This is a genomic window from Prevotella sp. P4-98 (genome assembly GCF_002251405.1).
Taxonomy (GTDB): Bacteria; Bacteroidota; Bacteroidia; order Bacteroidales; family Bacteroidaceae; genus Prevotella.
On sequence record NZ_NPJC01000058.1, the window covers coordinates 115,344 to 173,014 of the forward strand.

Sequence of the window (57,671 nt, forward strand, 5' to 3'; positions counted from 1 at the left end):
ATCCCCATTTCTCCACATTCTCAGCTAAGATATTGGCGCGATTGCGCATCGGTTCATTGGAAAACATCACACTGCCTGCAGCCAGTGCAGTACGTGCCAACAACGACTTTCCACCAGGAGCAGCACAGAAATCTATCATCACTACGGGTGCGTCAGGCACCCATTGCTGCATGACAGTATCGAGAAACATCGATCCTGCCTCCTGCACATAGTAGCACCCTGCATGCAGCAAAGGATCGTAAGTAAAGTTGGGGCGTTGTGGCAAATAATAGGCATTGCGACACCACGGCACCCGTTCACCATCTGCGGTAAGTTCTTTTGCCTTTTCCGGATTCAGTCTGATACTCACAGGAGCATCCGTTTCAAAAGCCTTAAGATAGCTATCGAAGCGTTCTGCGCCCATCGTACGACGGGCCATATCGGTAAAATCTATGGGTAACTGTGTCATTTGCTTGCAAAATTAAAAAAAATATTGCACCTTTGCAACTTATTGCGTAGCTATCACGTCAAACAATCGAAAATAAAACAAAAACAATAGAAAATAAACAAAAACAAAAGGAATACAGCTATGAGAAAGTTACTATTCACCCTGGCATTTATCGCCACACTCACCACATCAGTGCCAACTATGGCGCAGAAGCATCGCCACACGCCCCGTACGCAAGAGTTGGTAGATACCACATCTTCCGCTGCAACAGCTATTGAAGCCTACTCCGACACTACGGCAACAGCGACAGATACCATCACCAGTTACAACAACAATAGTAGCAATGCCCCCTTTGCCAGTTTCGACTACGATGGAGGCGATGAAGGATTCGGTGCAAAATTTGTCATTACCGTCTGTTTCATACTCTTTGTCTTAGCCCCCATATCAATCATCGGCCTCATCTTCTATTTCATCCGTCAAAGCCGAAAAGACAAAATACGCTTGGCAGAACTGGCTGCGCAAAACGGACAACCCATTCCCACCGACCTGTTGCGTTCTGCCAAAAACAGCAATGCCAACTATGCTCCCGGTGTACGCCAATGCTGTCTGGGCATCGGACTGGCCATATTCCTCGGCATCATCATGGACGAATTAGGATTCGGCATCGGTGCCCTCGTATTCTTCATCGGACTCGGCAAGATTATCAGTGTGTATCTCACCAAAGACAAATCGTTGCCCAATGCGCCCGAAACAAACGCCAGTGCACTTGACCCTGCACAAGATAACAATCATGCGCAGCACTAAGATCTATAGGATTAGGCATACGAAACAATACATCCAAGTAGAGAAACCATATATCCAAGTGGAACAAGAAAGCAGATAAAGCAATGCAGTCACTCACCGATTTTGCACTCGTCACACAGGTCACTATGATGGGCAACCGCCGGGCATTCGACCAGCTCGTGGTGCGCTATCAGTCACCTGTGCGGCGATTCTTCCTCCATCAGACGCTTGGCGACGAACCGTTGAGCGATGATTTGGCACAAGACACCTTTATCAAGGCGTGGCGCAACATCGGTTCGTTTCGCGCCATGTCGTCCTTTCAAACTTGGCTGATGCGCATTGCTTATAATGTATTCTACGATTATGTGCGCAGCAGAAAAACCACTTCCGACATTGACAACGTGGCAGAGCCAATGACCAACGGCAACAGCAATCCATCGCTACAGATGGATCTCTATCATGCCCTATCACTGCTCAAGCCCGACGAACGCACCTGCATTACCCTCCAATTGGTCGATGGCTACAAGATAGACCAAATAGCCAAGATCACCGACATGAAGGAGGGAACTGTAAAATCCATCCTCTTCCGAGGAAAAGAAAAACTAACCAAATATCTGAAACAAAATGGCTATGGATAGAAAAGACGAACAACTCGTGCAACAATTTTTCATAGAAGCTTCACAACAGACTATTGCAGACAATGGCTTTAGCGAACGTGTCATGCGCCGGTTGCCCAATCGTGCCAATTGGTTCAATCGTGTGTGGACATTGGGTTGTATCCTTATAGCTATAGCATTGCTTCTCATGAGCGATGCCATCACTATCGCCAAGACCAACATAGAAGTATTCACGCAGTCACTACTGAACGGAGGTCTCATAGAAATGTTGCCCACCATCAGCATGTTGATATTTGGACTCGCCATCGCTGGCGCCTACGAACTGTATGTTTGCGTGAAAGAGAATCTATAATCCTTGAAGCTCTCCTTAAATATCTCGCGCATACGCATGTGCGCGAGTCATTCATTTTGTTACCACCGACCACCTACTACCGCAACCTACTATCTTTCAGCATTTTGTGTAATGCTAACAACTTTTCCATCGACCACCGACCGACCACCAATTTCCCCATTTCCCCCCACTTCATTCGTATAAATCACTTCCGAATGAGTTGTCCATTGGCATCAAACATGCCATAGGTGGTATTGGTCACACGAAATTCCGTGCGGCGATTCAATTGGTTGCATATCTCCTGTTGTTCAGGAGTAAGTGTCTTAATGAAGTCTTCCGTCAATACAGTATTCTCTTGTAAGAAGGGATAACACACCGCCAAACGGTGCTTAATAGTCTTTGGTTGTTCCTTTCCATAACCCACAGCCGTCAGTCTGTCGGCACTGATTCCGTGTGCTGTCAAATAGTGCGCCACAGCTTCAGCCCGCCTTTGCGACAGTCGTTTGTTATAATCGCCCTTGCCTTTATAGTCGCAATGGGCACTCAGTTCGATAGCCACATGCGGGTTGGTATTCAGCAGCGTTACCAGCGAGTCGAGTGCAGCCATTGACTCTGGTCGCAGTGTGGCACGATCGAAATCATAATGTATATTGTCTATCAGTACAGGAGCAGTGATACTTGCCAACGGAAACTGCAAGACATGTTCTTGCGACTCATCGGTTTCCACCACATGCAGTTCGGTCTGATGATTGAGATATCCTGGACATGATGCCATCAATACATAATCCACTCCAGGACGCACCGTTTGTGTAAACGAGCCGTTGTTCATCACGCTAAGTCGGAGGTTAGTGCCATCGTTTCCCACCATATAGACCACAGCTTGGGGAAGTTCATAACCTTCTCGCTCATAGACCCATCCCCTGACCGTCTGTATGATTTCAGGATTTTCAAAACTGTAGATATGATCCCATCCATGGGCATCACCACGGTTAGAAGAGAAGAATCCACGGTTTTTATTGCCTTCAAAAGTCATTCCAAAATCGTCGCACATGGAGTTTAGCGGGTAGCCCGGATGTACTATAGTCCATCCTGATGCTGTCGAATGAGCTATATAGATATCGAGTCCTCCCATTCCCTCATGTCCATCGCTTGAGAAATAGAGGTCGCCATTGGGTCGAAACGTAGGAAACATCTCGTCGCCAGGGGTATTGACAGGTGTTCCAAGATTCTCTACCCCACCCAGTCCAGCTTCGGTCAGACGCACTCTCCACAAGTCTTTACCGCCCATTCCGCCCGGCATGTCACTCACAAAATAGAGCCATTGCCCATCGGGACTGACTGCCGGATGGGCATAGAGCGACAGTGTATCGCGAGTGATAGGAAGCGGTTGCGGTTTGTTCCATGTGGCATCACTACGGCGTGAGGTGACAATGGTAGCGAAACGCGGATAGCGCTCATCGCTCTGACAACTGGTAAGATACATGGTTCGTCCGTCTGGCGATAGGCAACAAGCCCCTTCGTCAGCATTGGAATTGAGTTCGGTATCTATCACTTGCGGCCTCAACCATCGTCCCTGCTCGTCTTTCTGAGCCATGAAGATGTCGGCATTCTTAGTGCCAGTGATGCCACTGATATCATCGCCAGTAGCTTCGTTGCGAGTAGAAGTAAGATAAAGACGATCGTGTTCTGCTCCAGCCAATACCGGCGAATAGTCAGAACGTCGCGAATTGAACACATCTTCGCGTTTCACTTTATAGCGCGATCCCTCCTTTTTCCATTGCGGAGCCTTACGGGCAGACGCCAGGAGCGTTTGCGCCATACTGTTTTGCGGACACGAATCGAGCATTTCAGTCATCACCTTGGCAGCCTCTTTGTATTGTCCTACTTTGAGCAACTGTTGTCCCAAAGCCATACGTGTGGCAGAATCGCCCTGTTTATAACGCAGTGCATTGCGGTATGCGGTAATGGCTCTTGCGGTATAGTTGATGCGCCGGTAACATTCCGCCTGTCGCAAGGCTATCTGTCCACGTTGCGTGCGCTCTTTGGGCGATGTCTGCGAATAAGCCTTGCGGTACTGTGCTGCAGCATCGAAATAGTCACCTGTGGCATACAACTGGTCTCCTTGTTTGAGCGCCCGATCGGCACCACATGCCATGAGAAGCATGCAGAGCATCAACAGGGGTAGGTAGCGCGCAGTTGTATTCATCGCTTTGTTTTATGCTTTGAAGGGCAGTCGCCACTGGCAATGCTGATAGTCAGAACATCCGTATGCGGTCTTACCTTTGACGATATGACCTTTTCCACAGAGCGGACACGGCTGTCCGATGATGCTGTCATCGGGAGTTAGCGCCTGTTGCTTCGCTTTGGCCTTGGTGGTTTTGGCTTTGGCAGCCTTGGGTTTTGATGCTGTTTCAGCCTTTGGCGACTTCACCTTTTTCAGTTCAGCATCTGTCAATACGGTCACACGGCGGTTGGTAGTGTCGTGCATCACCTCATTGACAATGTCAGTCACCTGCTGTTTAAGTTCGTCTATAAACTGAGTGGCATCATATTTCTGATGTTCTATATCGCGCAGTTTCTTCTCCCAAATGCCCGTAAGTTCCGGACTTTTCAGCAGTTCTTCGTGTATCAGGTCTATCAGTTCGATACCCGTAGGCGTAGCCACGAGGCGCTTTCTGTCGCGTTTGATATAGTGTCGTTTGAAGAGTGTCTCGATGATACTGGCACGACTCGACGGTCTGCCAATGCCATTCTCCTTCATGGCAGCACGGAGTGTTTCGTCTTCCACAAATTTTCCGGCAGTTTCCATGGCACGCAAGAGCGATGCCTCATTATACCAGTTGGGTGGTGTAGTCCATTTCTCTGTGAGTGTTGGCTGATGTTCGCCCGTTTCACCTTTGACAAAAGTAGGCAGTGTGCGCTCTTCGTCGTCGGGCTTTTTCTCTTCATCATCCACCACTTCCTTCTTCGTATCCCTTACCACACGCCATCCCGGATCGAGTATTTCCTTTCCCGTAGCCTTGAAGTCGATGTCATCTACCTGTCCGGTGACTGTTGTAGTAGAGAATTTACAGTCGGGCAGGAACACCCCGATGAAGCGTCTGGCTATAAGGTCAAACACCTTTCGTTCTGCGTCAGAGAGGTTTTGTGGCACCACTCCTGTTGGTATGATGGCATGGTGGTCGGTGACTTTGGCACTGTCGAACACCCTTTTCGACTTTTTCAACGTCTTTCCGCCAATGGGTTTGATAAAATCGGTGTATGGTGCCACACCGGCGAACTGTGTCTGATAGAGTCCGTTGAGCGTAGCAGGACACTTGGGATAGATATCGTCTGACAGATACTGCGTATCTACACGCGGGTAAGTGGTGTATTTCCGCTCGTAGAGAGCCTGTATGAGATTGAGCGTCATCTCGGCAGAGAATCCGAATTTTCTATTGCAATCCACCTGCAACGAAGTGAGGTCGTAGAGTTGGGGTGGCTGTTCGGTACCGTTTTTCTTCTGCACACTGGTCACCGTGAAGGGTTTTCCTTCGATGGTAGAGAATGCCTGTTTGCCCTCTTCCTCATTGGTAAACTTTCCCTTGGTAGCCGTGAAAGTGGTGTCGCGATAGATGGTGGCGAGCACCCAATAGGGTTCTGGTTTGAAGTTTTCTATTTCCTTTTGTCGGTTAACAATGAGTGCCAGCGTCGGAGTCTGTACGCGTCCGATGGAGAGCACCTGTCTGTTTTGACCGTATTTCAAGGTGTAGAGTCTCGTGGCATTCATTCCCAACAGCCAGTCGCCTATAGCTCTCGACAGTCCAGCCATATAGAGAGGCTGATAGTCTGCTTGGTCTTTCAGATTGGCAAATCCCTCTCTGATGGCATCATCGGTCATCGACGATATCCACAATCTGCTGACCGGACAGGTAGCACCGGCCTTCTGCATCACCCATCGCTGTATCAGTTCTCCCTCTTGTCCGGCGTCACCGCAGTTGACGATGCGTTCGGCTTGCTTCATCAGTTTCTCGATAACGGCAAATTGGCGCTTGATACTGTCCTGTTCTATCAGTTTGATACCGAAGCGTGGCGGTATCATGGGCAGTGATGAGAGATTCCATGACTTCCACATGGACGTATAGTCGTTGGGTTCTTTCAACGTACAGAGGTGACCATAGGTCCATGTCACCTGGTATCCGTTGCCTTCTATATATCCGTCATGGGTTGTGTTGGCACCTATGATGCGTGCGATGTCGCGTGCAACACTGGGTTTCTCTGCTATACAGACTATCATGCTGTCGTTGTTGTTTTCTACATTAATAATAATATGGGCGATGGCCTGTTTCGAGCGATACCTGTATCCATGTCGATGGATTGAAGTGGTAGCGAACGGTTGCCCCTATTCTATCGCCGAGTTCATGGTCATAGACGGGCACAGGAATCTTATTGCCCATCAAGGTTTTCTGTCCGTAGAGGAATCCTTCCCAACGTTGTGAGAAACGATAATCGAGCACGGCATTGAATCCTGCCTGACGGAGATTATAGCCTGCCCAATCGGCATTATGGAAGTAGCCACCTACGGCGAGCGACAGTTTCTCGGTCACTGGCAGTGCATACATGCCGCTGACCTGCTGGCTGAAGCCTGCACCTTTCCATCCTTTGCCAAACGAAGTAAAGACGCTTGCACCGAGCATGAGGTTCATGCCCTTATGCAGTTTCCAGTTGTCCATCCCGACATAGCCCACAGGCCAATGACTCACAGCGGGCTGCATCTGTCCGTAAGCGTTGAGTTCAGGCAGATGTAGCGTAGAATCGGGCAATGCTCTTTGGTCCTCTTGCGCCATGATGGGCGGTGTAACAGCCAGCATCAGCAGCATCACCGTCATAGCCATCATGTGCCACATCTGATGTATTGGGCGATTGTATTTTGTTGATTGAATCTTCATCAGGTTTTTGTTTTATCTCTACGAAACACTATTGTTTCAAAGTGCGAAGTTACGATTTCTTATGGAGACTACCAAACATTCCTCTCTTTCTTTATGCTTTTTTCAGAAACGCTCTATCCTGATCTTTCGATATGACATGGGTTCCACTGCAGATAATTGCCTGCCTGTCAGTCTGTCTTTGTCCATGATCGTCTGGCTGTGTTTGCCATTGTCCGCTTGTGGCCATTAAGGTCTGTCTTTGTCCGGCTCTGTCAGCTCTAAAACCGCTATTATCTGTGATTTATTTCGTTTTGCAAACTCTACCCATCAAAACGACTATTTTCTTTATTAAAAAATGCTATTTTTTTCATCTGTGAAATACAAGTTATTCGATTTTTTCATAAATTTACGGCGTAAAAAATATGTTTAACTTAAAACCCTACTATTATGAAAATCGGTATTCCTAAAGAAATCAAGAACAACGAGAGCAGAGTTGGCATGACACCCGCCGGAGTAGCAGAACTTATTCGCCATGGGCACCAAGTGTTTGTACAACACACAGCAGGCATCAACAGCGGGTTCAGTGATGAAAAATACGAAACTGTGGGGGCTAAAATTCTCCCCGACATAGCGTCTGTCTATAACGAGGCAGAGATGATTATCAAGGTGAAAGAACCTATAGAACAGGAATACAAGTTGATTAAACAGGATCAACTCGTTTTCACATACTTCCATTTTGCATGCGACAGACAACTTACCGAGGCTATGATAAAAACCGGAGCGGTCTGTCTGGCTTACGAAACAGTGGAAACTGACGACCATAAACTGCCGTTGCTCATCCCTATGAGCGAAGTGGCTGGTCGTATGGCTACACTCAACGGTGCCTATTATCTGCAAAAAACCAAAGGCGGAAAGGGTAAACTCATCAGTGGTGTGCCCGGTGTTGACCGCGTCAAGGTGCTGATATTAGGTGGTGGAACCGTTGGTGAAGCTGCAGCACGAATGGCTTGCGGACTCGGAGCTGACGTATGGATTACAGATATCTCGCTGCCACGCCTTCGCCAACTCGAAATGGAACTGCCGGTAAATGCGCACACCCTATACTCTACTGCACACAATATCAAGATGATGCTGCCCGACATTGATATCGTTGTTGGCAGCGTATTGATTCCGGGCGACAAAGCGCCCCACCTCATCACCAGAGAAATGCTGAAGATGATGCAGCCGGGTACCGTACTTGTAGATGTTGCTATTGATCAGGGCGGTTGCTTCGAAACGTCGCATCCCACTACCCACTCCGATCCTGTATATATTGTGGATGATATTGTTCACTATGCCGTTGCCAACATTCCAGGTTCTGTGCCCAATACTTCTACAATGGCGCTTACCAATGCCACACTGAGTTATGCCCTTGCCCTGGCAGACAAAGGATGGCGGAAGGCTTGCAAAGACGACCATGCACTCTACAAAGGGCTCAATGTGGTTAATGGCAAAGTGACCTACCATGCTGTGGCAGATGTATTCGATTTGCCATACGAGCCTATTTCACTTTAAATCAACGAATAGTTGATGACTGAGCAAATTCAATGAATTTGCTCAGTAAACTCAATGAAATTGCTGACCAAATTCAATGTATTTGCTGAGGAAATTCAATGAAATTGCTGAGAAGATACGATGAAATTGGTCAGCAAAACAATTTGATTTGCCTACAAATAGATATTTCACACCATGCTTACTGGCGTCTGTTTTCACACCTATCACAGTTGTACTGAATGGCTTCAAACGTCATTTGCTCCTTTTCCTATCTACTTGACAACAGTATAGGAGTCAGCTTATAACAAACAAAAGACATGCCGCACGGCTTCTGAAAACCATAGGGCATGTCATAACTATGTTTGTGTGTTATCCTAAAAGTTCTTGGGGTATTTCCGGCATAGCACCTTGTTGGGTGCAGACATAAGCACTCACTTCAACAGCACGCTTATGGGCTTCGGGCACACTCATGCCCTTGAGAATACATGCACAGAACGTGCCTGTAAACGAGTCGCCAGCACCAACAGTATCAGCGACCTCCACCTTTGGAGTTTCTTGGAAAGACAGATTGCCAGGAGTAAACACATAACTGCCGTTCACGCCACACGTCAATACCAACATATCGAGATCGTATTTGCCGAGTATCAACCAGCATTTGTTTTCGATATCAAGACCGGGATAACCAAACATGCGACCTATTGTGACAAGTTCTTCATCGTTGATCTTCAAAACATTGCAACGCTTCAAACTCTCACAAATCACCTCTTTCGAATAGAAATTCTGACGGAGATTGATATCAAAAATCTTCAGGCAATCCATTGGAGTATAGTCCAGAAAGCGGTAAATGGTATCGCGACTGACCGTATTGCGCTGTGCCAACGATCCCCAACAAACGGCACCACAACCTATTGCCACCTCACGAATGTCGTGGGTAAAGGGAATATTGTCCCATGCCACATTTTGCTTGATGTCATAAGTGGGGACGCCATCCTTGTCAAGTTCCACCTGTACCGTACCTGTGGGATAATCTACCACAGGCAATACATGTTTGAGCTGTTTCTCATCCAACAAGCGGAGAGCCTGAGTGCCTAAAACATCGTTGCCAATAGCACTAACGGCTACCGATGGCAAGCCATGCTGACCAGCATGATAAGCAAAGTTGGCAGGAGCACCGCCCAATTGTGATCCGGTAGGAAGCACATCGAAAAGGATTTCACCCAATCCTACACAGTATTTTTTCTTCAAAGTAGTATTCATAATTTATGTTCTATTGTTTAAAGTTCAACAAAGCTATTACATTTCCACCTTATTGGTATAAGAGAACAGATAGATAACACCCACTGCCATGACAGCAACGGCACCCACCTGACCTACGGCATCGCTGGCAAAACCCATGATGAGTGGGAATACAGTACCGCCGAAAAGGCCCATAATCATCAAACCGCTCACTTCGTTTTTCTTCTCTGGAACTGACAAAAGGGCCTGGGAGAATACGATGGAGAAGACATTGGAGTTGCCATAACCTACCAAAGCGATAGCGATATAAAGGATGATTTTGCTCTCGCCGACGAACAAGCCTATCATGCTCAGCGCCATCATCACGATGCTAATGGCGAAAAACAAACGTGGTTTCAATATGCGAAGGAAGAATGAACCGGTGAAACAACCAATGGTGCGGAAAATGAAATAAAGGCTGGTGGCAATGGCTGCTTCATTCAATGTCCATTGCAGACGCTCTATCAGAATCTTTGGTGCGGTGGTATTGGTGCCCACATCGATGCCCACATGACACATGATGGCGATGAACGACAGCAGAACAATGGGTTTGCCCAACAATCGAAAACATTCACCAAAACCAGAAACTCCACCATTCATCTCTTCTTCCTCAATAGGTGTTCCTGCCAAAAATACCGTGGCAGCAATGCCGATGACGAGATAAATGGGGAAGAGCACACGCCAACCTAAACCGAATGTGGGGATGGTGGCAATGGCACCCCACATGGCAATGTATGGGGCAAGGAATGACGCAATGGCTTTGACAAACTGGCCAAAAGTCAGAGTGGATGCCAGATGTTTGCCGGTGGCAACCACCGAAACCAATGGGTTGAGCGATGTTTGCATCAGTGCATTACCAATGCCCAACAGCGAAAACGATACCAACATCAGTTCGAACGATTCGCCAAGGATAGGCAACAGTAGCGACACAGCAGTCACGATGAGCGACAACAGCACAGTGCGCTTGCGTCCAATCTTATTCATCAACATGCCTGTAGGCACGGAGAATATCAGAAACCAGAAGAATACCAGCGAAGGAAACAGGTTAGCAGTAGCATCATTGAGGTCGAGATCTTCTTTCACATAGTTAGAAGCAATGCCTACCAGATCTACAAATCCCATGGCGAAGAAACAGAGCATCACCGGGATAAGGGTCAACTTAGATGATTTATTCATTGTTTATTTTTCTATAGCAATGGTCTGCCAGTTAGGGAAGACCATTGCTTTTTGATGTTTATAGTGCTACAATCATTATAATGCAATCTTGTGGAGCTTTACATTCTTGTATTCTGCCTTACCGCCTTTGCTATAGAGTTTCACATTCTCATATGGTTCAACAGGGAACAAAAGGTTGGTCATGGCAATGCGACCGCCATCTACAAAAAGTTCGATAGATGACTTATCTACGAAGATATCAACATGATAAGTGGTCTTGCCATCCTCGCATAGCGTCAGTGGTGCCCATGTGGCAAGGGAGAAATCGTTCTTATAGTTGATAGAATTGGTGATGCGGGCTGGTTGTTTGCCTTCTGCAACAAGTTGCTTGTCCCATGCTAATTCGATATCATGGGGACTTGCCTGCTTGCCAAAGTCGGTCAAGCCACTCTCGGTTCGATCCATCACTACCTTGCCCTGCTTCATATCGAAATAGATCAGGGTACGCTCACGTTTGTTATTTGAGATCTCAATACCTGCAATACCGTTGGCATCAGGAGTAACATCAGCCTCAATCTCGAAGGCGCCTTCCATATTGGCAACAGCACTCTTCAATTCTTTGGCATCTGCCACAGTAGCATCAGCGATATCCTTAGTATCCTTTCTCAAGGCATAAACCTCAGGGGCAACATCTTCTGAAACATAGTATTTGCCGTTCTTCTCATAGAGTTTCAACTCTCTTGGCAAACCGTTGGCACCACGATTCTGCTTGAACGGAGTGAGATTGGCATACTGCCAGTTGCTCATCCAGGTCATCGCCAATACTCTATCACCCGTGTTTGAGAAGGTAACAGTTGCATAATGATCCTTACCCCAATCGAGCCATTTTACATCGTTAGCATCGGGACAAATAAAGTTTTTACCATCGAAATCGCCAACAAAATACTCAGTAGCACTACCGCCAAACCAGCAACCGGGGTTGATATTCATAATCATCACCCATTTCTTGTTCTTCTTATCGCCATTGACAGGCAACTGGAAGAAGTCGGGACACTCATACTGACAAGGTTGCTGACCCATACTTTTGCCGAAGGCACTGACATAATCCCACTTCTTGAGATTCTTTGATTTATAGAAACGCGTCTCTTTATCGGCAGAAACGATCATGTACCAACACTTTCCTTTCTCATACCAGAACACTTTCGGATCACGGAAATCCTTCAAGCCATCGAATGGTGTCAACACAGGATTGCCTTCATACTTGGTGAAAGTACGACCGTTGTCGGTGCTGTATGCCATGCACTGAATCTGACCGTTTTTATCACTTGCTGAAGTATAAAGCGCTATGATGGCATCCTTGCCATAGCCTGCGGTATTGCGCTTGTCAACGACAGAACTTCCTGAGAAAATATGGCCCATATTGTCGCGGGCGATAGCTGGGGCGAGATGTTTCCAATGTACGAGATCTTTGCTGACTGCGTGTCCCCAGTGCATATTGCCCCACTTGCTTCCATAGGGGTTATACTGGAAGTAGAGATGATACTCACCGTCTTTATAGACCATGCCGTTGGGGTCGTTCATCCAGCCATAGAGCGGAGTGAAATGGTAAGAAGGACGATAGTAATCGGTGTTGGTGGTATCGAATGTATCATTGAGTTTCATCAGATTGACAGCCAAAGCATCTTTCTTCAAACCAAGAATCTTAACCGTTGCAGTTTTTCCCTTACCCAAGGCGAATGGCACGTAATAGTCAGCACCGTTCTGTGCCAGTCGCACATCCATCCAAGTATCATCCTTGCTACCTGTATCGAGTAACACTTGTGCTTCATCCTTTTCTTCCTGGACGGGGAGCAGCAGATACTTAGTGGGGTTTTCAACCTTGATGACAGTGGTGTCACCTTTATGTTCGATACTCATTTTCTGTGCGAAAGCAGAAGAAGCAGATGCCATCAGTAGCAGGCAAGATGCTTTGATGAAATTGTTTGTTCTCATTGTGTTAGTATTTTAGGATTGTACTATATAAACGTTGGATTTCTGTTTTTCTTGTGTTATCAACAGTTCTGTATATGTAACATCCCGAATCAGTCACCCGTATGAAAGGTGTATTATATATGAATATTCTTTTATTTGTGTTTATGCATTACAACCATATCCTGTTTAACGTAATTGATATCAATATCTGTGTTATCCTGAATCTATGTTATCCTAATTAGGGCCTGACAACTAATGGGGTGATACTATACAGAGGCTGTCGATAATGTTATAAAGATTGAAGCGATTAGAATTTCAGCGATGCTGAGAATTCTACAGTAAATGGACGGAGATAACTACCTGTCATGATTTGATTCTTAATACCCTTGGCTTCATCCTTGGTAATAAGTTCGGCACCGGCAATACTGCCTTTAGCACCAGTCTGATTGAGGAAGTTTACTACTGTACAGCCAAGTGCGAGGCGCTTGGTGGCCTGCCAGTTGATACCGCCAAAGGTTTCCCAGTGACCGTTGAAGTAATATGCCTCATTGATATTGGCATAGGTCTTGCTGAAGTAACGGAAACTGGTCCAAAGCTTGATATTCTTGGTTATCATATAGCTAGGATCCAATTCTATAAGTACCTGAGGAATCTCAGCAACAATATTGCCTGTGGCATTGATTTTACCAATATAGCCATCGTTGAAAGTTACAGAGGTTTCAAACTTCTTGTAGGTAGGTTTCTGATAAGTGAAGAGGAAGTGGAAATCAAATCCTTTGAAAGGATGAGCCACTGCATCAGTTGTCCAGCCCCAAGTCTGGATATCGTATGCCAAAGGTGCTGCCTTGATTTCACTGCCATGTTGCAAATTGAGCGTTGAGTTATTGTTCGTCTTTGAAATGTATGAGAACAACGAGGTCAGACTCAACCATGAATTGTTATAATAGATTCCTGCACGTCCCAGTGGCACTGAGATCTTATCGGTATTAGGCAATGTTGCTGGTGCGAATGCCTCAAACTTAGGATGCTGCACGATATAAGTAAAATCGCCAGTGAATCCAAACTTATTGGTCAACTTATAAGTTGCTGCCAGCGAGAAATCGTAGTTCACCCAGTTGTAGCTCAAATCTACAGGAGCTATCTTGGTTCCATCAGCGACTGTAGCACCGAGATGATAGTCAGCAAAACGACCGACAAACTCACCCTGAGCATTCTTCACTGCTGCATTCTCACCCTTCAGTTTCTGCCATTCCAAGCGAGCACCATAGTAGAGATTCAATTTCTTGGTCACATCCCAATCGTGGGTAAAATAGAGTGCCAATTTATTTTCACTTCCCTTATAGTATTCTGAAGCGTTCTTGTTGAAGTCATAGAAATAACTGTTGCGCTGGTTGGCATCCCATACACGAACGGCATAACTGCCATCTGCTGGCACGCTCTGATCGTACATGGTTGTGTTTGAGCAATAGTCGATATGATAGAACCACTCGTTGATGCCCAATCGAAGGGTTGAATTGCGGAACTTCTTAGAAAGTTCAGAAGTAAAGAGAGCCTCGTCGATGGTTCCGGCATTGAGACATGACATGCGGGTCTGGACATACTGTCCGTCGTAGGCCTGAGTCTTGTCGTCAATATCGCGATACATATATTGATATCTGCCTTGGTTGTCATCGCTCTTCAAGTCGATAATAGCCATAGGAGTCTGAAACACCATGGCACCACGAGAGTGGTCATATTTCAAAGTAGCCTTCCAATTCAAGCCATTGTCAAACCGATAAGTATTCATCAGTGTCACCTCACTGGCTTTATTCACGCAAGCATCGTAGAGTGTGGTCTGTTCCAACTCTCCTGTACGCATATTGCGATAGGTCATATTGTTATCAGTGGGAAGATAAGAAGTAGTACCGAGTTTGAATTTGCCATACTCTTTCACGCTGCCATCACCCACATAGACAAAGGGAGCACTCTGAGTGGCATAGTTATATACATTATGGCTGTTGGCATATTTGTACATAGCGGTAAATTCACCACGGTTGCCGTTATAGCGTTTAGTAAGGAGTGCCTTATAGATTTGAGTGCGGTCTTGATAAGGAGTGGATTTGATTTTGAAGGTTCCCGGATCGAAATCCTGATACATATTCATACTATAGTACCAGTCTTTACCCAAGTCGCCATTCATATTCAAAGAGAATTCTTGCAGTCCGAAATGGTTGCTCTTATAGTTCAGCGTACCATTGAATCCCTTTTGTCCCTTCTGGGTAAATGAATTGACTGCATAACCGATATTACCGGTGGTGATGGCTGTTTCGGCTATTTTGAGCAATCCTTGGTGACTCAAACTGGCATCACCGCGCCAAATAGTGTTAACTGAATGGGGATTGGTGGCATAGGTGACAGGCAAACCGTTCTCCAACACATTGACATCGGCAGAGGGAAGTCCGATTTGAATCTCACGTGGACCATTAGCACTGGCAGCATTGAGCATTACATTGCGGTTGCCTTCCTCTTTGGCATTGGCATTGTCGTCTTGCGCAAAAACTGCCGCTACATTTAATAATGAAATTGTGAGCACTGTGACGGTTGCAAATTTACCATTGAATAAGGTGTTCATAATCGTTACGTTTTTTATTGTTAGCATTGTTGTTTGATTTCTGCTGCAAATTTACGATACGAATAGAACACCGTACATAAAAATCATTTCATCGGATACAAAAAATCGTTCATGGTAACATTTTTATTAGTCCATGAACGATTTTTATCATTAAATACCAACTTTAATGCATGGTTTTCATATAGTTACAACCAACCCTACCCTACTTCACCAGGTAACATACCATATTCATCTTTGAAACATTTGGTGAAATAAGACGGTGCTGAGAAACCTACTTCATAGGCAACTTCTGCTATACTCATGCTACGATTCTCCAAGAGGCGCTTGGCCTTATAGAGCCGTGCCTTGCGCATCAGGTCAACAACCGAAGAACCTGTCATGGCCTTCACCTTGCGATAAAGTTGTACACGGCTCAAACCGATTTCCCTACCAATATCTTCAACACCAAACTCACTGCGCGAGAGATTTGACTGAATAATATGGTGCAACTGTTTCATAAACTGTTTATCGCGATCATCCATGGACGATTGGTCTATCGTCTGTTCATCGGCCTGCGTAATATCCTTGAACAGCGACTTCAACAATTGGCGTTGCTTCAACAGATTGTTGATACGAGCAAGAAGCACCTTACTATGGAATGGCTTGGTGATATAGGAGTCTGCCCCATGCTCATAACCCTCTGCTCGCTGTTCTTCCAGATTCTTTGCTGTCAGCATGATGACGGGAATATGCGACGTAGCAGTATTGGTCTTCAAACGTTCGGTAAATTCGAGACCGTCCATAACGGGCATCATCACATCGCATACTACTAAATCGGGCACTTCCTTTATTGCCACATCAAGACCTTCCTTGCCATCAGCTGCTTCCAATACAAAGTAATCGTCCTGCAACAAAGTACGTTCATACTGACGGATGTCATTATTGTCGTCTATAATTAATAATGTGGGACGGTCGGTATCGGGATTTACCAATTGCTGAACCTTGCCCTGCAGTTTGTCTCCGTCATCAATATACTGCATGCTACTCTCATCAACAGCTATGTTACCTTCTGACTCTTCTGGTTCCACTTCACCTTCTTGGGTAAGAGGCAGAACCACAATAAAGTCGGCACCCTTGCCACTTTCACTCTCCACCCATACTTCACCATGATGCAATTCCACAAAGGATTTGACCAATGCCAATCCTATGCCTGTACCGCTGGCGGCACCCTGGGCTTGGAAGAAACGTTCAAATACCTGCGTTATCTCTTCACGTGCAATGCCCTTTCCTGTATCTTTCACATCGATGCGCAATGCATCAGGAGTTTCTGCATCACAAAGCGAAACAAATATGTTGCCACCAGACGGAGTATATTTCAAGGCATTACTCAGGAGATTGAATACTATACGTGCCACTTTCTCTTTATCGGCAATGATGGTCGGTGAAGCTTTAAAGCCTTCGGTGTTGAAGTGGAGTTGGATAATCTTGCGCTCTGCCGTCAGTCGGAAGTCATCAACCCATAAGGTCATAGCCTCTACAATATTGAAACGATTGAGCGTCAATGTCATTTTTCCATTTTGTATCTTTCGGAAATCGAGAATAGAACCTACGAGTTGCTGTAATGCCAATGCGTTGCGCTTCACCATACCAAGTAGTTCCCTACTACGTCCCTTGATATTGTGATCATCAAGCAACATTTCCACCGGATCAGCTATCAAAGTCAATGGTGTACGGAGTTCATGACTGATATTGGTAAAGAATACCAAGCGCGAATGGGTCAACTCCATCACCTCATCGTTGAGTCGTTTCAGTTCATCGTTCTTATCTTCCAATTCCCCATTCATGCGCTTCAATTCATCATTGGCATTGGCAAGTTTCTCATTGAGTCGAGTCTTGACAATATAACTTCTGAATATCAACGTAGCAGCAATAATACATACCAGTAGGAAAAGTCCCAAGCTCATCAACAGAACCTTTTGGGCATTATAATCCGATAGATATTTATCTACTTGATGGTGGAGCGTTCTTAGTTTGTGCGTTTGCCGTTCGGCATCTCTTGCCTCCATAAGGGTGAGTTCGGCATTTGCTTTAGTAATGATGGAAGAGCTTAGGTAATTATCACGCTGATAAGGTTGATGGTTTAGTATCGTCAAAGCCAATGCAATGACCTCATCGCCTTTGGTGGGATAGAGATAGGATGCTTCAAACACACCATCGCGCACCAATTCCAAGCCTCCGCCTTCGGTAGCCATGCCATCCACACCAGTATATTTATAATTGCGGTTAACGCCCATTTGTCTGGCTGCCACATAGGCCCCCCATGCCAATCGGTCGTTATGAGCAAACACATAATCGAAATCCTGTGTCTGTTGGAGAATACGTTTCATGGCCTTTATACCACTTTCTTCCTTCCAATCACCACCTTCTGAGGCTACAAGATGAATATCAGGATAGTGTTTGACAGCATCCATAAAACCACGATGACGCTCTATGGCAGGTGAAGAGCCCTCCGATCCTCGGATTTCCACGATGCGCCCCTTGCCATGAAGCTGTTGTGCGATGAAAGTACCCATCGACTTGCCAATAACATAATTGTCACACCCGATGAATGCGGTATATTTGTCGGAATTGGTTTTGCGGTCATATAGAATAACAGGAATACCTCTGTCATAGGCACGTTCTACAGCCTTTGATATGGCACTCAACTGATTTGGTGAAACAATCAACAAATCCACGCCTTCATCAACAAACTGGTTGATTTGCTTATTCTGCAATACATTGTCATCGTTGGATGAAGCAAGTTTCACCATAATGGAATCATTGAGATACTCTCCCGTTTTCAATTCTTCGTTGAGTTTGTCGCGCCAATCATCTTCTGAACATTGAGATACAGCTATTACAAACTTTTTATCAGGTTTTCCACAACCCACAACTATAGCGACAAGCAGTAAGAGTGCCAGTCTGAATATACGGGCAACAGGATACATCAGAAATTTATAAGCTGGTATAAGTTTCATATAATGAATATCTATAGAGAGGTCCAACCGCTTGCAAATATACACTATTCTCGTGTTATTGCCAAAAAAAAGCATACATTTTAATCTATAAAAATCAAAACACGTCATATCTTTACGTCACAATACCCTATTCATATACGCATATAAAGAAAGCAACAAAGCAGGAAAACAATACAATAATAGTTTGCAGACAGCTTGGCGTATGATTTATTATATATAATGTACGCGCACGTGCGAACTGTAAATCAACATGTTTATATATTCCCAAACAGTATCAGCCCGATTGGGTTACAACCTAATAATCGATTTTGATTAAATAGCCGGAGCCCCATCATTGATATAATGACAGGGCTTCGACAGGATGGCTATTCAGAGGATTAACTCCATATGGGTGTTGCCGGTTGATTACAGCAAGGCCGATGTACGAACACGACTCAAGGTCTCTGGAGTCATCTGCAAATAACTCGCGATATAGACCAATGGAGCGCGTAGTACCAATTGCGGACTTTCCTTCACCAACTTGGCATAACGGTCCTGTGCAGTCTCGAAGCGCAGCATATCTGCATGCTTCTGAGAGATGATGAGCGACTCTTCCAATATCTTACGATAGAGCATCTGAATATTGACATTCTTAATAGCCTCTTGCTCAAGCGCAGCCTTTGGCAATGCATAGATGATAGTGGGTTCAAGAGCAACAATCTGCTGTTTCGACGGTTCCTCATGAAACAAACTTTCGATAGCCATACAGATTGTGTTTTCTGTTGCCATATATTCGGTCAACTCTTTACCATTTTTATGATAGAACTGTCGCACCAGTCCCTTGACAATCCAGAAGATATTTTTGCATACCTCCCCTTCGCGCAGGATGTATTCACCCTTCTGAAATTTCATTGGAACCAATATACCTTCCAGTATATCGAGTTCGTCATGTGTCATCGTACTGTATCGACGTGCCAGTTCACGAGCCACATCACGTGGCGTCAGTCCAATATTAGTCATCGTTTTTGGCTTTTATTATATGAGTTAAGATTTTTATTTGTTCGTTAGTTAGTCTAACTTCAGCACAGCAAGGAAAGCTTTCTGTGGCACTTCCACATTGCCAATTTGTTTCATGCGTTTCTTTCCTTTCTTCTGTTTTTCAAGCAGTTTGCGTTTTCGGCTCACGTCGCCTCCGTAACATTTAGCTGTCACATCCTTGCGCACACACTTAATGGTTTCGCGGGCAACAATCTTGGCTCCGATGGCTGCCTGAATGGCAATATCAAACTGTTGACGAGGAATAAGTTCCTTAAGTTTCTCACACATACGTCGTCCAAAGGATACGGCATTATCCTGATGGGTCAGCGTTGAGAGTGCATCGACTGGTTCACCATTGAGCAAGATGTCAAGTTTCGCCAGTTTGGAAGGTCGGAAACAATCTACATGATAGTCGAATGAGGCATAACCCTTAGAGATAGACTTGAGTTTGTCGTAGAAATCGATAACGATTTCTCCCAATGGCAACATGAAATGCAGTTCCACACGATTACCACTGACATACTGCTGGTCTATCAGTTCACCACGTTTATCGAGACAAAGCGTCATGATAGGGCCGATATAGTCGGCAGCAGTGATGATTGAAGCACGGATATAGGGTTCTTCGATATGGTCGATGAACGTAGGTTCAGGCAATCCCGATGGGTTGTGCACCTCTTTCACTCCCCCCTGCTTATCGTAGCACATATAGGTTACGTTGGGCACTGTGGTGATAACATCCATATTGAACTCGCGGTCGAGACGCTCCTGTACAATCTCCATGTGCAACAAACCGAGGAATCCGCAACGGAATCCAAAGCCAAGGGCAATGGAGGTCTCAGGCATAAAGGTAAGTGAGGCATCGTTCAACTGCAGTTTCTCAAGAGAGGCACGCAAGTTCTCATAGTCAGTTGGATCAATGGGATAGACACCCGCAAACACCATGGGTTTCACTTCCTGGAATCCGGCAATAGCCTTTTCGCAAGGACGTGCCACATGAGTAATGGTATCGCCGACCTTCACCTCTTTAGAGTCTTTAATGCCACTGATGATATAGCCCACATCACCGGTACGCAATTCGTTGCGTGGTATCATGTCCATTTTGAGCACACCTACCTCATCGGCTTCATATTCCATACCAGTATTAAAGAATTTCACTTTATCACCTTGACGGATAACACCGTTTTCAATCTTGAAATAGGCAATAATGCCACGGAAGGAATTAAACACCGAATCGAAGATCAAAGCCTGTAGTGGTGCATCGGCATCGCCTTGCGGATGGGGAATACGTTCCACTACAGCGTCGAGAATCTGCTGTACTCCTTCACCTGTTTTTCCGCTTGCACGGATAATATCTTCTGGGTCACAACCAATGAGATCAACAATTTCGTCTTCCACCTCATCGGGCATAGCCGAAGGCATATCTATTTTATTGATGACGGGAATAATCTCCAAATTATGGTCAATAGCCATATAGAGGTTTGAAATGGTCTGTGCCTGCACACCCTGTGTGGCATCTACCACAAGTAGAGCGCCCTCGCATGCGGCAATAGATCGCGATACCTCATAAGAGAAATCGACATGTCCTGGAGTATCAATCAAATTGAGCACATATTGCTCTCCGCCATGCGAATATTCCATTTGGATTGCATGGCTCTTGATCGTTATACCACGCTCTCGCTCCAAATCCATATCATCAAGCATCTGACCACCAGTAATCTGAATGGTCTTTGTATATTCAAGCATTCTGTCAGCCAGTGTTGACTTGCCATGATCAATATGGGCAATAATGCAGAAGTTTCTTATATGTTTCATTGTTTCGTTTACGTACAATTTTGTGCAAAGTTACGAAAAAAATATGAATAACACCCGAACATTATACATTTTTATAGAGAATATTCTATGTTTCTTTACTATGTTCTTATTATTTCCGCCACACACAAACTGTTAATATATCATAATTCTTCGCATCATCATAGTACTTTGTATTGCAAGGTACTAATATTTTGCCTAACTTTGCATTCGAAATCATATAAACGCAATATAGTATGAACATAGAGAATGCGAAATCACAGATGCGAAAAGGTATGTTGGAGTACTGCGTACTGCTACTTCTGAAGCGCCGTCCATCGTACGCCAGCGATATTATTCAGCAACTGAAACAGGCAGAATTGCTTGTGGTGGAAGGGACACTCTACCCTTTGCTGACTCGTTTGAAGAATGATGGACTCCTGCAATATCAATGGCAGGAATCAACCCAGGGACCTCCACGCAAATACTATGCTCTCAGTCCTGAGGGTGAAAAATTTCTCGAAGGCCTCGATCTCGCTTGGGCAGAACTCTCAGGCACTATCAATTATCTTAAAAACAATCACCCCAATCTTTTAGAAGCAAAATGAAAAAGAACATTACCATCAATCTTTGTGGGCGTCTCTTTCAGATAGATGAAGATGCCTACGAGCTGTTACAACACTACATAGAGTCGTTACGCCATTCTTTCGGTAAGTCGGAAGGTGGCGACGAGATTGTCGATGACATCGAAGCACGTATTGCAGAATTGTTTACTGAACTTCGCGAACAGGGCAACGAGGCTATCACTATCGACCACGTGAAAGCCATCATCAGCCGTATTGGCGAACCAGAACAGCTGACAGAGAACGAAGAAAGCGACAAAAGCGATAAAGCACACAAGTTTGATTCTTTCAACTCAGCTGCACAAGGTGTGTATGACAATGTACGCAAAAGAACTTGCGGAAAGAAGCTATTCCGCAACCCCAACGATAAAATGGTTGCTGGCGTCCTCTCTGGATTGGCTAAATATACCGACACCGACCCTGTCATCTGGCGGCTGCTGACGGTCTTATTCTCGGCTTTTTATGGCGTTGGTATTATTATTTACATCGTTTTGGCCATCATATTGCCTGAAGCAAGAACGCCTGAACAATTATTGCAGATGGAAGGAAAGGCTGTCACACCACAACATTTGGCAGACATTGTGGTAGATAAAGATCAGAGTACTACCCAGCAGCCGAATCTGTTTCGCAGTCTTTTCGCCATTATTTTAAAGATTCTGTTCGGATTCTTTGTGGGCATCGCCTCCATCGTAGCCATCATTCTGTTCTGCGGTTTTCTGTTTGCTTTAGTTGTCTTGGTATCGGCCCTGACATTCCCCGTCAACAGTTATATGCCATTCAATTTGCAAGCCATGGGACTGGCAGAACTGTATGAGACTAATCCGATGATACTCATCATTTTCGTATTCTCTCTGTTTATGATGTTGCTCATACCCATATATGCTATCGTCCACATGCTTCTCTCGCTATCGAAAAAGGTTCAGCCAATGGGCATCGCACAGCGCATCGCATGGATTTTTCTATGGATTGTTGCCCTCTGCAGTATAATACCCTGTAGCATTTCGATGGCGAAATTCCGCCATGAACAACGAACCAAAGAGTATTTCCATACCCATATCTATCAAGACGTACTGATGGATGATAACGATATGGACTATATGCGCCATGGCGAATGGAATCTGATTAAGGCAGAAGACTGTGCCCACTATACTGCACATGGTGAGTATTTCGACGGTAATAAAAGTGTGAGATACCTTGACACCTATAATGATGAGTGTCGCGCAATATACCAAGTGGAACGCAAACAGGCAGTAGAGCCCGGCATCTACCGCCTCGACTGTATTGCTCGCGCCGAGGGCCCCGGTTCGTTTGTCTATGCCATTGGCGACAATAAGATGCTGACAAGCATTCCTGCCTATGGCAACAGAGGGGGTGAACTGGCTGCACAAATAAAGAAAGAGTTGAGCCACATGCTGGCAAGCGACTCTCTCAATGACGTGGGCATCGACGAAAGCACTAAAGAAGTTGATATTAAGGGCATGAAGTTTGTCTTGACAGATTTACATCAAGATAACAAAAAGAAGCTGAAACGTATCTGCAAAGGCTATGGTTGGTCTATTGTCAGCATAGACAACATCGTGGTAACTGGCGACTCTATTACCTATGGAGTTTCTACCGACGAGGGCTTCACGGGCCACCCCTATCGTGCTAAGTGGTTCTCTGCCACCGACTTCAAACTGACACGCACAGGCGATCTGCCTCATATAAAAAATGACAAGACACGCCATCCCCGTATAAAGAGGAACAAAAGGCGATAACCGTCTCATTATCCTAAGACTATTTGCATATATTATTTAAATACGACTCCTACAGACAGTCGTTACAAGCTGAAAGGGTTCGGACTGCGTTTCAGCGACCGCACCCGTGCCGTAATCTTTGGTGGAATGAACAATATCAACGAGACTATGGAGTATAACGGCAACAACAGCAGTTACAACGATGAACAGCAACAATCTGGCGACCGCCATTTCCGACAGGTTGGGATTTCTCATACGGTTTCAACGGCACTTACAAACTGCCTTGGCAACTCACCTTTGAGACCGATCTCACTATGAACAGCCATCGCGGATATGCCGACAACGAGATGAACGACAACCGTCTCTATTGGGATGCAGCCCTCACAAAGTCGATTCATAAAGGCCAATGGGTGATAAAACTTCGTGGCTACGACCTTCTCGGACAAGTGAGCAACCTCCGCTACGCAATAAATGCGCAGGGGCGCACCGAGACGTGGACCAACTCTATGCGCCGTTATGCGCTTCTGACCATCAGCTACCGGTTCTCTCAGAAGCCCAAGAAAAAATAGTCTGTTGTCTCTATACCAATATTTCCGATATGCGGAAAGACAGGATAACAGAATACTTGTTTATCCATAACCAGAAGGACCGGATTCCCATAAATGGAATCCAGTCCTATTTATTGTTATCTGCGCATAGGATGATTCTATCAATAGGAATGTGGCTATAGAAGTTTGTGCTATAGTACATAGTTGTCCAATTTTCTACAACCTATGTATGGATAGACATAACGTTTGGGTTGATTTATCAGCACACAGTTATTTTAGTTTTCTGGAAAATTTCGACCACACTTATTGCCATCGCTTATCAACTTGAAACTGCTAAGCAAATAATCCTTATCGATGCCTAAGCGGAGGCATGATGATTATTACGCTTTTATCCAACGCAGGATAATACTTTTATCAAACGTTGGATAACACTTTTGTCAAACGTTGGATAACACCTTTATCAAACGTTGGATAACACTTTTATCAAACGTTGGATAATACCTTTGTCAAACGTTGAAAAGACTTTTGCCAAACGTTGGACAATACTTTTGTCAAACATTGAAAAGACCTTTGCCAAACGTTGGACAATACGTTTGCCAAACATTTGGCAACAAGTGGCAAAACGTTATCTAAGAAATAGCACTCTCTTTTATTTCTGAGTAACAATTGTTATTGTTGACGGACATATACAAACATCGCGGATACGCTTACCAATAAGTGTGGTCGAAGTGTGGTCGTAAATTCTGAATTACAGGAATCGACCACGCCTGTAAGAGAGTGATTGACAACGAGATGCAGACGCCTGTGGTCGAGTGGTCGAATATTTCATGAAAACTAAATTTCTGGAGCAGTTATCACCCCACCCTTTCGCCTTACAAGCGTTTGGCATATATCTGTCGCCCATCACATAGTGGTCGCGATGCTCATGCTCTCGCTCAAGTCAACTATGATTTATACACCAATCTATCAATCATCAACTCAAATTTACCCACAACCTTTTTGATATTTTGGATGTGTGAGCGTACAAAACGAATACGATAAATATGGCTCATCGGTCTGCATATAGTCAGGAAGAAAAGCAGCATAATGGGACGCTTGAGGGTCTTGGCTGTTGCAAATAGTTGCTTTTCAACATCACGCATGGCTTGTTTTGCACCTTCAGGACATGCCACCTGATAAATCAGATGCTTGTCTCTCAACAAAGCTGGGAACACATAAAGCAACATTCCAGTTGGCCGAACTTGTTTCAAATTCATAGCATGGTCGATGATAATCTGAAAACTGCGTAGTCGCTTTACAAGATTCGCCACCTTGTCTTGGGTAATAGAAGTGGTTACATGGCGATAATAATAAGTAACCTGGGGCAGTACCACCACGGTAGAAACCTCAGACAAAAGTTGATAAGTCCATGGAATGTCTTCATGGATAATACCTTCTATGAAATACAGCTGATGAGACAAGACGAACTGGCGGTTGACGAGTTTGTTCCATGCCATGATGGGAATGCGATCAAACAATATTGCCTCCACACATGCTTGTCCACCAGTCAACACATAGGGACGAGAGGTATGATACCACAATGATTTCAGTCCTACGCCCCACAGATTGTTGGCTTGAACCACATCTGCCCCAGGACAAAGATCGAAGCCCGACACCAAAGTTGAAAGACAGTCGGCAGAGAGATAATCGTCGGAATCGACAAAAAGCAGATAATCGCCCGTTGCGGCATCAATACCCGTATTGCGTGCAGCAGACAATCCGCGGTTCACTTCGTGACGAAGTAAACGAAACTGAACAGCTCCCTGATAGTTATCCACAAAGCGCCGAACGATATCCATACTCCCATCGGGCGAACAGTCGTCAACGATGATACACTCAATATTAGCCTTTGCATCTGATTGGGCTACTACCGAAGCCAGACATTCTTCGATGTATGCCTCTACTTTATAGACGGGTATGATAATGGATATGGTTAACATGTATTCCTTTATTCGTAGTTTTGGGTTGTAAGTTATTATCGGTCGAAGTACAGGTCTTGATAATATTTATCAGTATAAGCGCTACGACGAGGCAAAGTTAAGAAAAATAAATAAGAAAAGAGAATAATAGCCAAACTTTTTTCAAACACATCCCGAACACATCCCGAAGGCTGCAAATATTACAAAAGCAGCAGTTTCAGACCAATCAAATCTTCCATCCCGAAAGGTTCAGCAACTTATCATAGTCTCACCCCACTACCATTTCAACCGGTCAATCATCAGTTCCAATGCAAGCATTATGCGCTCCAATATATGATAATTTCTGCGAACGAAATGGAATGAATAGATGTGGTAGAACGGTTTGAAAATAGTCAGCGAGAACAGCAACAATAATGGGCGTCCGTGGCTAATGATATTCTTAAGCAACCGCCTACGCAGACGGCGGAAAGCTTGTAACTCTTCCTCAGAGCAACCATGCTGATCTATCATATATTGTATCTCCAACAATCGGGAGAAGACATTGACCAACAGACATCCCCGAATATTGCGCTCCTGCTTGAGCATGGTTGTCAAAATAACATCCCAGCAATAAATTGTTTTGCCTATTTTCAATTGTCTTGAGTGCATGATAGAATTACCATTAGGGCGATAGTAATAGGTAACTTGTGGCAACACCAACACTTTTTGGGCTACATCCATCAGTTGATAACTCCAAAGATAGTCTTCAAAAATGATACCCTCAACAAAATAAATATGATTATTGATAAGCACATTCCGCCTTATCAGCCGGTTCCATGGGTTGACAGGAAAAATAAGATTTACCAAAGCGCCAAGTCGTTCTTTTTTAGATAACAATACTATAGGCTCTTGTCTCTTGCTATATGCTTTCTTGTCTAAAAACAAACTATTACCCTGTACAACGTCTGCGTCAGGATTTGCCAACAACCCATCAACCAACGTTTTCAGACCATGTTCCATCAAATAGTCGTCGGAATCGATAAAAAACACATAATCGCCCGTTGCCGCTTCTACACCCGTATTGCGCGCAGCAGATATTCCGCGGTTCACTTCGTGACGAAGCATACGAAACTGAACAGCACCCTGATAGTTATCCACAAAGCGCCGAACGATATCCATACTGCCATCCGGCGAACAGTCGTCAACGATGATGCACTCGATATTAGCCTTTGCATCTGATTGGGCTACTACCGAAGCCAGACATTCTTCGATGTAGGCTTCAACATTATAAACGGGTATGATGATGGATAGGTTCAGCATGTGTTCTACTTTTACTTGATTAAATTGCTATCTGTGTCTTCATAATGATCCTGCTTGTGGAAGATACCCAACAGGCGTTTGGATTGGATGCGGACTCTTTCCACAAAGATGTCAAACATTGAGCGGTTGCCAAGTGTGCCGTAGCCCGTTATGGGACGAGCCTTCCTGCAATATAGGAAATCTATCTTACCGTAACTTTTCAGTTCTAATGCGAGCGATCCGTCTTCACCTCTGCGAATATCCGTACGGACAGAAAGATGCTTGGCATAATCCATATTAAACGCCATCGTCATGCCTCGCACACACAATTCAGGACGCTTGAAATGTTGCATCCAAAGGAAAGTGTCACGCACAAATTCAAAGAAGAACAACTCAGCCTGAGAGTGCTGCTTATCGGGATAGAAACTCCACAGCGTGCCCACACAAGACACATCGTCCTTGATCAGTTTCTTCATCATCTGATCGATGTAACACGATGGATACATCGTATCTGCATCGATAAAGAAATGGTACTTGCCATGAGCATGGTCCATGCCACATTGGCGAGCATAGCCCGGACTTTGCCGAGTCTCGTTGTAATACTCCACATCCAATGATTTGAACACATCTTCCGTGGCATCCTTCGAATTGTTATTCACACCAATTATCTCAATAGGATAAGCTGATACCATATCGCTTAACGACCATAGACAAGAAGCCAAGCGACACTCCTCATTATAGGCAATAACCACCAACGACACTACGGGCGATGGACTGTGTTTGTCTTGTATATTGCGTTTAATTGTTGAGCGTATCTGTTCGGGAACGTCCTTAAACGGCGTTCCATAGATTGACAGATATTTATCGTACCATTTACTCATAGCCAAACTTTCAAATCTACTCCTTGGTTTCACCCTTGAGTGCCGTTACTATACTATTGATGAGTACTTGGTTCTTGCTGCTCATCTTGCGTGCAAAGAGATATTCGGAACTGAGCAATTCCGCTTCGTCACCATCCTGCCAAGTATAAGGTTCACCACGTCGTTGCTGTTCGATGTTGGCACGTTTGAAATCGATAAAACGCATACAACTATGAACACCATCGTCCATATCGAATATATTCTTCTTCAATTCGGGATTGGAGATAATCAACGAATGTTTATACATCTCATCGCCACACGATGTATGGGCAAAGCGTTTGTTGATAAAAGCCTCCTGGTCTATCAGATATTTCACGGCTTTCTCCGTCAGCGAAACCCAGTTGTGCCCCGTACGGAATGTCAACTCGTTGCCTCTTGAGAAATGGGTAATATCCTGCAATTTCAAGAGAATATGCCGGATAATCTGTGCGGGCACAACCTTCCAACGCGGTTCAAAGGGACAACGGAAGTTCCAACGCATCAAGACATAATATCTGCGGCGCTTGCGCTCAGTATCGGCTTTGATATAATCGGTACGGTCGAAGAAGCCGATAAACTCCTTGCCTTCATGTTCATCGAAGAACCGATGGATGTAGTCTTGAGTCTTGATAGGCAGATCCACACCCGATAATTTGTGGTAGTACTGATAGGGGCCATGCTGGAAAGCTGTCTTGAAAAGCTCCATCTCACTATGTATCTGGCTGACATCTCCCCATCTCACATCGTAGCGTTTGGGCGTATAGTAGAGTGCTGAATATTTGGGCTGATACAGTTCTGGCATTTGCTTCACCTTCTTATCGATATGCAGATAAATATCGTTGCGGTCATCGTCAAGCAACGAGAGCAACACATTGAGCAGGCTCCATTCATTATGAGCCATGATTAAATAGGCGTGTCTGTGGTTTGTCATTATCTGTTAATTGTTGGTTTAATGATTATCATTTTGAACTATCGTTTCAAACAGTTTCGTCCATTGTGGCATAATATTGTCTGAGGTAAATCTTGCAGCATTCAATCTTGCTTGTACTCCCAACCGTTCGCGCAACTCTTTGTTGTTGATGAGCAGTTCCATCTTTTCAGCCAACTGTTGGATATTGCCATTCTCTACCAAAAAGCCATCTTCACCATCGCGAATAATATCACTCGGTCCATAAGGACAATCGAAGGAAACACAGGGCAAACCACATGACATTGCTTCAACAAGCACAAGTCCCCACCCTTCATAGCGCGAACTCATCACATAGAAGGCGCTATCCTGATATTCTTTATAGATGTTGTCGGTCGTACCAGCGAAAGTCATAGACGATGTAAGACCAGCTTTCTCCAACTGCTGTTGTAACTTCTGTAGGTCCCCACCATGTCCATAGACGACAAGTTGCCAATCAGGATGCCTTGCGGCTATTAGTTGCCAAGACTGAATCAATAGGTCGAAGCCCTTCTGCGCATGAAGTCTGCCTACGGCAATTATCCTTTTCGGTCTATCTGCAACATCGGTTATTTTTTCTGGATAATTAGTCAATACGTTATGAATAACCTCGATATTGTCATAGCCTTTCCAGCATGCAGCATCCTTATGAGTAAGAACTACAACCTTCTCACACCGCTTCAGCATCCCCAACAAATGCCGTGTTATCTTACGGTCTAACCATGGAATATGGGTAAATGTATTCTGCAATAAGAGCTGATAATAAACATGCGATTCTACGACGTGCCGATAAGGCTGGGATAAAATCTCACGAAAAAGGAAAAGTGCATATGTTGTGGACACAACCACATCGGGCTGAATCTCGTCTAACAACTTTCGCAAGCGATGTTTAAACAATCGTGGCATAGTGAATTTGAAACGGATTCTCTTCAGCAATGACATCGTGCCCGTTGTAAAAAACCTTGTGTTTAAATCGACATGTCTGATTTTATTAGACAAAGGATATGCGAAAGGATGGTTACCTTGTTCGTAAGTTACAAATACTATCTCATATCCTGCAACTTCAGCCAGCCAGTTCATCTTGTCACAGAAAATACGCTCTGTGCCACCTTTTGCTGCAAATGAACTGAATATATAGACTAACTTCATATCTGAAATTGTTTGTTCGTGCAAATATATAAAATATTTCTTTATATCCATTTACATTTCGTGTTTTTTTAGTAATTTTGGCGGAAAAATCATTGGTATGGCAAAAAAGGTATGCTTTTTGGTTGATTCCATCTTCAGTATAGGAGGGGTGCAGCGCGTTACTGCAGTCATTGCCAAAGCGTTAAGCAACACCTATGAGGTGACTATTGTCACATTGGACGCTCCATCGGCTTACGATACAACCCTCTACGGACTGGATGAATGTCAGATCAACTTCCGTTTCTTCCAATACCCTCCTGTAGGAAAATGGAAGAACCTGATGTGTAAGGCATATAGCTACCTCTATCGGAAAGTGTTGCCACAAACACACTTCACCTCTGACCTCTATGCGCATAGTTCTTTTCCATCAGAACTTCGGAATGCTTTGGTTGCTGAATTAGACCGACAGTATGACGTCATCATTGGCGACCACGCACCATTGGCAGTCAGACTGGCAACATGCAAAAAACAGCTGAAAGGATCGAAATTGATGGGGTGGATACACAATTCATACGATGCACTCTATGGCAAAGGGTCATTATATATAGGTGAGGAGTTGCAACAACACTATGAATACCAACTGTCGAAACTACAACATACCATCGTTTTGTGTCATTGCGATGCCATCAAATATCATATCCCAACCGACGTGATCTATAATCCCCTAACCCTCAAACCGTGTCAGCCTTCTGACGGAACATCCAAGCGATTTCTTGCTATTGGACGTTTCTCGCCACTCCACAAGGGATTCGACATACTGATAGATGCCTTCTGTCTGTTTGCCCAACATAATAGCGAATGGCATCTGGATATAGTGGGTGAAGGTCAGGAAGGCGATCGCATCCAACGAATGATAGACAAATACAAGCTCAACAACAGAATCACTATCCATCCATTTACCAACAATATCCAAGCGTATTATTCACGTGCTCAAGTCTATATATTGAGTTCGCGGTGGGAAGGTATGCCGTTGGTATTGATGGAAGCCATGTCACATGGGCTTCCTGTGGTTTCTTCCGATCTCCCCGTGTGTCAAGAGATTATGGGCGATTTCGGCATGTACTTCAGAAATGGAGATGTTGAAGATTTGTCGCGCAGAATGGGCGTTGCCACCATGATCAATTGGAAAGAGAAGTCTGCTGAAGCCAAGGACATTGCCAAAAACTTCAGTACAGACAGTATTATCAAACAATGGAAAGCACTAATTGAAGAATGAAACACAGTAAGGGATTGGGAGAAATCATCCGTTTCGGCATTGTCGGAGTGATTGCCACCGGCATCCAATATGGCATATATTACTTGCTGCTGGGGCACCTCAACGAAACTGCTGCCAATACGGTGGGCTATCTGGTTAGCTTTGTCTGCAACTTCATCATGACAACCTACTTTACATTTCAGGTAAAACCCAATAGAAAGAAAGCAGGCGGCTTTGCCTTAAGTCATTTGGTCAACCTAATATTGCAAAACATATTCCTCAATTTATTCCTATGGCTGGGTGTTGCGAAAGAATGGGCGCCGTTGCCTATGTTTGCCATCTGCGTACCCATCAACTTCCTCTTGGTGCGGTTTTTCGTCAAACGTTAGTCAGAATCACTCTTTCAACTGATGGGTTGGAAACACAGATTCAACCACTTTCTGCATCTGCACCTTCCACGACAGATGATCCACACTATGACGTATGACCATAGGATTCCATGATTGACTATCCACAAAATCGATGATATCACAGATATTGATGGGCGATTCATCTGCTGGAGCCTTTAAGACATAAGACTGATGATCGAAATCTTCATCTTGTTCGCTATATATAAAAGGTATGCCGCGAGTGGCATACTCACGGTTCTTCAAGGTCTTGATACGAGTTATACCACTACGATGGCGTCCTAAAGAACCGATGGCAAACTGGCATTGGTTGAAGACATCATCCAATTCTGCACCAAACAAAGCTCCATGGAATATGACTTTATCCTTCAAATCATAGCGGTCTATCAAAGTTTGAAAGCCTATCTGCTTGGAATTGCCTGTCATATACGTTTCATCCACTCCACCCACAATATGGAAGATGACGTCACGCTTCACCTTGCTCGGCTGTTGGTAATAGACACCCAAACCAGCTATCAATCGGTCGAAGCCGTGCCAATAATGCACCTCTGCCACACCGATCAGGTGAAGGGGATTGGATAATTGCGGAAACGCAGGATGCAAAGGTGTGCTATCCATATCCACACCATTGCTAATGCGGATGGTTTGCTGACCAAATATCTCCTGTTCGTCAGAGAAAGTGACGATGGCTGACATGGTTTGCGCCAATTGTTGGCGGTATTGTTTATTGATAAAGACACCCAACCGCACACTCCATCCATAGTCGTGAGTATATTCCGAATCATAGGGATAGGTGGGGATTTCGGAAACTGCCACTATTCCCTTTGATCGCAATCTACGGAAGAAACGAATCAGGAAGGGATTGGCATTATGAAAGCTACGGGCATAGACGAACGCTATTCCCTCACGAAGACAGTAGTCATACACACAGCGATAGTCAATACGCTGACGCACAGCAGCCAAGCGTCCCTTGCCATAATCCTGTATAACCTGACCATCAATATATCGACAACGATGGCCTTCGGGAGAGAAAGCATAGTAGCAGAGGCGGACATCGTGTCCGTTTTCACGCAGTCCCTTCACTTGATAGTGAATCTTCTTGCTGATACCGCTATAGTCGGAAAATCCGTGGTAAACGAGGAAGAGTATCTTCATCCTTATAGTATTTATCTTTGCAAAAGTATAGATTATTTTCGAAAAATCACCATAAAATTTGCATTTTTACACTTTTAGTAGTACCTTTACCGCCATGAAAGACAAAGAAACGATGCGAGAACGGCTGAAAGCAAGTCCACAATTGAAACATCTGTTGGACTGTATCATCATGAACCAACGGGATGCACGCCCCCGATGGTACATCAGAATACTGGCGCCTCTCTATCAACATCGTGGTCGCAGTTCGAAGATATACAGTAGTGTGAGGATGGACACCCCACCCTACCGAAAGTTTTCGCTTGGCAAGAATAGTGTGATAGAATCGTTCTGCTGTATCAACAATGCTGTAGGCGACGTCAGTATTGGTAATCACACGCGCATCGGGCTTCATTGCACAGTAATCGGCCCTGTAGCAATCGGCAATCATGTCAATCTGGCACAAGGCATCACCGTAACTGCGCTCAACCATAATTTCGCAGACACCAATCTACGTATTGATGCGCAAGGTATCAGCACACAACCTATTATTATCGGCGATGACGTATGGATTGGCGCCAATGCCGTCATCCTCCCTGGTGTTTCCATCGGTTGCCATTCGGTTGTTGCAGCAGGTGCTGTGGTCAGCAAAGATGTGCCCGACCATTGCGTCGTGGCTGGTGTTCCAGCAAGAATTATCAAGAGACTGGACTAAATAATATTTGAGAACTATTTCCCCATATAAGGACTGTGAGATGATGAGAATTGGTATTGAAGCGCAACGAATATTCCGCAAGAACAAACACGGCATGGATTTCGTGGTTCTTCAAGAGATTAAAGAACTGCAAAAGATGGATACCCCACATGAGTATTTTGTCTTTGTCAAACCTGGCGTTGATCGCTGTATAGAGAGTTCTGAACATGTTCACATCATCGAAGTCAATTGTCCGTCCTATCCGCTTTGGGAACAATGGGCTTTACCACGTGCTGCAAGAAAAGCAGGTGTAGATATTTTGCATTGCACAAGCAATACGGCACCTATCTGGTGCGACATTCCATTGGTGCTGACGCTGCACGACATCATCTTTCTGGAGCCACGCGACAAAAAGAATAAATCGCTCTATCAAAACCTGGGTTATTTCTACCGCCGATGGAATGTGCCTCGCATTCTGAAGAAATGTCGCCGCATCATTACGGTATCTGATTTTGAATTAGGCAATATCAAACAGAAACTTCAACTGCCCGACAGCCAGTTGAAGATGATTTATAACGGTTACAACGAGTGGTTTCGTCCTATAGAAAGTGACAAACAACAATACAGAAAATATATTGCCGATGCTGGCTATTTCTTCTTCCTTGGCAATACCGATCCGAAAAAGAATACGGAACGCACGCTTGTGGCTTATGCCAAATATCTGGAACTATCAGAAGTGAAACGTCCTTTGCTTATGGCTGATCTTGACCAAGAATATCTCAATGGCATCATCGAGCGCAACGGCATAGAGGCTATCCGTGACCACATCGTGATACCTGGATACATTATCAATAGCGATTTACCTTATATCTACAATAATGCCTTTGCATTTCTCTACACATCATTGCGTGAGAGTTTCGGCATTCCTTTGCTTGAAGCCATGGCTTGTGGCACACCTGTTATCACATCAAACAAATCTTCCATGCCTGAAATAGCTGGTCATGACGCCATTCTTATTAACCCTGAAAGTAGTGATGAGATTGCGTTGAAGATGTTGCAACTGGAACGTGATACAGACTTCTACCAACGACAGAAGGCTGTAGGACTGGAGAGAGCCAAACTCTTCTCATGGCGCAAGACGACAGAAAACCTGCTTCGTCTTTATGAAGAGGTGTATAAGGAAATAAAATAAGTATGTTTGATTGGTCGCTAATCAAATAGACTAAGCGAAAGATCTTGCTGTTGAGGTTTCTCATCTTCGGCTTCCTCGATGTTTTCATGCTCTTGAAATTCGAGCATGAGTTGTCGGGCATCTGCCGAACCTTTGGTATTGAGACGATAATAACCTCTGCGTTCTGTTCTCTCTATGAGCGACAAAGACGATCGTGAATTGCGTAAGAGATACTGTTGTACATAGGTGCGTATTTCCTCAAAGTCGGGAGATACAAAAAACGACACATTCATATTAAAGACGTGTCTTGCTATGGTTTGAACCGAAATGCCGCGCTCGCCAGCTTCAGTCAATATATGTAGAATCTGTTGGTCGTATGTCATTTGTTAGGAAAGAAAAAGCCGATAAGCGAAAAACTTACCGGCCTCTTCTATAGTTTCATATTGGATTATGCCAATGTGATTTTGTCTTCAGCCGAAACGAGCTTACCCTCTTTGAAGAGCCATCCCAGACCGAGGAGAGTTTCCTCTTCGCTGATTTTAGCAGCTTTGGCAATTTCCTTAACGGTCAGAGCCTTTTCTGCAGCAGCGAGTGCCTGATATACATCACCAGCCTTGAAGCCGATATTCTCTGCATTGACTACTACTTCAGCAACCTTCTTGGCTGCGGGTTTCTTTACGGCTGCCTTTTTAGGCTCAGCAACTTTAGCAGTTGCAGTTGCCTTCTTTGTTGTTTTTTTCTCTGTCATAGTTACGTTAAATAATACACTATTCAATATCTTTCCCTAACATTCCGTTGCAAATTTAGGTAAAATCTTATAATATATTAACGTATTAACACGAAATTTACACTTTTACCGCTTTATTCTTGACGTAGGTCAATAGACAGGTTAAGTTCTTCTAACTGTTTGGCATCAAGCTCACCCGGTGCGTCGAGCATCACATCGCGTCCGCTATTATTCTTTGGGAAAGCGATGCAGTCGCGGATGGAATCGAGTCCTGCCATAATGCTTACGAAGCGGTCGAGACCGAAGGCAAGTCCTGCATGAGGGGGTGCGCCATACTTGAAGGCATTGATGAGGAAGCCAAACTGTGCCATTGCCTTTTCGGGTGTGAAGCCCAAAATCTGGAACATTTTCTTCTGAAGTTTACCATCATGGATACGGAGTGAACCTCCACCGACTTCGATGCCGTTGCAGACAAAGTCGTAGGCCACCGCACGCACACGTTCTGGATGTTCATCAAGCAAGGGGATGTCGTCTGGATTAGGCAATGTGAATGGGTGGTGAGTTGCCATGAGGCGCTGTTCTTCATCGCTCCATTCAAAGAGTGGGAAATCGACAATCCACAGACACTCAAACTTGTTTTTATCGCGCAGTCCGAGGCGGTCGCCCATCTCCAAGCGTAGTGTACAGAGTTGTACGCGAGTCTTATTGGCATTGTCACCACTGAGGATGAGTACGAGGTCGCCATCTTTTGCACCTGTCTTTTCTTTGAGCTGTGCCCATACTTCAGGAGTATAGAACTTGTCTATGCTGCTCTTGACAGTACCGTCGGCATTGTATTTCACATAAACCAATCCCTTGGCGCCTACCTGTGGACGTTTCACAAATTCGGTCAGTTGGTCGAGTTGTTTGCGGGTATAGTCAGCGCAACCTGGCACAACAATACCGCCGATATATTCTGCCTCGTTGAATACTGAGAATGAACCAGTTCCTTTGAGCACATCCATCATCTCGACAAATTCCATGCCGAAGCGCAAATCGGGTTTATCGGAACCGAAACGACGCATAGCATCATGCCATGTCATGCGTTGCATCTTAGGAATCTCTACGCCGCGAATTTCTTTAAAGAGATGGCGTGCGAGATCTTCGAATATCTGAAGTACGTCTTCCTGGTCGGCAAACGACATTTCGCAGTCTATCTGTGTGAACTCTGGCTGACGGTCAGCGCGCAAGTCTTCATCGCGGAAACACTTGGCAATCTGAAAATAGCGATCGAATCCACTCACCATCAAGAGCTGTTTCAAGGTCTGTGGACTCTGTGGCAAAGCATAGAACTGACCGGGATTCATACGGCTGGGCACCACGAAGTCACGTGCGCCTTCAGGAGTACTTCCAATAAGTATTGGAGTCTCAACCTCTATAAAGTTCTGATTGTCGAGGAAGTTACGAATCAAGATGGTCATACGGTGACGCAGTTCAAGATTCTTTCTCACAACAGCACGGCGCAGGTCGAGATATCTGTATTTCATGCGGATATCATCTCCACCGTCAGTATTATCTTCAATAGTGAATGGCGGTGTAAGGCTCTCGCTCAACACGTTGAGTTGTTTGGCAAGAATTTCAATATCGCCAGTAGGCATTTTAGAATTCTTCGATTGGCGCTCGCTGACTTTACCCGTCACCTGTATGCACCATTCGCGTCCCATGCGGTTGGCCTGTTCGCAGAGTGCGGCATCAGCCGACTCATCGAATACCAACTGTGTGATTCCGTAGCGGTCGCGCAGGTCAACGAATGTCATACCGCCCATCTTACGTGTTCTTTGTACCCATCCGGCAAGTGTCACTTCGCTGCCGGCATCAGTGAGTCTAAGCTCACCGCAAGTTTTTGTTCTGTACATTATCTTACGTTTTTTATTCTTTCTTTTAGTTTGCAAAGGTACGAATAAGTGAGCGAAATGCAAAAGGAAAACCCGTTTTTCTTTTCATTTCCGAACGAGAGTACCTAAGATGCGTAGCATCAAAGGTACGAATAAGTGAGCAGAATACAAAAAGAAAAAAGCAATTTTCTTTTTTATTCTCGAACGCAAGTACCTTGGACTATAAGTCAAAGGTACGAATAAGTGAGCAGAATACAAAAAGAAAAAAGCAATTTTCTTTTTTATTCTCGAACGCAAGTACCTAAGCGACTATGACGCAGATGTACGAATTTTTCTCTTTCAAACTACCTATTGGCTACTACAAAGGCCATTTATACCTTATTCTTTCGGGATGCGTTCGGGATGCGTTCGGGATGCGTTCGGGATGCAATCATCAGTACAAACAGATAGAATTTGATAGTTACTCACCTGAAAGACATCAGTTAAAAATACAAAAAAACTATCTGGTTTTTGCATATGTATCAAGAAAAAGCCATACTTTTGTATCGTTTTTAAGAACAAAGAAAGGAAAGAACATGAAAAAAATGATACTTATGGCCTTGATGCTCGTATGCGGAATGGCCACGATGATGGCTCAGAAACCTGCTGAAATCAAGTTTGAGAAACTCACCCACAACTTTGGCACTTTCTCTGAAAAGAATCCAAAAGTGACTTGCACCTTCTCCTACACCAACGTAGGCGAGAAGCCACTTGTCATCAATCAGGCCATTGCCTCATGTGGCTGTACCGTTCCTGAATACACCAAGACTCCCATTCAGCCCGGTGGAAAAGGTACGATCAAGGTGACATACAATGGCGAAGGAAAATTCCCTGGACACTTCAAAAAGACCATCACTATCCGCACAAATGGTGCTATAGAGATGACTCGTCTTTATATTGAAGGTGACATGACAGAATAATACCTATTAAGAAATTATAATATGAAACCGGTCTGTTTGCATCAAGTAAACAGACCGGTTTTTTATTTGAGACATAACTGAGACCCAACACCTCATAAATCCATCTCTCAAACGCTACATTATTTCAATCACGACGCTACCTTATCTTGAGAGCATCATTCCAATATCCGTCACACCACGAAACAGACTTCGAAAGACAAAGCAAAAGACATACCGAAGTAATGGTCTGCATACAAAGACTCCCCGACAAATTACTGTCGAGGAGTCTTTGTATGGGTATCGAATGCAGAATCAGAACGAATAGTTCAGACCCAACGAGCAATATTCCTGGAATTGAAAATAGCCAAGTTTGTCGTCGCGCTTGCCAGAATCGTCGAAGCGAGGATAAAGGAAAAGGTTGGCTGAGATATACTTGCTCACCTGAAACCGGAATTGGTTTTCCCATTCCATCAATCCACGATGATAAGAGGTATAATAGTAAAGACGACTCTTCCACGTCACTTGGTCGGTAATCGTCCACTTCACATCACCAGTAAACTGCGAACCGAAATCCTCCTTAGTATGGTGACCACCAAGTTTATAACGGTCCAACAAGGTATTGCGTGCTACATAGCGGAAGTTGAACGAGAGGGGCGAGAAGTTGAGCGAACCTGTCAATTTTCCATTAAGCGCCTTCAGCTTATATTCCATACCGACACCAAGGTTGAGATCGAAAGGCGACATGAAGTCGGAATAGGTAAACTCATCGTTGGATTTCAGTCCTCTAGCAAACTGCGTATAAGCCAGCAACTGCAAGGTATAATACCATTTTTTCGATGCTTGCAGTCCGAGTTTACTGGTCAGACGAAGCAGGTCGTTGTTGGCTTTAAACTTATGCAACGTATCAGAGCGAGAGGTTTGGAAACCTAATTTCATCTCCAACTTGTTTGAAAAAGTTATCTTATCCTTGTCGTTATAGTTCATCTCAAGGGTAACAGCTCCTACTGCCGAGTAGTTGCTCTCACCACCTTTATGCCAGTTGTCCGACACATAGTTTTGCAGGAATTGCAGATAGCCTTCGCCTTTAAACTTCCAGAAGTTAGGCTTCGTAACTACCAGTCCGATGGGCACAGCCTCTGGTTCTTCTGGCTGCAACTCAACTTTTCGTGTAAGATCTACCTTCTGCTTCACTTCCTTGTTGACATCCTCTCGTAGCGTTCCAGCTTTCTTCAAACGTGTCTCGTTATTCTTCACCAAGTCTGGACGCTTCATATAGAGTTTGAGCATAGCTTTGTCAACAGCCTCTGCTACTTCGTCACCTTTCTCTCCATCAAGCGACAACTGACGCTTCACACCTGAGTGATAGAATGTTGTAGGAGCAAAAAGGCGATAATAGCGCCCATCGGTCGATTCGCTATGCAGGCTATCGTTCACTCGCCGCACTTCTTCAAGCTGTTGCTTGAGTAATGCCAGCGAGTCGGCATATTGCTTCACAATCAAAGCGGTATCGGCACTTGCCCTACCACTTTTAGTCAATCTGCGCTGGGCCATAGACTGTGTGGCAGTCAGCAGAGTAAACAATAGAAGTAACAGATACTTGTATTTCATCATTATCAAATATTTCGGATGCAAAGATACGAAATAAATCTCAAATCATATCCTAATACCCATATTTATTTCGCCATACCGATGTTGCACACCCATAGATAGCGTTATAGATGTATCGGGAATAAGCATGGATAGTTTGACACTTGCGTTCAAAAATGAAAGAAAAACAAAATATCCTTTAGCATTTCGCTCACTTATGCGTACCTCTGCGACGTTGTCGCTTAGGTACTAGCGTTCGAGAATACAAAAGAAAAGAAAAGTTTTCTTTTGTATTCTGCTCACTTATTCGTACCTTTGCACCTTGTATTAATAATTATACTTATATTATTACATATGACACACACAAAATACATTTTCGTCACGGGTGGCGTAGTATCGTCACTGGGAAAGGGCATTATCTCTTCATCAATAGGAAAGCTTTTACAAGCCCGTGGCTACAACATCACTATTCAAAAGTTTGACCCATACATCAACATCGATCCGGGCACGCTGAATCCCTATGAACACGGAGAATGCTATGTTACGGTAGATGGTATGGAAACCGACCTCGACCTCGGACACTACGAACGGTTCACAGGCATTCAGACTACCAAGGCCAACTCGCTGACAACAGGACGAATCTACAAAGCTGTCATCGACAAAGAGCGCCACGGAGACTATCTGGGAAAAACCATTCAGGTGGTACCACACATCACCGACGAGATTAAGAGAAACGTCAAACTGCTGGGAGAAAAGTACCACTACGATTTCGTCATCACAGAAATTGGCGGAACCATCGGCGACATCGAGAGTGCTCCATTCATGGAAGCCATCCGACAGCTGAGGTGGGAATTGGGAAAGAATGCCATCAACGTGCACCTGACCTACGTACCCTATCTGAGAGCAGCAGGGGAACTCAAAACCAAGCCAACCCAGCATTCAGTAAAAGAACTACAGAGCGTGGGCATACAGCCCGACATCCTCGTGCTCCGCACAGAGAAACATCTGAGCGATGAGATACGCCATAAAGTGGCTGCCTTCTGTAACGTCGATTACGACTGCGTCATACAGAGCGAAGACCTACCCAGCATCTATGAAGTGCCGGTCAACATGCAAAACCAAGGCATCGACACCGCCATTCTTCGCAAGATGAACATGGAGGTCGGTCCCACTCCAGAACTCGGACCATGGAAAAGTTTCCTCGACCGACGCAACAAAGCCACAAAAGAAGTACACATCGGACTGGTGGGAAAATACGACTTGCAGGATGCATACAAGAGCATTCGCGAAAGTCTCTCGCAAGCAGGAGTATATAACGACCACAAGACTGTGCTGACATTCATCAACTCGGAAGACATTACAGAAGATAATGTGGCACAAAAACTGGCAGGTCAAGACGGTATCGTCATCTGTCCGGGATTCGGCCACCGCGGCATAGAGGGCAAAATCATAGCTGCCCACTACACCCGCACACACGATATCCCCACCTTCGGCATCTGCCTCGGCATGCAGATGATGGTCATCGAATTTGCACGCAACGTGTTAGGCTATACTGATGCCAACAGCAAGGAGATGGACGAAAAGACACCACACAACGTGATTGACATCATGGAAGAACAGAAAGACATCACCAACATGGGCGGAACCATGCGACTCGGTGCATTCGACTGCATCCTGCGTCAAGGATCACACGTCTTCAACATCTATCAGAAAGAACACATACAGGAGCGTCACCGCCACCGCTATGAGTTCAATAGTGACTATATCAAGGAATATGAGCAAAAAGGCATGCAATGTGTAGGCCGAAACCCAGAAAGCAATCTCGTGGAGATAGTAGAAATACCAGAGCTCAAATGGTACATCGGAACACAGTTCCACCCAGAATACCAATCGACCGTGCTCCATCCACATCCGCTCTTCCTTGATTTCATAAAAACAGCAATAATAAATAAATAAAAAATAATCAGAAAGAACAAAACAACAAGAAATGAACAAGAACACCATCATCGGTTTCATCCTCATCGCAGTCGTGCTGATAGGGTTCAGTTGGTACAACAGTCCCTCGCAAGAGCAGATCGAAGCCGCACGTCAACAAGACTCCATCGCCAATGCACTCCAGGACAAGGCTAAAAAGGCCGCTGCCCAAGAAACTATCAACAAAAAGCAACAGGAGAAGGCGCTGGCTGCCGACACTACGGCACTCTTCTACCCTGCCCTTAACGGCAAATCAAAACAGGTTACTCTGAAAAACAACAAACTCGAACTGACACTTGACACCAAAGGTGGCGTAGTGCGCAAGGCTCGTATTCTCGGTTTCAAAGACCTCAATGGCGCTAAAGACCTCACACTCTTCGATGCCAAGGACCAAAACCTCAACTTCCTGTTTGCAGGCAAAGAGGACAACATCGTAACTGCCGACCTCTACTTCGTTCCATCAGAACAAACTGACTCGACCGTTACCATGACAGCCACAGCCAGCAATGGCGGACAGCTCATCATGAAATACAGACTCGGCAACGACTACATGCTCCACTTCTCACTTCAAGCTCAAGGACTGGCAAAAGCCTTCGCACCTACCTATAAGGAGATGGAGATTGAATGGACTGACCATTGCCGCCAGCACGAGAAGGGACACTCCTTTGAGAATCGCTACACCTCTATCTTCTATAAAGAGAGCAAAGGTAGCACCGACAATCTCTCCGAGTCGGGTGATAAGTCAAAAACCATTGAGGAAGAACTCGACTGGGTGGCTTTCCGCAACCAGTTCTTCAGCGTTGCTTTCATTTCTAAAGACAACTTCTCGGCTAATGCTGCACTCTCCAGCATCTCACAGGAGAAAGGCACCAACTATCTGAAACAGTTTGATGCAAAACTCAAGACTGCATTCGATCCAACAGGTGTCAAGGTCTCTGAGTTTGAAATGTATATTGGTCCCAACAATTTCCGCCTCATACAGAGTGTAGAAGCACAAAGCCAGTTTGGCAAAGACCTCGACCTCGAACAGCTCGTCAACCTCGGATGGACACTCTTCCGCTGGATCAACCGTTGGTTCACGCTCTATGTCTTCGACTTCCTGGCAAGCCTCGGCTTCAGTATGGGTGTCGTGCTGATTCTCATCACCATCATCCTCAAGGTTATTACCTATCCTATGGTGAAGAAGAGCTACATGTCATCTGCCAAGATGCGCGTGCTCAAACCCAAACTCGAAGAGGCTACCAAGCAGTATGACAAGCCGGAAGACCAGATGAAGAAACAACAGGAGATGATGTCGCTCTACTCCAAATATGGTGTAAGCCCAATGGGTGGATGTCTCCCCATGATTATCCAAATGCCAATCTGGATTGCCATGTTCTGGTTTGTTCCAAATGCCATTCAACTGCGTGGACAGAGCTTCCTCTGGATGGACGATCTCTCTACCTACGACCCCATTTTTGAATGGGGCACCAATATCTGGGGTATCGGCGACCACCTCTCACTCACCTGTATTCTCTTCTGTGCCGCACAGCTCATCTACACATGGATTTCTATGCGCCAACAGCGTGACCAGATGGTTGGACAGCAGGCAGAGCAGATGAAGATGATGCAATGGATGATGTACATCATGCCGCTCATGTTCTTCTTTATCTTCAACGACTACTCCAGCGGTCTTAACTTCTATTACTTCATCTCGCTGTTCTTCTCTGCCAGCATCATGTGGCTGCTCCGCAAAACCACTAACGACGAGAAACTCCTCGCCATACTGGAAGCCAACTATCAGGCCAACAAGAACAATCCTAAGAAACAAAGTGGACTGGCTGCACGTCTGGAAGCACTACAAAAGCAACAGGAAGAACTGCAACGCCAGCGCAACAATCTCCACAAGAAATAACAAGATCGCTAATATCATGACAATAGGTTTCGACAACGATAAATACCTCAAAATACAGTCAGAACACATTCGCGAGCGTATCGCCAAGTTCGATGGTAAACTCTACCTCGAACTCGGCGGTAAGCTGTTCGACGACCATCATGCCTCACGAGTTTTGCCTGGCTTCAAGCCCGACAGCAAACTCCGCATGTTTGGACAACTGCGCGATAGTTTGGAAATAGTCATCGTCATCAGCGCTGATGACATTGAGAAAAACAAGGTGCGTGCCGACCTCGGCATTACCTACGATGAAGATGTGCTCCGACTGCGCGACGAATTTATGAGCCGCGACTTCATGGTCGGCTCAGTAGTTATCACCCACTACGACGGACAGCGTGCTGCAGATGCCTTCCGCCATCGCTTGGAACGTCTCGGCATCAAATCCTACGTACACTATCTCATCGATGGTTATCCACATGATGTGGCACTCATCGCCTCGGACGAAGGATTCGGCAAAAACGATTTCGTAGAGACTGAACGCCCACTCGTCATCGTCACAGCTCCTGGACCCGGAAGCGGTAAGATGGCGGTATGCCTCAGCCAACTCTATGGCGAGAACAAACGTGGTGTTCATGCCGGATATGCTAAGTTTGAAACATTCCCTGTATGGAATCTGCCGCTGAAACATCCTGTCAACATCGCCTACGAGGCTGCTACCGCCGACCTCAACGATGTCAACATGATCGACCCCTTCCACATGGAAGCCTACGGCAAAGTGGCTATCAACTACAATCGCGACATAGAAATATTCCCTGTGCTCAATGCGCTCTTCGAAGGAATCTATGGCGAGAACCCCTACAAATCACCCACAGACATGGGTGTCAATATGGTAGGCTTCTGCATTTCCGACGACGAAGTGTGCTGTCAAGCATCAAAGGATGAAATCATACGTCGCTACTATGCTGCTACCAACAAACTGGCTGATGGTGCCGACAATGAAAACGAGGTAAACAAAATCCTGATGCTCTTCAATCAGGCTAAGATTACCACAGCCACCCGCAAAACTACCGTGGCTGCTGCTAAATACAAAGCAGAAACAGGACACACCTCAGCAGCCATCGAACTCCATGACGGTACGATCATCACCGCCAAGTCGAGTCCGTTGCTCGGATGTTGCGCCGCACTAATCCTCAATGCCACTAAATATCTGGCTGGCATCAACCACGAGGTGAAACTCATCCCACAAAGCATGATAGAACCCATTCAAAAGACTAAGACCGAATTCCTCGGAGCAAGAAACCCACGTCTGCACACCGATGAGGTACTCGTGGCGCTCTCCGTACTTTCGGAAAACGATGAGAACTGTCGCCGCGCATTAGAGCAATTGCCACAGTTGCGCGACTGTCAAGTTCACAGCACCGTCATGCTCAGCGAAGTAGATCGAAAGATTTTCAAGAAACTGGGATGCGGACTGACATGCGATCCTATCAAGAAAAAATAGCTAAGAATTGTAATCTATGAACAAACTAATTACACTTGTCGCCACCGCTCTGCTCATCATAGGCGCTGGGACAGCAAAAGCACAAGACAACGTGAACATTGGAAAAAGCAACATCAAGCTCAACAGCCGGATGATGACTCCCGAAGCTCTTTGGGCCATGGGACGCATTGGCGGTGTGGCTGCATCACCCAACGGCAGTCAGGTGGTCTATCAAGTAGGCTACTACAGCGTGAAGCAAAACAAAGGCCATCAGGTCATCTGCATCATGAATGCCGACGGTAGCCATCAACGCCAGCTCACCACCAGCAGCAAAAGCGAGACAGATCCCGTATGGCTTAATGCCGAAACCATTGCGTTCAACTGTGGCGGAGAAATCTGGACCATGAAAGCCGACGGTAGCGATCGCCAACAACTGACTAAGACTGGGGGCAAGGTAGAAGGCTTCAAATTCTCACCCGACGGAACGAAAGTCATCCTCATACAGTCGATTCCTTTCCACGAAATCATCAAGAAGAATCCCGACGACCTGCCTTTGGCTACAGGACGCCGCGTTACCGACTTGATGTACCGCCATTGGGATCATTACGTAGAGAGCATCCAGCATCCTTTCTTAGCAGAAGTGACTGCTGAAGGAGTTGGACAGGGTATAGATATTCTTGAAGGCGAACCTTTCGAATGTCCTATGGAACCATTCGGTGGTATTGAACAGTTGGCATGGAGTCCCGATTCGAAGACCATTGCCTATACTTGCCGCAAGAAAATCGGCATGGAATATGCTACTTCGACCGACTCTGATATCTTCCTTTATAATATAGGTACGCGCGAGACACGCAACCTCTGCAAACCTGCCGACTGGAAACAGCCTGCAACCGACATGACCCACACCCGTACGGATCAGGCTGTCAATGCAGACCCTAATGCCAATACTGGCTACGACCAGAATCCTATGTTCTCGCCAGACGGTAAATATATTGCTTGGCAGTCGATGCCTCGCGATGGCTATGAGTCTGACCTTAACCGCATCTGTGTCTATTCGCTCGAAACCGGCACCAAGCAGTACGTTGCCCACAACTCAGATATCGATGCCTTCTGCTGGGCTCCTGCAAAAGACAAAACTGCCATGCTCTATTTCATCAGCGTATGGCATGGTTGCAAGAACATGTATCGTGTAGATCGCAAAGGCGTGGTAAGTCAGCTGACCGACCACTGGTCTGACTGGACTTCGCTCCAATTGGCCAACGACGGTAAGCGCATCCTCGCTACTCGCCAGAGCATTTCCGCTCCAACAGATATCTACATGGTTACTCCCGGCAAGAACATCGAGAAGACTCAGGTTACCCAGATCAGTCAGGAGAATAAGCAGATTCTCGACCAACTCACCTTCGGTAAGGTGCAACAGCGTTGGGTAAAGACCACCGATAATAAAGAGATGCTCGTATGGGTTATCTTGCCTGCCAACTATGAGGAAGGTAAGAAATATCCCACCCTGCTATTCTGCGAAGGCGGTCCACAGAGTCCCGTATCACAGTTCTGGAGCTACCGCTGGAATTTCCAGATCATGGCTGCCAACGGCTATGTAGTCATCGCACCCAACCGTCGTGGTCTCCCCGGCTTTGGTCAGGAGTGGAAAGAAGAGATTTCTGGCGACTGGACCGGCCAATGCATGGATGACTATCTGTCTGCCATCGATGATGCCGCAAAGAATCTGCCTTTCGTTGACAAAGACCGCTTGGGTTGCGTTGGTGCTTCATTTGGCGGTTTCAGCGTATATTATCTCGCTGGTCACCACAACAAGCGCTTCAAGGCGTTCATCTCACACGATGGTGCTTTCAACCTCGAATCCATGTACACCGACACCGAAGAAGTATTCTTCAGCAATCAGGAGTACGACGATGCTTATTGGAAGAAAGACCGTACCGCTCGTGCCGACAAGACTTATAAGAACTCTCCCCACTTGTTCGTAGATCGATGGGATACCCCCATCCTCTGCATCCACGGCGAGAAAGACTACCGCATTGTTTATAACCAAGGTATGGGTGCCTTCAATGCCGCACGTCTGCGTGGCGTTCCTGCCGAACTGCTCATCTTCCCCGATGAGAACCACTGGGTATTGAAACCCCAGAACGGCATTCTGTGGCAGCGCACCTTCTTTGGCTGGCTCGACCGTTGGTTGAAGAAATAATCCGTTGTCCACTCACTCTGCAACAAACAATTATCTAATAAACAAATGACACAAGAAATTCAAAAGACACTGAGAGATTCTGCCGCCATGCGCTGGACAGCCCTTCTGTTGCTTGCCCTCGCCATGTTCTGCAGCTATATCTTTATGGATATTCTCTCGCCCATCAAAGACCTCATGCAGGAGTATCGCGGATGGGACTCTACCGCCTTCGGTACCATGCAGGGTTCGGAGGTATTCCTCAACGTATTCGTATTTTTCCTCATCTTTGCAGGTATCATCCTCGACAAGATGGGTGTGCGCTTCACCGCTGTACTTTCAGCAGCCGTTATGTTGACTGGTGCTATTGTCAAGTGGTACGCTGTGACCGACTATTTCACAGGCAGCAGTCTGGAAGTATGGTTTAATAACAACCTCAACTACATTCCTGTATTCGACGAATTGGGCGTTTCGCCTTTCTATGAGGGAATGCCCGCCTCAGCCAAGTTTGCCGCCTGCGGCTTTATGATCTTCGGCTGTGGTTGCGAAATGGCAGGAATCACCGTGAGCCGCGGTATTGTGAAATGGTTTAAGGGACGCGAAATGGCACTGGCTATGGGTTCTGAGATGGCATTGGCACGTTTGGGTGTTGCCACCTGTATGATTTTCTCTCCCTTCTTTGCCAAGCTCGGTGGTAATATCAGCGTTAGCCGTAGCGTTGCCTTCGGCGTAGTACTGATGTGTATTGCCCTCATCATGACCATCGTTTATTTCTTCATGGATAAGAAACTCGACAGTCAGACTGGTGAGGCAGAAGAGAAAGACGATCCATTCAAGATTAGCGATCTGGGACAGATTCTCACGTCAAGCGGTTTCTGGCTCGTTGCCCTGTTGTGTGTGCTCTACTATTCAGCTATCTTCCCCTTCCAGAAGTATGCGGTAAACATGCTGCAGTGTAACCTCACCCTCGTTGAACCTTCACAGGATTCGTTTTGGGCAAGTTCTTCTGTAACCATCGTACAGTATGTTATCATGCTCATCGTAGCTGCTGCAGGTTTTGCCAGCAATTTCCAAAAGGTAAAGAGGAACCAGTTTATCCTGCTCGCCTTTTCAATTATCTCGCTCATAACCTATTGTTACATGGGTTACATGCGTCAGTCGGCAGAGAGTATCTTCGCTGTATTCCCACTGTTGGCAGTACTCATCACCCCAATCCTCGGCAGTTATGTTGACCACAAGGGTAAGGCAGCTTCTATGTTGATACTCGGTTCGGTATTGCTTATCGCTTGCCACCTGACCTTTGCCTTCATTCTGCCTTTGTTCAAGGATAGCGCTGTGGGTGGTATCATCATTGCCTACGCTACTATTCTGGTATTGGGAAGTTCGTTCTCGCTGGTTCCTGCTTCATTGTGGCCCAGTGTGCCCAAACTGGTTGATGCTAAGGTTATCGGTTCTGCCTATGCGTTGATCTTCTGGATTCAGAACATCGGTTTGTGGCTGTTCCCCTTGCTCATCGGTAAGGTGCTCGACAAGTCTAATCCGGGTGTTACCGATCCTACAAAGTTCGACTACACCGCTCCCCTCATCATGTTGGCAAGTCTTGGCGTTGCAGCCCTGTTGCTCGGTTTCGTGCTGAAGGCTGTTGACAAGAAGAAAGGTCTGGGACTGGAAGAACCCAACATCAAGTAATTGCAATTGATAACTCAATGCAACATACCCATTCGGGGACTCACCATGAGGTTGAGTCCCCGAATTTCGTTTATCTCAATGTGATATTATTCCATTTCATAGTAATCATTACAAAAGAGCATGAACTTCGCTTTATGACGCAATTATATTTACACGCGTAAAGCGTTACAATATTACAGTTTTCAAAAAGCTAAAACAATGGTTTTAGAGTGTATTTTTTCGATTTTTAGCCTATAAACAGCAGAAAAATTCGTTTTCTATTTTTGTAATAACACAATTGCTCGAAGTTCTTGTTTAGATTGAGTCGCCATTCCCCACTTAATCCTCAATTCACCTGGTACAGATTCAATCCAGTCACTAAATGGCTTTAGTTCCTCCATCAGTAAAGGGCGGTCTTCTGGGAAGAATAAAAATATCAGAGCATGACTGAATGGCTCATACTTCTTGGTGTTTACGATTATCAGATCCATCAGCAATTCCATCCTTTTCTTCATTGATGCATCTACAGAAGCATTATAAGCATGGATTTCACCTCCTTCCTGAAACAAGTCTCTCACATCGTTAGCATCTATTTTGACGATACTATTGCGCGAGTCAAGCACCTCTCTAATTAACGATTCATCATTTGTATTCATTCTATTTGTGGATTTCAATGTTGATTTCTGTCTCAAACTCACGCACATAGACGAAGTCTGTAATTGCGAACTCCATGTGTTCATAGAGGTTGTGGAAGGCACTTGTAAGGTGCAAATCCTTAGTGAGTTCTCTGTCGAGTCCTTCATTCCAATTATTATAACCATCATCCATTCCAATGAAGCTTTCAAATGATTCGTCATTGCGAGGAAGGGAGAGACTTGTCAGCGAAACACCATCGTCATATAATTTGTTCCAACCAGCGTCACAGATGGCATTCCACAAATCTTGCCTATCATCACCTTGGACGGGATGAAGTTTCGGATAGTCGTAACTAAGATAGCATTTTGCCTCGATCTCGGCACCCTTGAAATCCTCATTGTCTTTGATGCTGTTCCAGATACGATGTGCCCTGTCATATAGTTCCCACAGAGCGTCAGTCATGGCATCATTGAATGCGATGATGTCTGGGAGTATTTCTTCCTGATTGGCAAGAACCCTTTCGTTTATCATATCCTTTCGTAAGGACAACAAACAGTCACAATCTGGATAATCACATGGGGATTTGTCGTACTTCCAAAGAATTTCATGCTCAATGCATTGAATGTCGTAATCGTTAATGTCAATCATATTGCTACTTGTTTTTGATTATATTATTGATTCGTCTCCAAAAATTATTAAATCCAAGAACACGTTCCTTTTCTGTTGATGTAACAGCGATGTCAAGTAACGTCATTAACAATATTTCCATATAGCTCTTTTGTGGAACATATTGCTGTCGAACATATATGTCCATATATGCTTCTATTTTTTGGCTGACATTCTCAGCAGCTTTAATATAAAGTTGTTCCTCATTTTCTGGAACATACACATCAATATCCCATTCATATATATGGATTTTTAAATGTTTCTTTTCTTTATTCTTGAATAATTTTCTCATATTGCACTGTGTGATGTTTAATTCTGAGTGCAAAGAAAACCAAGACCTCCGCCAACTGGTGGCAGAGGTCTTGGAAAAATGCTGTTATTAACAAAAAAACTATGCTATTGGGTCTGGACAGAACTCTCTACGCTTGCAGGTCTTACAGAATTTACCCATCCATACTTCATCGAACTGATCCATTGCTTGTTCAACAATTTCTGTGTCATCTGTAAGGATGCCTGCCTCAAAGTTGCGAGTAGTTTCAGCCTTCATACCAATTCCCGCCCCCGTGAGGTTAGCACTTCCGATATACACTTCCTTGCCATCAAAGACAAGCATCTTGAAATGAACACGCGGACAAAGCACACGCTCTAAGCGATCATAGAGCACAGGATATTTGTCAAAGTCCTCCCGAAAGTTCGGACCAGGTTCTTTAGCATGAATTAGGCGTACCTCCAAGCCACGCCTAATAAGTTGGGCAATGAGAGCCAGAAATGGCTTCTTCTCTTTGCCCACTTCCACATAAAGGTCTTTAATATCAGCAGTTCCTATCCAAAGCATATGCTTCACGAGTTGTACTCGTGAAAGAACCTATTTATAGTGGGAAGTGTCGGAGATATAGGTGAGCATTAGCTATTTTTTCTATTATGGTGTATTTTACTGTATTCCTTCAAATTGCCATAGTTACTATTGTTTCATTTTTAATTGATATTCTAAAAACTCTCTATAATGATATATAACACCACTATCATAGAAGTCGCGGGAAGTTTTTCTATCGCTCGGATGATATGAAAAGAATATCAGTGTACCTGTCGATGTATGTAAACGCATTTCTTGGTGCCCTTCAATGGTTATGAGTTCCTCTTGTGGATATAATTTGTTGATAGCAAAGTCATATATAGGTCCTCCAGCACATACTATCATTGTCGGTGACAGTATTTCTATTTCACGTATGAGGAAATCCCCATAGTCAGCAAGATGTTGCTTAAGTTTTTTGTCTTCGAGTTTTCCTCCACCTGGTTGTTTTTTACATTCAACAATTGCGAAAGGTTGGGTATTGAAAAAATCTTTTACTTCGTCAAAATGCTTTATGACCTCATCATACCACCAGGGGTTGTCTTTGTCGGCCTTTGACAATCCCCAAAGGAGATATGCGAGATTTCTAATAAAACGAGGAGATAAATTTCTATTAGCCTCCTTTATCTTCAGTTGGCTTTCGGTCTTGTCATTTACTGTATCTATCAACCACTCACGGATGTCTTCATCCCACTTCTCTATTCCTTGTTGATTCTGATCTTTCAACAAAAACAAGACACGCTTTGATGAAGAAAACCAAAAGTCCTCATTTTGCTCATTGGGTAAACTGTTATACATCAGTCCATCCCTCGTGAAATGGGACGTATTGTCATTCGCCTTCATTTTGGATTCCCACTCTGCAAAAAGGACATTTAACTCATGTTCAATACTCCTGTTCATGGACAATAAGTATTTTCATTCAAAACGAAACGTACAAGCATTATTCGGTAAAAACTGCTACGGCAATAGACCTTTTTCTTTTGCAGCATGGTAAAGTGAAGTGAACCTTTCAACTCCTTTTTGGGTAGTATACCATGCTATAAACTCTTTGTTATCCGCTTGGAACTTATTGATTCCTGCTCCTGTGATTAACGTCTCAACACATTTGTACAATTCGGGATTTTCATCTTTTTTATATGTGGTGTATTGAAATCCCCAGTATGGTAGATGATTAGGAGAATCGTAACCATCCCATACCCCTAACCAAACTTTATTATTGAGTTGTACACCAAAAGAATGATCGTCTTGTGAGAGTTTTATGCAGAGTAGTTCTTCTATCTGCCGTTGCCACTCTCTCATCATCTTGTGTGACAGTTCTTTTCTCAGTTCTATTTTGAGACTATCTATAGCACTGAGAAGTTCCTGCGTTTTGTTATACTGACTGTCAAGAGCTGACAGTTGTTCTTCCAACGGACTGTTGTCCACTTGAAGTTCCTTTAACAGGAAATCCTTAATTTCGTTGTTCATGTCTATATCTAATGAAGTTGTGTGAAATTTATTCTCTAAAAAATCTATATACTGATCTAATGCACTGACGATATGTGGCTCATTGCTAACTGATATACCGCGAAGCCAATCTGTGACATCGTATTTGTATGAGAGTACGTTATAGTGGTCGTTGCCCAGTTCTTCAAATACGTTGTTTTCATTGTTTTCATCACAGAGAGAATATTCTGAGGGAGGATTGTGATTAGTGGGATTCAAGTATAGCACATATATTTGGGACAAGGAGTAACCATACTTTTCTATGGCAATCTCGTGTACGTATCTGTAAACTTGACAGTTTTGCTCTACTGCTGCATTTACCTTGTTCTCTACTATCACAAAGATGTCTTTACCTTTGAGGGCAACGTCAACTCTGTCTGTTTCAGCTGTAACCTCCATGTAATTAAGATTTAAGCCAAGAAACTGTTCCATAAAAGAACTCTGAATAACTGGATGCCTGAGCATGTCTGCAAGTACAAGGCTATGTCCTGTTTCCTTAAATCTCCCCTGACATGCCGCCTCTATGACATTGAGATGAAACGGGCGGCGAGACAAATGCCTTGCAACTATATCAGATACTTGACAGCCACATTTGATTCCCATTTTCATGCCATCAAGTTTATACTGAAATATATCTTTGCTAAGTTGTAGTGTTTTAATCATTTTCTATATTGAATGATAGTTACAATATTTCTCTTGCAATCCATGCACATGCCTCTGCGTCTGCAAGTGCGTGATGATGATTATCCATGTTGAAACCACAAGCCGCTGCCACAGTCTGAAGCTGATGGTTCTCTAAATCAGGGAGCACTCGCCGTGAAACACAAAGGGTGTCATAGAACTCATAGTCTGGATAATCCATCTGATATACACGGAATACGGCTTTCAGACAGCCCTCATCAAAGGGCTTGTTGTGGGCAACAAGAGGTAAGCCTTCTATCAATGGTTCTATTTGTGACCATACTTTGGGGAACACAGGAGCATCGTCAGTATCTTCATGACAGAGACCATGCACCTGACTGCACCAATAGTTATAATAGTTCGGTTCTGGTTGGATGAGAGAATAGAAGGTATCTACTATCTCACCTTCCCTTACGATGACAATCCCCACAGAACAAACGCTACTGCGCTCATTGTTAGCTGTTTCAAAATCTATTGCAGCAAAATCTTTCATTATTCAGTCCTCCCAAATATTCTCCCACTTATCCTCACACGACTCTGACAGCGGATTGCCAAAGTTGGCATGATTCCTTGATGAAAACTCTGGCTTCCCCTCCAACCAACTGATAGAAATACAAGCAGGAGCAGATAATTCTAAGTTATCGTCTTGGTGCAAAACATTAACATAATACTGGTGCACCAGATAGAGCAAATTGATGAATTGATTACGTGATATGATGAAATAGCGGAATGTATAGCCGCCGTCATTCATCTTAGCAGACACAAAAACATACGGACCTTTTACCATCTGCTTCAAGTAATCTTTGTCGAGAGTTTCTTGTATGCTGAAACCCGCAGGAATATTGTTCTGCACACTCGTTTTAACCTGTATGAGAGATGTTTTTGGCTTCCACCATAGTTCGTCGCTTTCCTTCATATCCGCATTGAGACATACAACATCGATGGACTTGTAATTCTTGATGGTACAATTCGCGTTGAACGCATCCCATCCTTGTTGCATTAATTTTGCAACAATTAATTTTTCTCCAATGGCTCCAATACGAGCCTTGCCAGCTTGGTCTTTTCTTACTTGCTTCTTTTCCATATTGCTATTTCCAATCAAATTCTACTCCCAATATCTCAAGACCTTTATATTTCCAAAACTCCTTGTCGAAGTTGGGCGTATATTTTGCCATAAGGGTCTTTCGATGTTTGTCCTCTTCTGTATCCCTCCATCCGTTGAAACCAATGGTACGTTGATTGACACCTATATAATCGCTTGCATCCAACTGATAGAATACGGTGCCTATGCGTGTCAGCTTAAAATGCCGACGGTTGCAATCTGCCAGTGCCCAGTAATGATTGTCAAGGATAAAGCAATAGTCTCCACTCCCATCTTCGTTGGCAAAAGCGCCTACGGCATAAACATGAGTGCTGTATTCGTTTTCTACAATCTGGGTGACATCACCCGTAAAGATTCTTTCTCCATTGCAATCCTTGAATCCTGTTTGCACACCAGCAAAGATAACTCTGCGAGCGTATCCACGCCCTTCACACTCAACACCAAAGACAGCTTCTACCACATCCTGATTATGGTCTTCTGCATACTTATCGTCTTTCTCCCATACATAGAAGTCATCGCCAAGGAAAAAGAAATTGCCAAAACGGGTATAGCCAAACTTCTTGTTTTCCGAAACATAGCGTACTATTATATCTGGCAGGAATGTGTCAATGCCTGCTCCTATCTCATGCAAATGCTTCTGACAAAGGGATTGCAGAACTTTATCGCTGATAATCATACCTAATTCTCTCATTACTTATCGTCTTTATACTTGTTCCACATTCTCTTAATCTTACCGGCAATCTCTTTGCGGAGCCAGTAGGGTTCAAGTACCTCCATGTCTTCACCATTCCAAAGCAGTTCCTGCTGGAAATCGAACTCTGGACGGAGATTAAAGGTAAAGATGCTATACTCTTCATTGCGCTCTATCTCTTCCTGCGACTCGTGCATCTTCAGGTCACGGATGTAGTTGGCCTGTCCTGCTGATACTTTTAACTTAACAGGTTGGATTTTGACAGACTGTTCGGCAATGATTCCAAAGCAGCCATCAAAGAAATCCTCTGCCGTCCAGTTCTTTGGCATTTCAAAAGTCTCGTCTGTTGCATGAAGATATTTGATACGATCAAGGGAATAGATACGTGGCCCTTTCTCATAATAATAGGAATAAGTGCTACGAGCCACCATGTACCAACGCTGCCGGAACAGTTTTACACAATACGGCTGAACATCGAAGTTATTCTCCTCATCCTTCCAATAACTGTGATAAGTCATGTTTAGCACACGATTTTCCTTCATAGCTTCGACGATGGGCTGAAGGTAATCCTGCCCCGATGGAACATACTCCAAGATGATACGATCTTTGATGCTCTGGCTATTCGCTAAAGCATTGCTAACACAGAATGTGTTGTATAGCCAGGAACGGAGTCCATTTTTACTAATGTCTTCCTCGTTCTCAATGTAATAGCGGTACTCACCACGGTTCTCATTGACTATGCTGATACCGAACATGTCCCAAATGACATAACGCCAATTGTCAAAGGTACGTTTTGGAATATCCACACCTCTACTAATATCCGTATCACGAAGCCACCGTTCATTCAGTTCTTTGAATGAAATCTTACGTCTGCGATAGATGGTTTCTATCACCCATACGTACTTGCTAATCAGGCTTTGCCCTCTATCGTTATTAATCATATTTTATGTTTTTTCTGCAAAATTACTCTAAGGGTACGCCAAGCCGTGGCAGAGGTTGGAGAAAAAGTAGATTTTGTTAAAAATTCATCTACATTCAACCTTTAGGGACATCTAAAGCTCGGAATTGTTCTTGAAGGTTCGTTATCTTTTCCATCAACTCGCCGAAAGTCAGAGGTTGCCCATAAATGAAGCTCTCCTTCATTTCGTTATAGTCAGCTTCGTAAGAGGACATCAGTTCGTCACTTGGTACAATCTGAATAGTGGCAGGTAGCTCTTTGTCGTAATCCACATAACCAACATGATAGAACTTGCGACGATGTTCCACAATCTCATGATAGAGCACCAAATCATTAAGAGCCATTTCTGCGTATGGGGTTTGCATCAGTCTCTCCAAGTCGTAGAAGTGACGTGTCATTCTATGCGTTCTCGGTTCGTCCTTCTGGAACTCTTCACACAAGAGGAAAGCTTTTTCCAAGAAAGTCCTGGCGGGACTGACAGTGCGGATTGTCTGGACAAGGTCGGAATCCACATCTTCATCCTTGAAGGTCTGTTCTATAAGTGATGAAATTCTTCTCATCTCGTAAGGCTCGGACATTGACAACACGCTAATCTCTACTTTAACCGTTGGTATTGCGTATGCGGCTTGGCTATCGTAGAGTGAAGGATATTGAACATAAAGAACAGATGGGTCTTTATCGTGTGGTACCTTTCTTGTCTCGCCATTTTCATTGGTTATGTTATTGTCTGTTAGAACTGTTACGTCAAGTCCCAAATCAGCCAGTTTTTTCATCAACTCGTCCTTAAACTCACCAAACAGAAAGTCTTGCCCTTTCTCTCGAAGATTATGGATTTGTGTATTACTGGTACAGCTCGCACAAGAGAGTTGCTTGACGTTCAAGAAATAGTCACGGATCAACGCCAAGTCTATATCTTCACTGAATCGGTTGATGATGTCCCAGCCTTTACTCAGGCTTGTACCGCCTTTGAACAACAGATACTCAGATACGCTAGTGTGAAACAGCGCATACAATACTGCTGTTACCCACCAGTCCTTCTCAGCAGCAGCTTCATCAATTTGTCTTGCCTCAACTACACCTTGTATCATCGCCTTTCGCTCGTCGAGCGAGAAATCTA

At 44.7% G+C, this 57,671-nt stretch carries 50 protein-coding genes (2 of these 50 cut by a window edge); 18 read left to right on the top strand and 32 right to left on the bottom strand.

What is annotated here, in order from left to right:
* On the bottom strand, nucleotides 1-448 hold the 5' end (the start) of the coding sequence (locus tag CIK96_RS09000; protein WP_094440398.1) for a hypothetical protein. Its footprint begins 758 nt before the window's first position; the window shows 448 of its 1,206 coding nt (coding positions 1-448); the start codon lies at nucleotides 446-448; its stop codon lies off the left edge, out of view.
* Nucleotides 449-568: 120 nt separating this feature from the next.
* Here CIK96_RS09000 and CIK96_RS09005 point away from each other — a divergent pair, with 120 nt between their 5' ends.
* The 3 genes from CIK96_RS09005 to CIK96_RS09015 all read left to right on the top strand — a co-directional run bounded on the left by CIK96_RS09005 (nucleotide 569) and on the right by CIK96_RS09015 (nucleotide 2,179).
* Nucleotides 569-1,231, top strand: coding sequence for a DUF6249 domain-containing protein (locus tag CIK96_RS09005; RefSeq protein ID WP_094440399.1), 663 nt, complete (start codon nucleotides 569-571; stop codon nucleotides 1,229-1,231).
* An 83-nt stretch (nucleotides 1,232-1,314) separates the two neighbouring features.
* Nucleotides 1,315-1,848: an RNA polymerase sigma factor gene (locus tag CIK96_RS09010; protein WP_094390651.1), complete on the top strand. Its 534-nt coding sequence runs from the start codon at nucleotides 1,315-1,317 to the stop codon at nucleotides 1,846-1,848.
* Complete coding sequence (locus CIK96_RS09015) at nucleotides 1,841-2,179, top strand: DUF5056 domain-containing protein (RefSeq protein ID WP_158214856.1); 339 nt, start codon at nucleotides 1,841-1,843, stop codon at nucleotides 2,177-2,179. Before CIK96_RS09010 ends, CIK96_RS09015 begins: the two co-directional genes overlap by 8 nt.
* A 184-nt stretch (nucleotides 2,180-2,363) precedes the next feature.
* Here the strand turns inward: CIK96_RS09015 and CIK96_RS09020 are convergent, their stop codons facing one another.
* The 3 genes from CIK96_RS09020 to CIK96_RS09030 are packed head-to-tail and all read right to left on the bottom strand — an operon-like array spanning nucleotide 2,364 to nucleotide 7,086.
* Complete coding sequence (locus tag CIK96_RS09020; protein ID WP_094440401.1) at nucleotides 2,364-4,364, bottom strand: OmpA family protein; 2,001 nt, start codon at nucleotides 4,362-4,364, stop codon at nucleotides 2,364-2,366.
* Nucleotides 4,365-4,373: 9 nt separating this feature from the next.
* Nucleotides 4,374-6,434, bottom strand: a complete 2,061-nt coding sequence (locus CIK96_RS09025; RefSeq protein WP_094440402.1) for a DNA topoisomerase 3 — start codon at nucleotides 6,432-6,434, stop codon at nucleotides 4,374-4,376.
* 22 nt (nucleotides 6,435-6,456) lie between these two features.
* On the bottom strand, nucleotides 6,457-7,086 hold the full coding sequence (locus CIK96_RS09030) for a hypothetical protein (protein ID WP_254047112.1): 630 nt from the start codon (nucleotides 7,084-7,086) through the stop codon (nucleotides 6,457-6,459).
* A 426-nt stretch (nucleotides 7,087-7,512) separates the two neighbouring features.
* On the opposite strand from CIK96_RS09030, the gene ald reads away from it, so the two are divergent.
* Nucleotides 7,513-8,619: an alanine dehydrogenase gene (gene ald, locus CIK96_RS09035; protein WP_094440403.1), complete on the top strand. Its 1,107-nt coding sequence runs from the start codon at nucleotides 7,513-7,515 to the stop codon at nucleotides 8,617-8,619.
* A gap of 348 nt (nucleotides 8,620-8,967) precedes the next feature.
* Here the strand turns inward: ald and CIK96_RS09040 are convergent, their stop codons facing one another.
* From CIK96_RS09040 to lepA, 7 genes are all read right to left on the bottom strand, one after another.
* The gene (locus CIK96_RS09040) at nucleotides 8,968-9,855 is read right to left on the bottom strand and encodes a carbohydrate kinase (RefSeq protein WP_094390656.1); all 888 of its coding nucleotides are present in this window, start codon (nucleotides 9,853-9,855) and stop codon (nucleotides 8,968-8,970) included.
* A gap of 36 nt (nucleotides 9,856-9,891) precedes the next feature.
* The gene (locus tag CIK96_RS09045; RefSeq protein WP_094440404.1) at nucleotides 9,892-11,049 is read right to left on the bottom strand and encodes an MFS transporter; all 1,158 of its coding nucleotides are present in this window, start codon (nucleotides 11,047-11,049) and stop codon (nucleotides 9,892-9,894) included.
* 75 nt (nucleotides 11,050-11,124) lie between these two features.
* Nucleotides 11,125-13,020 carry a GH32 C-terminal domain-containing protein gene (locus tag CIK96_RS09050; protein ID WP_094440405.1) on the bottom strand — a complete coding sequence of 632 codons (1,896 nt, stop codon included), beginning with the start codon at nucleotides 13,018-13,020 and terminating at the stop codon, nucleotides 11,125-11,127.
* A gap of 286 nt (nucleotides 13,021-13,306) precedes the next feature.
* Complete coding sequence (locus tag CIK96_RS09055) at nucleotides 13,307-15,610, bottom strand: TonB-dependent receptor (protein WP_094440453.1); 2,304 nt, start codon at nucleotides 15,608-15,610, stop codon at nucleotides 13,307-13,309.
* A 197-nt stretch (nucleotides 15,611-15,807) separates the two neighbouring features.
* Nucleotides 15,808-18,606, bottom strand: a complete 2,799-nt coding sequence (locus CIK96_RS09060) for a substrate-binding domain-containing protein (RefSeq protein ID WP_094440406.1) — start codon at nucleotides 18,604-18,606, stop codon at nucleotides 15,808-15,810.
* A gap of 405 nt (nucleotides 18,607-19,011) precedes the next feature.
* Entirely contained in the window at nucleotides 19,012-19,605 is a 594-nt protein-coding gene (locus CIK96_RS09065; RefSeq protein WP_094440407.1) for a Crp/Fnr family transcriptional regulator, read from the bottom strand.
* 48 nt (nucleotides 19,606-19,653) lie between these two features.
* Nucleotides 19,654-21,435 (bottom strand): translation elongation factor 4, encoded by a 1,782-nt coding sequence (lepA, locus tag CIK96_RS09070; RefSeq protein ID WP_094440408.1) that lies wholly within the window; start codon nucleotides 21,433-21,435, stop codon nucleotides 19,654-19,656.
* Nucleotides 21,436-21,668: 233 nt separating this feature from the next.
* On the opposite strand from lepA, the gene CIK96_RS09075 reads away from it, so the two are divergent.
* The 4 genes from CIK96_RS09075 (at nucleotide 21,669) to CIK96_RS09090 (ending at nucleotide 24,339) form a co-directional block, all read left to right on the top strand.
* On the top strand, nucleotides 21,669-22,019 hold the full coding sequence (locus CIK96_RS09075; protein WP_094390662.1) for a PadR family transcriptional regulator: 351 nt from the start codon (nucleotides 21,669-21,671) through the stop codon (nucleotides 22,017-22,019).
* Nucleotides 22,016-23,791 (top strand): PspC domain-containing protein, encoded by a 1,776-nt coding sequence (locus tag CIK96_RS09080; protein WP_094440409.1) that lies wholly within the window; start codon nucleotides 22,016-22,018, stop codon nucleotides 23,789-23,791. Before CIK96_RS09075 ends, CIK96_RS09080 begins: the two co-directional genes overlap by 4 nt.
* Before the next feature lie 126 nt (nucleotides 23,792-23,917).
* Nucleotides 23,918-24,088: a hypothetical protein gene (locus CIK96_RS13530; protein ID WP_254047113.1), complete on the top strand. Its 171-nt coding sequence runs from the start codon at nucleotides 23,918-23,920 to the stop codon at nucleotides 24,086-24,088.
* Nucleotides 24,049-24,339: an outer membrane beta-barrel protein gene (locus tag CIK96_RS09090; RefSeq protein WP_254047123.1), complete on the top strand. Its 291-nt coding sequence runs from the start codon at nucleotides 24,049-24,051 to the stop codon at nucleotides 24,337-24,339. Before CIK96_RS13530 ends, CIK96_RS09090 begins: the two co-directional genes overlap by 40 nt.
* A 923-nt stretch (nucleotides 24,340-25,262) precedes the next feature.
* Here CIK96_RS09090 and CIK96_RS09095 read toward each other — a convergent pair.
* From CIK96_RS09095 to CIK96_RS09115, 5 genes are all read right to left on the bottom strand, one after another.
* Nucleotides 25,263-26,297: a glycosyltransferase gene (locus tag CIK96_RS09095; protein ID WP_094440412.1), complete on the bottom strand. Its 1,035-nt coding sequence runs from the start codon at nucleotides 26,295-26,297 to the stop codon at nucleotides 25,263-25,265.
* 255 nt (nucleotides 26,298-26,552) lie between these two features.
* On the bottom strand, nucleotides 26,553-27,575 hold the full coding sequence (locus tag CIK96_RS09100; protein WP_094440413.1) for a glycosyltransferase: 1,023 nt from the start codon (nucleotides 27,573-27,575) through the stop codon (nucleotides 26,553-26,555).
* Between the two features lie 11 nt (nucleotides 27,576-27,586).
* The gene (locus CIK96_RS09105) at nucleotides 27,587-28,435 is read right to left on the bottom strand and encodes a glycosyltransferase family A protein (RefSeq protein WP_094440414.1); all 849 of its coding nucleotides are present in this window, start codon (nucleotides 28,433-28,435) and stop codon (nucleotides 27,587-27,589) included.
* A 16-nt stretch (nucleotides 28,436-28,451) separates the two neighbouring features.
* Entirely contained in the window at nucleotides 28,452-29,384 is a 933-nt protein-coding gene (locus CIK96_RS09110; protein WP_094440415.1) for a beta-1,6-N-acetylglucosaminyltransferase, read from the bottom strand.
* A gap of 18 nt (nucleotides 29,385-29,402) precedes the next feature.
* A complete protein-coding gene (locus tag CIK96_RS09115; RefSeq protein ID WP_094440416.1) occupies nucleotides 29,403-30,599 on the bottom strand; it encodes a glycosyltransferase family 4 protein in 1,197 nt (398 codons plus the stop codon).
* 46 nt (nucleotides 30,600-30,645) lie between these two features.
* Between CIK96_RS09115 and CIK96_RS09120 the strand changes: the two genes are divergently transcribed.
* Entirely contained in the window at nucleotides 30,646-31,803 is a 1,158-nt protein-coding gene (locus CIK96_RS09120; protein ID WP_094440417.1) for a glycosyltransferase, read from the top strand.
* Nucleotides 31,800-32,171 carry a GtrA family protein gene (locus tag CIK96_RS09125; RefSeq protein WP_094390670.1) on the top strand — a complete coding sequence of 124 codons (372 nt, stop codon included), beginning with the start codon at nucleotides 31,800-31,802 and terminating at the stop codon, nucleotides 32,169-32,171. The genes CIK96_RS09120 and CIK96_RS09125 overlap by 4 nt, the downstream gene beginning before the upstream one ends.
* 6 nt (nucleotides 32,172-32,177) lie before the next feature.
* On the opposite strand, the gene CIK96_RS09130 is transcribed toward CIK96_RS09125, so the two are convergent.
* Nucleotides 32,178-33,344, bottom strand: a complete 1,167-nt coding sequence (locus CIK96_RS09130) for a glycosyltransferase (RefSeq protein WP_094440418.1) — start codon at nucleotides 33,342-33,344, stop codon at nucleotides 32,178-32,180.
* Between the two features lie 94 nt (nucleotides 33,345-33,438).
* Here CIK96_RS09130 and CIK96_RS09135 point away from each other — a divergent pair, with 94 nt between their 5' ends.
* Both CIK96_RS09135 and CIK96_RS09140 read left to right on the top strand, forming a co-directional pair.
* The gene (locus CIK96_RS09135) at nucleotides 33,439-34,035 is read left to right on the top strand and encodes a DapH/DapD/GlmU-related protein (RefSeq protein WP_094440419.1); all 597 of its coding nucleotides are present in this window, start codon (nucleotides 33,439-33,441) and stop codon (nucleotides 34,033-34,035) included.
* Nucleotides 34,036-34,078: 43 nt separating this feature from the next.
* Nucleotides 34,079-35,206 (top strand): glycosyltransferase family 1 protein, encoded by a 1,128-nt coding sequence (locus CIK96_RS09140; RefSeq protein WP_094435810.1) that lies wholly within the window; start codon nucleotides 34,079-34,081, stop codon nucleotides 35,204-35,206.
* A gap of 17 nt (nucleotides 35,207-35,223) precedes the next feature.
* On the opposite strand, the gene CIK96_RS09145 is transcribed toward CIK96_RS09140, so the two are convergent.
* The 3 genes from CIK96_RS09145 to aspS form a co-directional block, all read right to left on the bottom strand.
* Nucleotides 35,224-35,568 (bottom strand): hypothetical protein, encoded by a 345-nt coding sequence (locus CIK96_RS09145; RefSeq protein ID WP_094390673.1) that lies wholly within the window; start codon nucleotides 35,566-35,568, stop codon nucleotides 35,224-35,226.
* A 65-nt stretch (nucleotides 35,569-35,633) separates the two neighbouring features.
* Nucleotides 35,634-35,933 carry a winged helix-turn-helix domain-containing protein gene (locus tag CIK96_RS09150; protein WP_094440420.1) on the bottom strand — a complete coding sequence of 100 codons (300 nt, stop codon included), beginning with the start codon at nucleotides 35,931-35,933 and terminating at the stop codon, nucleotides 35,634-35,636.
* A gap of 113 nt (nucleotides 35,934-36,046) precedes the next feature.
* Nucleotides 36,047-37,807 carry an aspartate--tRNA ligase gene (aspS, locus tag CIK96_RS09155; protein ID WP_094440421.1) on the bottom strand — a complete coding sequence of 587 codons (1,761 nt, stop codon included), beginning with the start codon at nucleotides 37,805-37,807 and terminating at the stop codon, nucleotides 36,047-36,049.
* 554 nt (nucleotides 37,808-38,361) lie between these two features.
* Between aspS and CIK96_RS09160 the strand changes: the two genes are divergently transcribed.
* The gene (locus CIK96_RS09160; protein WP_094435741.1) at nucleotides 38,362-38,745 is read left to right on the top strand and encodes a DUF1573 domain-containing protein; all 384 of its coding nucleotides are present in this window, start codon (nucleotides 38,362-38,364) and stop codon (nucleotides 38,743-38,745) included.
* Nucleotides 38,746-39,036: 291 nt separating this feature from the next.
* On the opposite strand, the gene CIK96_RS09165 is transcribed toward CIK96_RS09160, so the two are convergent.
* A complete protein-coding gene (locus CIK96_RS09165; protein ID WP_254047114.1) occupies nucleotides 39,037-40,335 on the bottom strand; it encodes a DUF3078 domain-containing protein in 1,299 nt (432 codons plus the stop codon).
* A gap of 330 nt (nucleotides 40,336-40,665) precedes the next feature.
* Between CIK96_RS09165 and CIK96_RS09170 the strand changes: the two genes are divergently transcribed.
* Genes CIK96_RS09170 through CIK96_RS09190 form a run of 5 tightly spaced genes read left to right on the top strand, consistent with a single transcriptional unit; the run spans nucleotide 40,666 to nucleotide 49,506 of the window.
* Entirely contained in the window at nucleotides 40,666-42,267 is a 1,602-nt protein-coding gene (locus CIK96_RS09170) for a CTP synthase (RefSeq protein ID WP_094440422.1), read from the top strand.
* Nucleotides 42,268-42,298: 31 nt separating this feature from the next.
* Nucleotides 42,299-44,179 carry a membrane protein insertase YidC gene (gene yidC, locus CIK96_RS09175; RefSeq protein ID WP_094440423.1) on the top strand — a complete coding sequence of 627 codons (1,881 nt, stop codon included), beginning with the start codon at nucleotides 42,299-42,301 and terminating at the stop codon, nucleotides 44,177-44,179.
* A gap of 16 nt (nucleotides 44,180-44,195) precedes the next feature.
* A complete protein-coding gene (locus CIK96_RS09180) occupies nucleotides 44,196-45,659 on the top strand; it encodes a DUF1846 domain-containing protein (RefSeq protein WP_094390679.1) in 1,464 nt (487 codons plus the stop codon).
* A gap of 16 nt (nucleotides 45,660-45,675) precedes the next feature.
* Entirely contained in the window at nucleotides 45,676-47,841 is a 2,166-nt protein-coding gene (locus CIK96_RS09185) for a S9 family peptidase (protein WP_094440424.1), read from the top strand.
* A 45-nt stretch (nucleotides 47,842-47,886) separates the two neighbouring features.
* Nucleotides 47,887-49,506 carry an MFS transporter gene (locus CIK96_RS09190; RefSeq protein WP_094390681.1) on the top strand — a complete coding sequence of 540 codons (1,620 nt, stop codon included), beginning with the start codon at nucleotides 47,887-47,889 and terminating at the stop codon, nucleotides 49,504-49,506.
* 257 nt (nucleotides 49,507-49,763) lie between these two features.
* On the opposite strand, the gene CIK96_RS09195 is transcribed toward CIK96_RS09190, so the two are convergent.
* From CIK96_RS09195 to CIK96_RS09245, 11 genes are all read right to left on the bottom strand, one after another.
* A complete protein-coding gene (locus CIK96_RS09195) occupies nucleotides 49,764-50,141 on the bottom strand; it encodes a hypothetical protein (protein ID WP_094440425.1) in 378 nt (125 codons plus the stop codon).
* Between the two features lies 1 nt (nucleotide 50,142).
* The gene (locus CIK96_RS09200) at nucleotides 50,143-50,652 is read right to left on the bottom strand and encodes a hypothetical protein (protein WP_254047115.1); all 510 of its coding nucleotides are present in this window, start codon (nucleotides 50,650-50,652) and stop codon (nucleotides 50,143-50,145) included.
* 121 nt (nucleotides 50,653-50,773) lie between these two features.
* Complete coding sequence (locus CIK96_RS09205; protein WP_094440427.1) at nucleotides 50,774-51,079, bottom strand: cell division protein ZapA; 306 nt, start codon at nucleotides 51,077-51,079, stop codon at nucleotides 50,774-50,776.
* A 99-nt stretch (nucleotides 51,080-51,178) separates the two neighbouring features.
* A complete protein-coding gene (locus CIK96_RS09210; RefSeq protein WP_254047116.1) occupies nucleotides 51,179-51,622 on the bottom strand; it encodes a phospholipase D family protein in 444 nt (147 codons plus the stop codon).
* Nucleotides 51,623-51,748: 126 nt separating this feature from the next.
* On the bottom strand, nucleotides 51,749-52,537 hold the full coding sequence (locus CIK96_RS09215) for a uracil-DNA glycosylase family protein (protein WP_094440428.1): 789 nt from the start codon (nucleotides 52,535-52,537) through the stop codon (nucleotides 51,749-51,751).
* Between the two features lie 57 nt (nucleotides 52,538-52,594).
* Nucleotides 52,595-53,785, bottom strand: coding sequence for a PD-(D/E)XK nuclease family protein (locus CIK96_RS09220; RefSeq protein WP_094440429.1), 1,191 nt, complete (start codon nucleotides 53,783-53,785; stop codon nucleotides 52,595-52,597).
* A gap of 19 nt (nucleotides 53,786-53,804) precedes the next feature.
* Nucleotides 53,805-54,296, bottom strand: coding sequence for a 3'-5' exonuclease (locus CIK96_RS09225; protein WP_094440430.1), 492 nt, complete (start codon nucleotides 54,294-54,296; stop codon nucleotides 53,805-53,807).
* Nucleotides 54,297-54,299: 3 nt separating this feature from the next.
* Nucleotides 54,300-54,887, bottom strand: a complete 588-nt coding sequence (locus CIK96_RS09230) for a hypothetical protein (protein ID WP_094440431.1) — start codon at nucleotides 54,885-54,887, stop codon at nucleotides 54,300-54,302.
* A gap of 4 nt (nucleotides 54,888-54,891) precedes the next feature.
* A complete protein-coding gene (locus CIK96_RS09235) occupies nucleotides 54,892-55,596 on the bottom strand; it encodes a hypothetical protein (protein ID WP_144007512.1) in 705 nt (234 codons plus the stop codon).
* Nucleotides 55,596-56,537 (bottom strand): YafY family protein, encoded by a 942-nt coding sequence (locus CIK96_RS09240; RefSeq protein ID WP_094440433.1) that lies wholly within the window; start codon nucleotides 56,535-56,537, stop codon nucleotides 55,596-55,598. The genes CIK96_RS09235 and CIK96_RS09240 overlap by 1 nt, the downstream gene beginning before the upstream one ends.
* Before the next feature lie 94 nt (nucleotides 56,538-56,631).
* Nucleotides 56,632-57,671, bottom strand: partial view of a nucleotidyl transferase AbiEii/AbiGii toxin family protein gene (locus CIK96_RS09245; RefSeq protein WP_094440434.1) — the 3' portion only. It continues 13 nt past the right edge of the window; the window shows 1,040 of its 1,053 coding nt (coding positions 14-1,053); the start codon falls outside the window, past its right edge; its stop codon occupies nucleotides 56,632-56,634.

Coding starts and splice junctions, on each gene's coding strand:
- CIK96_RS09030 (WP_254047112.1), bottom strand. CDS start 7,086: ATGAAGATTCAATCAACAAAATACAATCGCCCAATACATCAGATGTGG.
- CIK96_RS09220 (WP_094440429.1), bottom strand. CDS start 53,785: ATGATTAAAACACTACAACTTAGCAAAGATATATTTCAGTATAAACTT.
- CIK96_RS09225 (WP_094440430.1), bottom strand. CDS start 54,296: ATGAAAGATTTTGCTGCAATAGATTTTGAAACAGCTAACAATGAGCGC.
- CIK96_RS09110 (WP_094440415.1), bottom strand. CDS start 29,384: ATGACAAACCACAGACACGCCTATTTAATCATGGCTCATAATGAATGG.
- CIK96_RS09135 (WP_094440419.1), top strand. CDS start 33,439: ATGAAAGACAAAGAAACGATGCGAGAACGGCTGAAAGCAAGTCCACAA.
- CIK96_RS09215 (WP_094440428.1), bottom strand. CDS start 52,537: ATGAACAGGAGTATTGAACATGAGTTAAATGTCCTTTTTGCAGAGTGG.
- CIK96_RS09170 (WP_094440422.1), top strand. CDS start 40,666: ATGACACACACAAAATACATTTTCGTCACGGGTGGCGTAGTATCGTCA.
- CIK96_RS09165 (WP_254047114.1), bottom strand. CDS start 40,335: ATGATGAAATACAAGTATCTGTTACTTCTATTGTTTACTCTGCTGACT.
- CIK96_RS09045 (WP_094440404.1), bottom strand. CDS start 11,049: ATGAATAAATCATCTAAGTTGACCCTTATCCCGGTGATGCTCTGTTTC.
- CIK96_RS09185 (WP_094440424.1), top strand. CDS start 45,676: ATGAACAAACTAATTACACTTGTCGCCACCGCTCTGCTCATCATAGGC.
- CIK96_RS09205 (WP_094440427.1), bottom strand. CDS start 51,079: ATGAGAAAATTATTCAAGAATAAAGAAAAGAAACATTTAAAAATCCAT.
- aspS (WP_094440421.1), bottom strand. CDS start 37,807: ATGTACAGAACAAAAACTTGCGGTGAGCTTAGACTCACTGATGCCGGC.
- CIK96_RS09150 (WP_094440420.1), bottom strand. CDS start 35,933: ATGACAGAGAAAAAAACAACAAAGAAGGCAACTGCAACTGCTAAAGTT.
- CIK96_RS09080 (WP_094440409.1), top strand. CDS start 22,016: ATGAAAAAGAACATTACCATCAATCTTTGTGGGCGTCTCTTTCAGATA.
- CIK96_RS09025 (WP_094440402.1), bottom strand. CDS start 6,434: ATGATAGTCTGTATAGCAGAGAAACCCAGTGTTGCACGCGACATCGCA.
- CIK96_RS09105 (WP_094440414.1), bottom strand. CDS start 28,435: ATGAGTAAATGGTACGATAAATATCTGTCAATCTATGGAACGCCGTTT.
- CIK96_RS09075 (WP_094390662.1), top strand. CDS start 21,669: ATGAACATAGAGAATGCGAAATCACAGATGCGAAAAGGTATGTTGGAG.
- CIK96_RS09200 (WP_254047115.1), bottom strand. CDS start 50,652: ATGATAAACGAAAGGGTTCTTGCCAATCAGGAAGAAATACTCCCAGAC.
- CIK96_RS13530 (WP_254047113.1), top strand. CDS start 23,918: ATGAACAATATCAACGAGACTATGGAGTATAACGGCAACAACAGCAGT.
- CIK96_RS09020 (WP_094440401.1), bottom strand. CDS start 4,364: ATGAATACAACTGCGCGCTACCTACCCCTGTTGATGCTCTGCATGCTT.
- CIK96_RS09015 (WP_158214856.1), top strand. CDS start 1,841: ATGGATAGAAAAGACGAACAACTCGTGCAACAATTTTTCATAGAAGCT.
- CIK96_RS09050 (WP_094440405.1), bottom strand. CDS start 13,020: ATGAGAACAAACAATTTCATCAAAGCATCTTGCCTGCTACTGATGGCA.
- CIK96_RS09160 (WP_094435741.1), top strand. CDS start 38,362: ATGAAAAAAATGATACTTATGGCCTTGATGCTCGTATGCGGAATGGCC.
- CIK96_RS09005 (WP_094440399.1), top strand. CDS start 569: ATGAGAAAGTTACTATTCACCCTGGCATTTATCGCCACACTCACCACA.
- CIK96_RS09210 (WP_254047116.1), bottom strand. CDS start 51,622: ATGCTTTGGATAGGAACTGCTGATATTAAAGACCTTTATGTGGAAGTG.
- CIK96_RS09055 (WP_094440453.1), bottom strand. CDS start 15,610: ATGAACACCTTATTCAATGGTAAATTTGCAACCGTCACAGTGCTCACA.
- CIK96_RS09145 (WP_094390673.1), bottom strand. CDS start 35,568: ATGACATACGACCAACAGATTCTACATATATTGACTGAAGCTGGCGAG.
- yidC (WP_094440423.1), top strand. CDS start 42,299: ATGAACAAGAACACCATCATCGGTTTCATCCTCATCGCAGTCGTGCTG.
- CIK96_RS09190 (WP_094390681.1), top strand. CDS start 47,887: ATGACACAAGAAATTCAAAAGACACTGAGAGATTCTGCCGCCATGCGC.
- ald (WP_094440403.1), top strand. CDS start 7,513: ATGAAAATCGGTATTCCTAAAGAAATCAAGAACAACGAGAGCAGAGTT.
- CIK96_RS09125 (WP_094390670.1), top strand. CDS start 31,800: ATGAAACACAGTAAGGGATTGGGAGAAATCATCCGTTTCGGCATTGTC.
- CIK96_RS09140 (WP_094435810.1), top strand. CDS start 34,079: ATGAGAATTGGTATTGAAGCGCAACGAATATTCCGCAAGAACAAACAC.
- CIK96_RS09180 (WP_094390679.1), top strand. CDS start 44,196: ATGACAATAGGTTTCGACAACGATAAATACCTCAAAATACAGTCAGAA.
- lepA (WP_094440408.1), bottom strand. CDS start 21,435: ATGAAACATATAAGAAACTTCTGCATTATTGCCCATATTGATCATGGC.
- CIK96_RS09130 (WP_094440418.1), bottom strand. CDS start 33,344: ATGAAGATACTCTTCCTCGTTTACCACGGATTTTCCGACTATAGCGGT.
- CIK96_RS09040 (WP_094390656.1), bottom strand. CDS start 9,855: ATGAATACTACTTTGAAGAAAAAATACTGTGTAGGATTGGGTGAAATC.
- CIK96_RS09230 (WP_094440431.1), bottom strand. CDS start 54,887: ATGGAAAAGAAGCAAGTAAGAAAAGACCAAGCTGGCAAGGCTCGTATT.
- CIK96_RS09235 (WP_144007512.1), bottom strand. CDS start 55,596: ATGAGAGAATTAGGTATGATTATCAGCGATAAAGTTCTGCAATCCCTT.
- CIK96_RS09095 (WP_094440412.1), bottom strand. CDS start 26,297: ATGTTAACCATATCCATTATCATACCCGTCTATAAAGTAGAGGCATAC.
- CIK96_RS09120 (WP_094440417.1), top strand. CDS start 30,646: ATGGCAAAAAAGGTATGCTTTTTGGTTGATTCCATCTTCAGTATAGGA.
- CIK96_RS09065 (WP_094440407.1), bottom strand. CDS start 19,605: ATGACTAATATTGGACTGACGCCACGTGATGTGGCTCGTGAACTGGCA.
- CIK96_RS09115 (WP_094440416.1), bottom strand. CDS start 30,599: ATGGATATAAAGAAATATTTTATATATTTGCACGAACAAACAATTTCA.
- CIK96_RS09100 (WP_094440413.1), bottom strand. CDS start 27,575: ATGCTGAACCTATCCATCATCATACCCGTTTATAATGTTGAAGCCTAC.
- CIK96_RS09240 (WP_094440433.1), bottom strand. CDS start 56,537: ATGATTAATAACGATAGAGGGCAAAGCCTGATTAGCAAGTACGTATGG.
- CIK96_RS09010 (WP_094390651.1), top strand. CDS start 1,315: ATGCAGTCACTCACCGATTTTGCACTCGTCACACAGGTCACTATGATG.
- CIK96_RS09195 (WP_094440425.1), bottom strand. CDS start 50,141: ATGAATACAAATGATGAATCGTTAATTAGAGAGGTGCTTGACTCGCGC.
- CIK96_RS09060 (WP_094440406.1), bottom strand. CDS start 18,606: ATGAAACTTATACCAGCTTATAAATTTCTGATGTATCCTGTTGCCCGT.